The 56,026-nt window shown below is 71.9% G+C and carries 53 protein-coding genes and 2 pseudogenes (1 of these 55 cut by a window edge); 26 read left to right on the forward strand and 29 right to left on the reverse strand.

Annotated features, from left to right (window positions below; all coding sequences use genetic code 11):
- Positions 1 to 367: 367 nt before the first annotated feature.
- The 3 genes and pseudogenes from ABZX61_RS50125 to ABZX61_RS50135 all read right to left on the reverse strand — a co-directional run.
- Positions 368 to 1,030 carry a response regulator transcription factor gene (locus ABZX61_RS50125; protein WP_355206217.1) on the reverse strand — a complete coding sequence of 221 codons (663 nt, stop codon included), beginning with the start codon at positions 1,028 to 1,030 and terminating at the stop codon, positions 368 to 370.
- Positions 1,027 to 1,152, reverse strand: a pseudogene (locus ABZX61_RS50130) (two-component sensor histidine kinase); the annotation flags it as partial. The gene ABZX61_RS50125 and the pseudogene ABZX61_RS50130, both read right to left, overlap by 4 nt.
- A 1,671-nt stretch (positions 1,153 to 2,823) precedes the next feature.
- Positions 2,824 to 3,642 (reverse strand): annotated as a pseudogene (locus tag ABZX61_RS50135) (histidine kinase dimerization/phosphoacceptor domain-containing protein); the annotation flags it as partial.
- Positions 3,643 to 3,798: 156 nt separating this feature from the next.
- On the opposite strand from ABZX61_RS50135, the gene ABZX61_RS50140 reads away from it, so the two are divergent.
- The 7 genes from ABZX61_RS50140 to ABZX61_RS50170 all read left to right on the forward strand — a co-directional run bounded on the left by ABZX61_RS50140 (position 3,799) and on the right by ABZX61_RS50170 (position 9,331).
- Entirely contained in the window at positions 3,799 to 4,017 is a 219-nt protein-coding gene (locus tag ABZX61_RS50140; RefSeq protein WP_355206220.1) for a hypothetical protein, read from the forward strand.
- 295 nt (positions 4,018 to 4,312) lie between these two features.
- Positions 4,313 to 5,020 carry an alpha/beta hydrolase gene (locus tag ABZX61_RS50145; protein WP_355206222.1) on the forward strand — a complete coding sequence of 236 codons (708 nt, stop codon included), beginning with the start codon at positions 4,313 to 4,315 and terminating at the stop codon, positions 5,018 to 5,020.
- Positions 5,013 to 6,425: an acyltransferase gene (locus ABZX61_RS50150; RefSeq protein ID WP_355206224.1), complete on the forward strand. Its 1,413-nt coding sequence runs from the start codon at positions 5,013 to 5,015 to the stop codon at positions 6,423 to 6,425. The genes ABZX61_RS50145 and ABZX61_RS50150 overlap by 8 nt, the downstream gene beginning before the upstream one ends.
- Before the next feature lie 21 nt (positions 6,426 to 6,446).
- Positions 6,447 to 6,812, forward strand: a complete 366-nt coding sequence (locus ABZX61_RS50155) for a metalloregulator ArsR/SmtB family transcription factor (protein WP_350728763.1) — start codon at positions 6,447 to 6,449, stop codon at positions 6,810 to 6,812.
- Positions 6,809 to 7,309 (forward strand): SRPBCC family protein, encoded by a 501-nt coding sequence (locus ABZX61_RS50160; protein WP_355206227.1) that lies wholly within the window; start codon positions 6,809 to 6,811, stop codon positions 7,307 to 7,309. The genes ABZX61_RS50155 and ABZX61_RS50160 overlap by 4 nt, the downstream gene beginning before the upstream one ends.
- 102 nt (positions 7,310 to 7,411) lie before the next feature.
- Positions 7,412 to 8,482, forward strand: a complete 1,071-nt coding sequence (locus ABZX61_RS50165) for a hypothetical protein (RefSeq protein ID WP_355206230.1) — start codon at positions 7,412 to 7,414, stop codon at positions 8,480 to 8,482.
- Positions 8,483 to 8,620: 138 nt separating this feature from the next.
- Complete coding sequence (locus ABZX61_RS50170; RefSeq protein ID WP_355206233.1) at positions 8,621 to 9,331, forward strand: GNAT family N-acetyltransferase; 711 nt, start codon at positions 8,621 to 8,623, stop codon at positions 9,329 to 9,331.
- A gap of 89 nt (positions 9,332 to 9,420) precedes the next feature.
- Here ABZX61_RS50170 and ABZX61_RS50175 read toward each other — a convergent pair whose 3' ends face one another.
- On the reverse strand, positions 9,421 to 10,062 hold the full coding sequence (locus ABZX61_RS50175; RefSeq protein WP_355206235.1) for an SDR family NAD(P)-dependent oxidoreductase: 642 nt from the start codon (positions 10,060 to 10,062) through the stop codon (positions 9,421 to 9,423).
- Between the two features lie 65 nt (positions 10,063 to 10,127).
- Here ABZX61_RS50175 and ABZX61_RS50180 point away from each other — a divergent pair, with 65 nt between their 5' ends.
- Complete coding sequence (locus ABZX61_RS50180) at positions 10,128 to 10,490, forward strand: MerR family transcriptional regulator (protein WP_350728754.1); 363 nt, start codon at positions 10,128 to 10,130, stop codon at positions 10,488 to 10,490.
- Here ABZX61_RS50180 and ABZX61_RS50185 read toward each other — a convergent pair.
- Positions 10,487 to 11,287: a nuclear transport factor 2 family protein gene (locus ABZX61_RS50185; RefSeq protein WP_355206238.1), complete on the reverse strand. Its 801-nt coding sequence runs from the start codon at positions 11,285 to 11,287 to the stop codon at positions 10,487 to 10,489. The genes ABZX61_RS50180 and ABZX61_RS50185 overlap by 4 nt on opposite strands.
- Before the next feature lie 63 nt (positions 11,288 to 11,350).
- Positions 11,351 to 12,391: a sigma-70 family RNA polymerase sigma factor gene (locus ABZX61_RS50190; RefSeq protein ID WP_355206241.1), complete on the reverse strand. Its 1,041-nt coding sequence runs from the start codon at positions 12,389 to 12,391 to the stop codon at positions 11,351 to 11,353.
- A 70-nt stretch (positions 12,392 to 12,461) separates the two neighbouring features.
- Here ABZX61_RS50190 and ABZX61_RS50195 point away from each other — a divergent pair, with 70 nt between their 5' ends.
- A complete protein-coding gene (locus ABZX61_RS50195; RefSeq protein ID WP_355206244.1) occupies positions 12,462 to 13,052 on the forward strand; it encodes a protein phosphatase 2C domain-containing protein in 591 nt (196 codons plus the stop codon).
- A gap of 13 nt (positions 13,053 to 13,065) precedes the next feature.
- Here ABZX61_RS50195 and ABZX61_RS50200 read toward each other — a convergent pair whose 3' ends face one another.
- The 10 genes from ABZX61_RS50200 to ABZX61_RS50245 all read right to left on the reverse strand — a co-directional run bounded on the left by ABZX61_RS50200 (position 13,066) and on the right by ABZX61_RS50245 (position 24,493).
- Positions 13,066 to 13,749 carry a response regulator transcription factor gene (locus ABZX61_RS50200; protein ID WP_355206247.1) on the reverse strand — a complete coding sequence of 228 codons (684 nt, stop codon included), beginning with the start codon at positions 13,747 to 13,749 and terminating at the stop codon, positions 13,066 to 13,068.
- Entirely contained in the window at positions 13,746 to 14,900 is a 1,155-nt protein-coding gene (locus ABZX61_RS50205) for a sensor histidine kinase (protein WP_355206249.1), read from the reverse strand. Before ABZX61_RS50205 ends, ABZX61_RS50200 begins: the two co-directional genes overlap by 4 nt.
- An 88-nt stretch (positions 14,901 to 14,988) precedes the next feature.
- Positions 14,989 to 15,759, reverse strand: a complete 771-nt coding sequence (locus ABZX61_RS50210) for an ABC transporter permease subunit (protein WP_355206252.1) — start codon at positions 15,757 to 15,759, stop codon at positions 14,989 to 14,991.
- Entirely contained in the window at positions 15,756 to 16,652 is an 897-nt protein-coding gene (locus tag ABZX61_RS50215) for an ATP-binding cassette domain-containing protein (RefSeq protein WP_355206255.1), read from the reverse strand. The genes ABZX61_RS50210 and ABZX61_RS50215 overlap by 4 nt, the downstream gene beginning before the upstream one ends.
- Positions 16,653 to 16,747: 95 nt before the next feature.
- Entirely contained in the window at positions 16,748 to 17,965 is a 1,218-nt protein-coding gene (locus tag ABZX61_RS50220; RefSeq protein ID WP_355206258.1) for a hypothetical protein, read from the reverse strand.
- A complete protein-coding gene (locus ABZX61_RS50225; RefSeq protein ID WP_355206261.1) occupies positions 17,962 to 18,351 on the reverse strand; it encodes a hypothetical protein in 390 nt (129 codons plus the stop codon). Before ABZX61_RS50225 ends, ABZX61_RS50220 begins: the two co-directional genes overlap by 4 nt.
- A complete protein-coding gene (locus ABZX61_RS50230) occupies positions 18,348 to 20,147 on the reverse strand; it encodes a hypothetical protein (protein WP_355206264.1) in 1,800 nt (599 codons plus the stop codon). The genes ABZX61_RS50225 and ABZX61_RS50230 overlap by 4 nt, the downstream gene beginning before the upstream one ends.
- A gap of 526 nt (positions 20,148 to 20,673) precedes the next feature.
- Complete coding sequence (locus ABZX61_RS50235; RefSeq protein ID WP_355206266.1) at positions 20,674 to 21,276, reverse strand: TetR/AcrR family transcriptional regulator; 603 nt, start codon at positions 21,274 to 21,276, stop codon at positions 20,674 to 20,676.
- Between the two features lie 7 nt (positions 21,277 to 21,283).
- Entirely contained in the window at positions 21,284 to 22,849 is a 1,566-nt protein-coding gene (locus ABZX61_RS50240; protein ID WP_350728734.1) for an MFS transporter, read from the reverse strand.
- Positions 22,850 to 23,242: 393 nt separating this feature from the next.
- Entirely contained in the window at positions 23,243 to 24,493 is a 1,251-nt protein-coding gene (locus ABZX61_RS50245; protein ID WP_355206268.1) for an MFS transporter, read from the reverse strand.
- 144 nt (positions 24,494 to 24,637) lie between these two features.
- Here ABZX61_RS50245 and panB point away from each other — a divergent pair, with 144 nt between their 5' ends.
- Positions 24,638 to 25,468 carry a 3-methyl-2-oxobutanoate hydroxymethyltransferase gene (gene panB, locus ABZX61_RS50250; protein ID WP_355206271.1) on the forward strand — a complete coding sequence of 277 codons (831 nt, stop codon included), beginning with the start codon at positions 24,638 to 24,640 and terminating at the stop codon, positions 25,466 to 25,468.
- Positions 25,469 to 25,794: 326 nt separating this feature from the next.
- Here the strand turns inward: panB and ABZX61_RS50255 are convergent, their stop codons facing one another.
- Both ABZX61_RS50255 and ABZX61_RS50260 read right to left on the reverse strand, forming a co-directional pair.
- Complete coding sequence (locus tag ABZX61_RS50255) at positions 25,795 to 26,886, reverse strand: pyridoxal-phosphate dependent enzyme (RefSeq protein WP_355206274.1); 1,092 nt, start codon at positions 26,884 to 26,886, stop codon at positions 25,795 to 25,797.
- An 8-nt stretch (positions 26,887 to 26,894) separates the two neighbouring features.
- Complete coding sequence (locus ABZX61_RS50260; protein ID WP_350728728.1) at positions 26,895 to 28,082, reverse strand: aminotransferase class I/II-fold pyridoxal phosphate-dependent enzyme; 1,188 nt, start codon at positions 28,080 to 28,082, stop codon at positions 26,895 to 26,897.
- Positions 28,083 to 28,141: 59 nt separating this feature from the next.
- Here ABZX61_RS50260 and ABZX61_RS50265 point away from each other — a divergent pair, with 59 nt between their 5' ends.
- From ABZX61_RS50265 to ABZX61_RS50290, 6 genes are read left to right on the forward strand one after another with little or no spacing between them, the layout of a single operon-like run.
- Entirely contained in the window at positions 28,142 to 29,566 is a 1,425-nt protein-coding gene (locus tag ABZX61_RS50265; protein ID WP_355206276.1) for a PLP-dependent aminotransferase family protein, read from the forward strand.
- 12 nt (positions 29,567 to 29,578) lie between these two features.
- Positions 29,579 to 30,265 (forward strand): alpha/beta hydrolase, encoded by a 687-nt coding sequence (locus ABZX61_RS50270; RefSeq protein ID WP_355206278.1) that lies wholly within the window; start codon positions 29,579 to 29,581, stop codon positions 30,263 to 30,265.
- A 45-nt stretch (positions 30,266 to 30,310) separates the two neighbouring features.
- Positions 30,311 to 31,189 (forward strand): ABC transporter ATP-binding protein, encoded by an 879-nt coding sequence (locus ABZX61_RS50275; RefSeq protein WP_355206280.1) that lies wholly within the window; start codon positions 30,311 to 30,313, stop codon positions 31,187 to 31,189.
- Positions 31,186 to 31,899: an ABC transporter permease gene (locus ABZX61_RS50280; RefSeq protein WP_355206283.1), complete on the forward strand. Its 714-nt coding sequence runs from the start codon at positions 31,186 to 31,188 to the stop codon at positions 31,897 to 31,899. Before ABZX61_RS50275 ends, ABZX61_RS50280 begins: the two co-directional genes overlap by 4 nt.
- Before the next feature lie 14 nt (positions 31,900 to 31,913).
- Positions 31,914 to 32,996, forward strand: a complete 1,083-nt coding sequence (locus tag ABZX61_RS50285) for a sensor histidine kinase (protein WP_355206526.1) — start codon at positions 31,914 to 31,916, stop codon at positions 32,994 to 32,996.
- Positions 32,993 to 33,598, forward strand: coding sequence for a response regulator transcription factor (locus ABZX61_RS50290; protein WP_350728719.1), 606 nt, complete (start codon positions 32,993 to 32,995; stop codon positions 33,596 to 33,598). Before ABZX61_RS50285 ends, ABZX61_RS50290 begins: the two co-directional genes overlap by 4 nt.
- A gap of 46 nt (positions 33,599 to 33,644) precedes the next feature.
- Here the strand turns inward: ABZX61_RS50290 and npdG are convergent, their stop codons facing one another.
- Together npdG and ABZX61_RS50300 are read right to left on the reverse strand one after the other, a co-directional pair.
- The gene (gene npdG / locus ABZX61_RS50295) at positions 33,645 to 34,298 is read right to left on the reverse strand and encodes an NADPH-dependent F420 reductase (RefSeq protein WP_185072761.1); all 654 of its coding nucleotides are present in this window, start codon (positions 34,296 to 34,298) and stop codon (positions 33,645 to 33,647) included.
- 84 nt (positions 34,299 to 34,382) lie between these two features.
- Entirely contained in the window at positions 34,383 to 35,525 is a 1,143-nt protein-coding gene (locus tag ABZX61_RS50300; RefSeq protein ID WP_350728717.1) for a lipase family protein, read from the reverse strand.
- Between the two features lie 173 nt (positions 35,526 to 35,698).
- Between ABZX61_RS50300 and ABZX61_RS50305 the strand changes: the two genes are divergently transcribed.
- Entirely contained in the window at positions 35,699 to 36,277 is a 579-nt protein-coding gene (locus tag ABZX61_RS50305; RefSeq protein ID WP_355206287.1) for a hypothetical protein, read from the forward strand.
- Here ABZX61_RS50305 and ABZX61_RS50310 read toward each other — a convergent pair.
- Entirely contained in the window at positions 36,274 to 37,254 is a 981-nt protein-coding gene (locus tag ABZX61_RS50310; RefSeq protein ID WP_355206290.1) for a LysR family transcriptional regulator, read from the reverse strand. The genes ABZX61_RS50305 and ABZX61_RS50310 overlap by 4 nt on opposite strands.
- Before the next feature lie 73 nt (positions 37,255 to 37,327).
- Here ABZX61_RS50310 and ABZX61_RS50315 point away from each other — a divergent pair, with 73 nt between their 5' ends.
- Together ABZX61_RS50315 and ABZX61_RS50320 are read left to right on the forward strand one after the other, a co-directional pair.
- Positions 37,328 to 37,579 (forward strand): hypothetical protein, encoded by a 252-nt coding sequence (locus tag ABZX61_RS50315; protein WP_350728712.1) that lies wholly within the window; start codon positions 37,328 to 37,330, stop codon positions 37,577 to 37,579.
- Entirely contained in the window at positions 37,576 to 38,220 is a 645-nt protein-coding gene (locus ABZX61_RS50320) for a cyclase family protein (RefSeq protein WP_355206293.1), read from the forward strand. Before ABZX61_RS50315 ends, ABZX61_RS50320 begins: the two co-directional genes overlap by 4 nt.
- On the opposite strand, the gene ABZX61_RS50325 is transcribed toward ABZX61_RS50320, so the two are convergent.
- Positions 38,217 to 38,393, reverse strand: coding sequence for a hypothetical protein (locus tag ABZX61_RS50325; protein WP_355206534.1), 177 nt, complete (start codon positions 38,391 to 38,393; stop codon positions 38,217 to 38,219). The genes ABZX61_RS50320 and ABZX61_RS50325 overlap by 4 nt on opposite strands.
- A 32-nt stretch (positions 38,394 to 38,425) precedes the next feature.
- Here ABZX61_RS50325 and map point away from each other — a divergent pair, with 32 nt between their 5' ends.
- A complete protein-coding gene (map, locus tag ABZX61_RS50330; protein ID WP_355206296.1) occupies positions 38,426 to 39,274 on the forward strand; it encodes a type I methionyl aminopeptidase in 849 nt (282 codons plus the stop codon).
- 6 nt (positions 39,275 to 39,280) lie between these two features.
- On the opposite strand, the gene ABZX61_RS50335 is transcribed toward map, so the two are convergent.
- The 4 genes from ABZX61_RS50335 to ABZX61_RS50350 form a co-directional block, all read right to left on the reverse strand.
- Positions 39,281 to 39,670, reverse strand: coding sequence for an ATP-binding protein (locus ABZX61_RS50335; protein ID WP_350728705.1), 390 nt, complete (start codon positions 39,668 to 39,670; stop codon positions 39,281 to 39,283).
- 226 nt (positions 39,671 to 39,896) lie between these two features.
- Complete coding sequence (locus ABZX61_RS50340) at positions 39,897 to 41,876, reverse strand: cytochrome c oxidase assembly protein (protein ID WP_355206298.1); 1,980 nt, start codon at positions 41,874 to 41,876, stop codon at positions 39,897 to 39,899.
- The gene (locus ABZX61_RS50345) at positions 41,873 to 42,487 is read right to left on the reverse strand and encodes a copper resistance CopC family protein (RefSeq protein WP_355206300.1); all 615 of its coding nucleotides are present in this window, start codon (positions 42,485 to 42,487) and stop codon (positions 41,873 to 41,875) included. The genes ABZX61_RS50340 and ABZX61_RS50345 overlap by 4 nt, the downstream gene beginning before the upstream one ends.
- Positions 42,488 to 42,531: 44 nt before the next feature.
- Positions 42,532 to 43,815 (reverse strand): tetratricopeptide repeat protein, encoded by a 1,284-nt coding sequence (locus ABZX61_RS50350; RefSeq protein ID WP_355206303.1) that lies wholly within the window; start codon positions 43,813 to 43,815, stop codon positions 42,532 to 42,534.
- A 492-nt stretch (positions 43,816 to 44,307) separates the two neighbouring features.
- On the opposite strand from ABZX61_RS50350, the gene ABZX61_RS50355 reads away from it, so the two are divergent.
- Positions 44,308 to 47,148 carry a BTAD domain-containing putative transcriptional regulator gene (locus ABZX61_RS50355; RefSeq protein ID WP_355206306.1) on the forward strand — a complete coding sequence of 947 codons (2,841 nt, stop codon included), beginning with the start codon at positions 44,308 to 44,310 and terminating at the stop codon, positions 47,146 to 47,148.
- A gap of 200 nt (positions 47,149 to 47,348) precedes the next feature.
- On the opposite strand, the gene ABZX61_RS50360 is transcribed toward ABZX61_RS50355, so the two are convergent.
- Positions 47,349 to 48,842: a PucR family transcriptional regulator gene (locus ABZX61_RS50360; protein WP_355206309.1), complete on the reverse strand. Its 1,494-nt coding sequence runs from the start codon at positions 48,840 to 48,842 to the stop codon at positions 47,349 to 47,351.
- A gap of 95 nt (positions 48,843 to 48,937) precedes the next feature.
- Between ABZX61_RS50360 and ABZX61_RS50365 the strand changes: the two genes are divergently transcribed.
- The 3 genes from ABZX61_RS50365 (at position 48,938) to ABZX61_RS50375 (ending at position 52,800) form a co-directional block, all read left to right on the forward strand.
- Positions 48,938 to 51,142: a molybdopterin cofactor-binding domain-containing protein gene (locus ABZX61_RS50365; RefSeq protein ID WP_355206311.1), complete on the forward strand. Its 2,205-nt coding sequence runs from the start codon at positions 48,938 to 48,940 to the stop codon at positions 51,140 to 51,142.
- Positions 51,126 to 51,359 (forward strand): EF-hand domain-containing protein, encoded by a 234-nt coding sequence (locus ABZX61_RS50370; RefSeq protein ID WP_355206314.1) that lies wholly within the window; start codon positions 51,126 to 51,128, stop codon positions 51,357 to 51,359. Before ABZX61_RS50365 ends, ABZX61_RS50370 begins: the two co-directional genes overlap by 17 nt.
- Positions 51,360 to 51,420: 61 nt before the next feature.
- Positions 51,421 to 52,800, forward strand: coding sequence for an NCS2 family permease (locus tag ABZX61_RS50375; protein WP_355206317.1), 1,380 nt, complete (start codon positions 51,421 to 51,423; stop codon positions 52,798 to 52,800).
- On the opposite strand, the gene ABZX61_RS50380 is transcribed toward ABZX61_RS50375, so the two are convergent.
- Positions 52,797 to 53,738, reverse strand: coding sequence for an excalibur calcium-binding domain-containing protein (locus tag ABZX61_RS50380; protein WP_355206320.1), 942 nt, complete (start codon positions 53,736 to 53,738; stop codon positions 52,797 to 52,799). The two genes, ABZX61_RS50375 and ABZX61_RS50380, sit on opposite strands and share 4 nt — an antisense overlap.
- 148 nt (positions 53,739 to 53,886) lie before the next feature.
- On the opposite strand from ABZX61_RS50380, the gene ald reads away from it, so the two are divergent.
- The gene (gene ald / locus ABZX61_RS50385) at positions 53,887 to 55,002 is read left to right on the forward strand and encodes an alanine dehydrogenase (protein ID WP_355206323.1); all 1,116 of its coding nucleotides are present in this window, start codon (positions 53,887 to 53,889) and stop codon (positions 55,000 to 55,002) included.
- 73 nt (positions 55,003 to 55,075) lie between these two features.
- Complete coding sequence (locus tag ABZX61_RS50390; RefSeq protein WP_355206326.1) at positions 55,076 to 55,579, forward strand: EF-hand domain-containing protein; 504 nt, start codon at positions 55,076 to 55,078, stop codon at positions 55,577 to 55,579.
- 135 nt (positions 55,580 to 55,714) lie between these two features.
- Here ABZX61_RS50390 and ABZX61_RS50395 read toward each other — a convergent pair whose 3' ends face one another.
- On the reverse strand, positions 55,715 to 56,026 hold the 3' portion of the coding sequence (locus tag ABZX61_RS50395; protein ID WP_355206328.1) for a DUF3105 domain-containing protein. Its footprint extends 402 nt past the window's final position; only the last 312 of its 714 coding nucleotides appear in the window; its start codon lies off the right edge, out of view; the stop codon is at positions 55,715 to 55,717.

Consider the following 56,026-nt stretch of genomic DNA (forward strand, 5'->3'; position numbering starts at 1 on the left):
CGGAGCGGGGTTGCGGGAGCGGGGTTGCGGGAGCGGGGTTGCGGGAGCGGGGTTGCGGGAGCGGGGTTGCGGGAGCGGGGTTGCGGGAGCGGGGTTGCGGGAGCGGGGTTCCTCCCGCTCGCAAGTGTCCGGTCCGGCCTTAACGGTCCGATGTCCCTGCCCATCGCTCCGGCAGCTCTCTCGCCCGACCACCCTCCAGCGACCCTCTCGGCCGACCGCCCCCCGACAACCCCCTCCAGCAGACCTCTCCCGGCAGATCCAACCGACCCCCTCCGACAGACCTCCCCCCCACGCGAGGGAAAGCTTCTCGCCAGACGCCTGCCGGAAACTACGTCACCCGGCGAAGGGCTCGTCGTCGCAAAGCGACCTATCCGTCGCGGGACGCTGACACCAGGCCCGCCTCGTAGGCGATGATGACGAGCTGAACGCGATCACGGGCGTGCAGCTTGGTCAGCAGCCTCGTCACGTACGCCTTGATCGTGGCAACGCTCAGAACCAGGTCGGTGGCGATCTCCGTGTTGGACAGCCCACGGGCGATGAGGGTCAGCACCTCGCGTTCCCGATCGGTGATGCCGTCGAGGGACCGATGGTGAGGACCGGGCTGAGGGCGAGCAGCGAACTCCTCGATCAGCCGACGGGTGACACTAGGCGCGATCAGGGCATCTCCCGCAGCGACTACGCGAATCGCCGCAAGAATGTCATCAAGCGCCATGTCCTTGACGAGAAACCCCGACGCCCCGGACCGCAACGCCCCATACACGTAATCGTCCTCGTCGAACGTCGTCAGGACGATGACGCGGGCATCGGTGGGGCCGGCTGTGATCAAGCGGGTGGCCTCGATGCCGTCCATGCCAGGCATGCGGATGTCCATCACCACGACATCGGGCCGCAGTTCCTCGGTCTGGCGAACCGCCTCCGTACCCGTTCCCGCCTCGCCAACGAGCTCGAGATCCGGCGCGTCGGTGATGACCATCTGCAGGGCGGTCCGAATGAGCGGCTGGTCGTCGGCCAGCAGGACACGGACGTTCATCGCACCCGCGCCGGTGCGGGCAAGCGTGCCACCACCCGAAACCCGCCTTCCTGACGTGGCCCGGCAGAGAAGACGCCATGCAGCAGAGCCACTCGTTCACGCATCCCGACCAGACCATACCCAACCCCCGCCTTACGCCCCCGACCTGGCCCCCGACCACCCCCAAACCCAAAACCACGCCCAGCACCAGAGCCGGACCTGTGGGCAGTGACAGCACCGAGACCAGGACCGGGGCCCGGACCGAGGCTGGCGTCGGAACTGGGACCGAAGGGGGAAGTGGGGTCGACGGCGGAGTTGAGATCGTGAGCGGGAGCTGCGGCAACGCCCCGGCTTGGGTCCGGGCAAGAACCCGAACCGGGGTCCAAGGAAGGACCCGGACTACGGCCCAAGGAAAGACCCGAACCAGAGTCGGAGGAAATAGCCAGCCTGCGGCCCGAAGAAGAACCTGAACCCGAGCCCGCGGAAAGACCCGGACCGGCGTCTGAGGAAAGAGCCAGACTACGGTCCGAGGAAAGAACCGGACTGGGACCCGAGGAAAGAGCCGGGATGGGGCCCGAGGAAAGAGCCAGACCAGGGTCCGGGGGAAGGCTGGGGTGGGGGCTGGGTGCGGGGTCGATGACCTCGATGGCCAACTCCTCATCACCGAAGTCGATGGTCACCTGGCACGAGGGGTGCTCGGCGTGGCGGGTGACGTTGGTGACCGCCTCCTGGACGATGCGGTAGGCGGACATGTCGATCTCCGGAGGGAGCGAACGCCGTACACCCCGCCAGCGCACCTGGACCTGAACACCGGCGGCCGTCGTCGTCGCGGCAAGCCGCTCCAGGTCGGCCAGCCCAGCCGGGGCGAGGCCCGGGTCAAACGGGGCAAGGCCCGAGTCGAGCGGCGCCAGGCCCGAGTCAAATGGGGCCAGGCCCGAACCGAGCAGTTCCAGGCCCGAGTCAAGCGGGGCCAGGCCGGAGCCGAGCGGGGTTGTCGAAGGTGCGGGGCCAGGTTCGGGTTGACCGAGAGGCACAGCCGGCGGCGCCTGGCCCGATTCGGGGTAATCGGACCGTCTCCGCTGTGGCAGCTCGACCGCCGCGTGCTGACTGAGCGACCCATGCGGGCTGAGCGACCCATCCGGGCTGAGCAACCCCTGCGAGCCGAGCAACCCCTGCTGGCTCCACCCGGCCAATGCATTCTGCCTCTGCTCGACCTGCGCAGGCGGGCCGAGCGCCACATCCGGGCCCTCCTCAGCCGACGCAAACCCGCCGAAAGACCCATCCGGCCCCGATTCAATCGGCCCGCACCGGCCTGCCCCCTGCTCAACCAGCCCGGTCGCTGCAGGCCGGTCGAGGGGCACACCCGGCCTCAGTTCCACCGTCGCATAACGGCCGAAGCCCTCCTCAACCACCGCAGACCCACCGAAGGAAGCACCCGACCCTAGCTCAACCGGCGCACCCCGACCGAACCCCTCCTCAACCACCGCGGGCCCGCTGAACGGAGCACCCGACCCCGACTCAACCGGCGTGCGATGGGCGGGCCCTGCTTCGACCGGCGCGGATCGGCTGGACGACGCGTCCGGTCGCTGCTCGGTCGGTGCGGGCTGATCAGGCAGCGCGCCCGGTTGCTGGTTGACCGGCATGGAGTGGCCGGAGGGCTCGCTCTGCGATGGCTGGGCTGGAATGGGCAGCGTGCCGGGTTGCTGGTCGACCGGTGCGGAGCGGGCGGACGGCTCGCTCTGCGATGGGTGGGCTGGATTGGGGTGAGTGGTGAGTGTCGTTTCTCGTGGGTGGGGTGGCTCGGGGTGGCGGAGGGCGCCCAGCATCCGGCGTAGGCCGGACAGTGTCTCGCGGCCGACCGTCTCGATCTCGCCCAGCGCTTCGCGGGCGCGTACTGGCTGAGTGTCGATCACTCGCCGGGCGGCACCCGCCTGCAGGGCGATGATGCCGATGCTGTGCGCGACCATGTCGTGGAGCTCGCGGGCGATCCGGAGGCGTTCGCTGGTGATGGCTTGGGCGGTGGCCTGGATCCGCAGGCTCTCGGCATGAACATGGGCCTGGTGCACCGAGCGGCCGACCAGCCAGGCGATGACGGCCGTCATGGCCACGGCGAGCTCCGCCGAGGTCCCGACGACCCAGCCGAAGAGCAGCCGCGTCCCTAGATAGCCCGCCAGCGTGATGAGCGCCATGGTGATGGCGGCGATGCTCGTACGGCGTGGGGCGGTGGCCGCGACGAAGTAAAGGGCGGCGTCGACTGCCAGGAACTGGGCCGAAGGGATCTCTGCTACGCCCAGGGGCATGCACGCCACGGCGGAGGCGGCCAGCAGCAGGGTCAGGGCCGGGAGTGGGCGGCGGTCCAGCAGGATGCTGCCCGCCACGACCAGCGCGGTGGCCACGATCAGGAACGACAGGCCGTCCCAGCGGTAGAGCAACGCACCGGGGCTGTAGGCGGGCTCCGCCTCACCTGGCAGCCTGACGCGCATCAGGAACGTGAGCGCCAGGCCCGCACACCAGGCCAGTGCCGTCCAGAGGCCGGACGGCACTCGCCTCAGGAGCGGGAGGGGTGGGGTGACCTGCATGGGCCGATGGTAGCTGCGTGATGTTGGGCGGGGCATCGGACCACGGTCGTACATCTTGGGTCCACCCTGGGTCGTTGGAATGCGGTCGTGGGTTCGATGTGGCGGGGATGTCGGGTGCGGCAGCGTCGCCTGGGTGATCGAAGTTCATGAAGAAGTCCGATGTAGCGGGACCGCGACCCGAGCCGGCCGGGCGACACAGGTAAGGCCGCCATGGTGGTCAGCCAGGCGGACGTGGTGGTGCTCGAGGCCGACGGGCCGGTCGGTCAGGCAAACACCGTCCAACGCGAAGCCGGCGACGTGGCGCACCTGGCTGAGAGGGATGCCACCGCCGAACGCGAGGCGAGCAGCGTGGTGCGCGAGGCCGACAAGCTGGTCGGACAGGCAAACACGGTTCAACGCGAAGCCACCAGCGTGGTGCGCCCGGATTGAGTGGGGGTGTGGGAGGAGGTGGCTGAGGGCTAGGGAGGGGGGAGCGCTTCGGGGACGGACTTGGTGGCGTTTTCTGGTTGGTGCGTTCGTCGCCGTCGCCGTGGGCGTGCCGGTTTCGGGGGCGGCGTGGCCGGGGGCCGTGGCGGCGCCCGTACCCGATCATCTCGGGACGCTCCCGAGTGCCGCTCCCGCTGCCCTTGCGCGGCGATATGCCGCGAGCAGGGAGGACATCCGGGCGGCTGAGCGGATGGCGGTCCGGTATGGGCATCTGTGGCGGGCTGCGATGTTGCGGGACATGGCGGATGCGTCCCGCCGGTTCCTGGCCTTCGACGGGCGTGATGGCGGCCGGGCCGTCGAGGTGTTCGGCGATCTGGCGACAGCCGGCAGGATCGCCGTCCTGGTCCCCGGCTCCGACACCAATCTCGACAAGTACGGACTCCTTCGCGGCGGAGCCATGCGGCTGCGGGAGGCGCTCGGGGATCGGGCCGCCGTCATCGCATGGCTCGGATACCGGACCCCGAGCACCGTCAGTCTGGCCGCGATGTCGGCCGGCTGGGCCGATGGGGCCGTCCCCGGGCTGCGGGCGTTCGTACGGGAGCTCGCCGCCGCCAAGCCTGCCGCCGCGATCTCGCTGCTGTGTCACTCGTACGGTTCCGTGGTGTGCGCGCGGGCCGCGCCCGGGCTGGATGTCGGCAACATCGTCCTGTACGGGAGCCCCGGCGTGATCGCGCCCGACGTCGCCGCCCTGCGGACGAGGGCCACCGTCTGGGCCGGCCGGGGCGGCGGGGACTGGGTCGCGCGCATCCCGAACGTACGGCTCCGTCTGCCCTTCCTCACTGCCGGGTTCGGCACCGATCCGGTGTCCCCGAAGTTCGGTGCCCATGTCTTCGCGGCGGGCGGCGGTGGGCACAGCGACTATCTCAGGTCCGGTTCGCCGGCATTGGAGAACATCGCCAGGATCGTCACCGGGCAGGCCGTCCGCGAGGTGGGCCGTCATGCGTGACCCCGCTCGCGCGCGGCCCTGGCGGCGCCGGGCCCTCGCGCTATCGCGTGACCTCGTGCGGCGGGCTGTCCACGGCGGCTCGCCCGAGCAGCGCCGCGCCGGTGAGCCGATGTGCAACCTCGCATCGCGGGTCGGCCGCGCCGCCGCGACCGGGCGGCACCAGGTACTCGCGCCGTTGCGTGACCTCGTGCGGCGCGTCGAGCGTGACACCCCGCCCGATCGTGACCGCGCCATCGACGCTCTCCGGGCGGTGGCCATCGGTGGTGTCGTGCTCGGGCACTGGCTGGTGACGGCGCTGGTGCTCGACAGCGGCGCGATACGGGTGGCCAGCCCGCTGCGGCACATGCCGCAGCTGGCCCCCGCGACCTGGCTGTTCCAGACGCTGGCGGTGTTCTTCCTCGTGGGCGGGTATGCGGCGGCGAGGAGCCGGGGCGCGGCGGCCGGGACGTACCGGCAGTGGCTGGGCGCCCGGCTGGCGCGGCTGTTCCGGCCGGTCGGCGTGGTGCTGGCGGTCTGGAGCGTGACGGTGGCCGGGATGCTGGCCGCAGGAGCCGACACCGTGACCGTGGCCAGGCTGGTCAAGCTGGTGGTGTCGCCGATGTGGTTCCTGGTGGTGTTCGCGGTGCTGACGGCGGCGACTCCCCTGGTGGCCCGGTTACACCCGATGTGGCCGCTGGTGACCGTCGCGGTGATCGATCTGGTCCGGTACGGCGTGGGCGGGTCCTCGTGGGTCGGCGCCGTCAGCGCCCTGGCCGGGTGGCCGGCGTCCCACGGATTGAGCGACTCGCTCGGATCCATAAAGGTCGTGGCCGGGTGGCTGGAGTCCCACGGACTGAGCGAGTCGCTCGGATCCGTGAACGTCGTGGCCGGGTGGCTGGTGCCGTACTGCCTGGGGGCGGCCTGGGCACGCGGGGCGCTGCGGAGTCGTACCGCCGGGTGGGTGTTGTTGGTCGGCGGGGCGGTGGGAGCGGTGGGGCTGGTGGTCGGGGCGGGGTATCCGGCGGCCATGGTCGGGGTGCCCGGCGCCGCCGTCTCCAACCTCGACCCGCCCACGCTCGCGGCCGTCTCCTTCGGTCTGGCCCAGTGCGGGGCGGCCCTGCTCCTGCTCGGCCCGCTGCGCCGGGTGCTGCGGCGGCCGGTCGTGTGGGCGGCGGTGGCGCTGGTGAACCTGTCCGCGATGACGATCTTCCTGTGGCACCAGAGCGCGATGATCCTGGTCACCGCGCTCGGGCTGCTCACGGGCGAAGCCCTCCCCGGCCTGCACACGGTGCCCGACGGGCCGGAGTGGGTGCTGGCCCGGCTGGGCTGGGTGCCGGTGTTCGGGCTGGCGCTGGCGGTGTGCTGGGTCGCGTTCCACGCGCGCGAGCGGGCGCCGTCCAGGAAGACGCGCTTGGCGAACGCGTAACCAGTAGGTTACGCTTTCACCGTGGACGAGGTGGCAGGGGCGATCGCGGACCCGGTGCGGCGGCAGATTTTGGAGATGCTCAGGGACGGGCGACTGTCCGCCGGGGAGGTCGCCGAGCGGTTCGCCATCAGCCGGCCCGCCGTGAGCAGGCATCTGCGGGTGCTCAGGGAGAGCGGGCTGGTTCGCGCGGAGCTGATCGGCAGGCAGCGCTTCTACGCGCTCGAACCCGAGCAGTTCGACGAGCTCATCACCTGGCTCGCCCAGTTCGGCCGGCCCTCCGGGTGGGAGCACCGCCTGGACGCGCTGGAGACCGAGGTCTACCGGACCCGCCGCGAGCGCCGCCCGACCACCGGGACCAAGAGCAGCAGAGAGGAAGAATCAGCATGAACCGTATCCCCACCGGCCGGTTGTTCGGGACGAGCGAGGGGAACGACCTCGTTCTCAGCCGGACGTTCCGCGCGCCCGCCGAGGACGTGTGGGCCAGCATCACCGAATCCGACCGCACCGCTCGCTGGTTCGGCCCGTGGGAGGGTCACGGCGCGCCCGGCCAGACGATCAAGGTGCGGCTGGTGTACGAGGAGCAGGCCCCCTGGTCCGAAATGCGCATCGAGGCATGCGAACCGCCGAGGCGGCTGGCCCTGTCCGCGCTGGACGAGTTCGGGGCCTGGCGGGTCGAGCTGCTGCTGGAGGAGCGCGACGGCACGACGGAGCTGCGGTTCGTCCACCATCTCGACACCGAGGACGCGATCGGCGAGGTCGGCCCCGGCTGGGAGTACTACCTCGACATGCTCGTGGCCTCCCGCGACGGCTCCCCCACGCCGGACTTCGACGACTACTATCCCTCGATGCGGCCCTACTTCCTCGGGCTGTCCCGACAGGGCTGAGGACTGTCCCGACAGGGCTGGGGGAATGCCTCCCGCAAGGGCTGAGGCATTGTCTCCCGGCAGGGCTGACGGATTGTCGGTGGCGGCTGGCACAGTGGGCGCGTGCCTCAACCGCTCAAGGACATGATCAACGCCGAGTCCATATCCGTGCTGGCCGACGGGCTGGCCGCCGCCTGGTCGCCGTTCCCACGGGCCGCTTTCACCGCGCGCGCCCTGACAGGGCTGGACGGATTCGAGCTCAAGGACCGTGTACGGCATGTCGCCGCGGCCCTGCACGACGCGCTGCCGCTGCCCTATCCGCAGGCCGCCGAGGTCGTGCGCGAGTGCGCCTCGCGGGTCGCGCTGGACATGTGGAGCGGCTGGCCGGCCACCGATCACTCGGCCGTCCAGGGGCTCGATCACCTGGAGGCGGGGATGGGCACGCTGGCCGTGCTCACGCCGTACGCGACGGGCGAGTTCGCCGTACGGCCCTACCTGGAGCGTTACCGCGACGACGCGCTCAAGATCATGTACGGCTGGGCGGAGTCCCCCGACGAGCATCTGCGCCGCCTGGCCTCCGAGGGGTCGCGCCCGCGGCTGCCGTGGGGCGCCCGGGTGCGCTGGCTGATGGCGCCGGGGCCGACCCTGCCCCTGCTCGACCGGCTGCGCGACGACCCGAGCGAATACGTCCGCCGCTCGGTCGCCAACCACGTCAACGACCTGGCCAAGGACCATCCGGAGGTGGCGCTGGAGCTGCTGGCCCGATGGCGTTCCGACGGCGGCTCGCACGTGGAGAAGGTGTTGCGCCACGCCGTACGCGGGCTGCTGCGCTCCGGCCATCCCGAGGCGCTGGCGCTGGTGGGCGCCACCCCGGGCAGCGGCGCGGTCGACCTGCTGGCCCTCGATTCCGACACCGTGGCCGTCGGCGGGAGGCTGGCCTTCGCCGTCACGGTCACGGCGGGCGCGCCGGGTCCTGTGCTGCTCAAGTACGCGATCCGGCGGGCGGGCTCGCGCCGGGTGTTCCACCTGGGCCGGCGGGAGGCGGAGGGGCCGGGCACGACGTTCACCGTGCGCAAGAGCCATTCCTTCCGCCCGGTCACCACCCGCGACGAGCCTCCGGGCACCCGGGAGCTCGACGTGATCGTCAACGGCAGGGTGGCAGCCAGCGCCGCGTTCACACTGGTGGAATCATGACCGTCGACCTGCTCGCTGTCGTCTGGTGCCTCGACGGCCGAGGCTGCCTGCCAGGGCCGGTGGAGTCATGAGCGTCGATCTGCTCCGCGTCATCTGGTGCCTCGACGGCCGGGGCCACCTGCCAGGGCCGGAGGGGTCATGAGCGTCGATCTGCTCCGTGTCGAGCTCGGCGTCATCTGGCATCTCGACGACCGAGGCCGCCTGCCGGGGCCTGAGGAGCTGGTGATCGGCGTGGCGGCCGACGGCATGACCGCCGCGGTCCGCGCCGACGTGCCCGACCCGGTCGCCACGCAGCTTCTCGACCTCGTCTCCCAAGGCGTCCCGTCGTCCCCCGGCCACCCGCCTGACATCCTGGCGCGGTGTGACGCCCTGCTGGGCGGCGGGCGGGCGGTGTCCGGAGGGCCGTGCTATCTGGTGCGTCCGCCGCTCAGGTTCGAGGCGCCCGCCGAGATCATCAGGTCGGACGACCCGTCGCACGCCGTACGTCTGCGCCCGCTGCGTCCCGCCAACTGGGAGCCCGGGGAGTGGGACGAGCTCCTCGCCGGCGGCGCGGGCGCGCCCTGGGCGATGATCGTCGAGGACGGACAGGTGGCCGCGATCTGCCACAGCGCCCGGCTGACCCCCGAGGGGGCCGAGGCGGGCACCTGGACCTCGCCCGCCTTCCGGGGCCGCGGGTACGCGGCGGCGACCACCGCCGCGTGGGCCGGCCTGCTGCCGGGCATCCGCCTGTTCTACAGCACCAGTGCCGACAACCACTCCTCCCAGCGGGTGGCCGGACGGCTCGGGCTCGACGCGATCGGCTGGCTCTGGAAACTCACGCCTCGCGACTCGACCGCCTCACCGACGTGATGCCGTACCGCCGTCGGCTCTGGAAACTCACGCCCCGCAGCTCGGCAGCCTGATGCCGTGCCGTCGCCAGCTCCTGCGGCTCGACAGCCTCACGGACGTGATGCCGTGCCGTCGTGGAGGACTTCCCGTTCCCACCGTTCCCGAGGCTGGGTGTGCAGGCGCCAGTAGTGTTCGGCGATGTCGTCGGGGTCGAAGGCCGTGCCGGGCGCGACCGGTCCGGCCACGGTGACGCTGGCCACGTGCACCCCCGAGGGCCCGTACTCCTGGTCGAGCAGCGCAACCAGCGTCCGCACGCCCGCCTTGCCGAGCGAGAGGCTGACGTACCGGGCCTTGGGCTCGGGCATCCCCCCGGTGATGAGGAACGACCCGCTGCCGCGCCGGGCCATCGCGGGCGCCACGTGCGCGGCCGCGACGAGCGCCCCCACCACGTTCACGGCCCAGGCGTCCAGCTGGGCCCGCACGCTCGCCTCGCCCGGCGCGTCCGGCCGGATGATCGCGGCGTTGTAGACCACGGCGTCCGGCGTGCCCAGCTCGGCGGCGGCCGCGTCGAGGGCCGCCCTGAGCTGGTCCTCGTCGGTGCTGTCGGCCTTGTACGCGAGCACCCCGTCCAGGTCGAGCGTCGTGCCGGTACGCGAGACGAGCACGACCGGCAGCCCCTCCCGCGCGAACCGGCGGGCGACGGACCGGCCGATCCCCGGCCCCGCTCCGATGATCACAACTCCAGGCATCATCGGCTCCTTTCCGTTGTTGTGATCGGAAGCTAAGGCGTCACATCGATGTGAAGGTCAAGGAGCACATGAAGATCGGAGAGCTGGCCCGCCGCACCGGGGTGAGCAGGCGGCTGCTGCGCTACTACGAGGAGCAGGGGCTGCTGCGGCCGGTGCGGCTGCCCAACGGCTACCGCGAGTACGGCGAGCCGGACGTGGCGTCGGTGCGCCACATCCGTACGATGCTCGCCGCCGGGCTCCCGACGACCGTCATCGCCCTCCTGCTGCCCTGCGTCCACGACGACGGCGACGCGATGGTGCCGACGGCGTGCCCGGGCATGGTGAACAACCTGCGGAAAGAGCGCGAGCGCATCGCCGGGACGATCGAGCGGCTACAGACGTCCCAGCGCGCCCTCGACACCATGCTCGCCACCGTCCTGCCGCCCGCCTAGCGCCGGGCAGGCCCGGGGCGCAGGTCGGTTCGCGCCTCGCCCGTGGCCGGGTCGTACGGGTAGGAGACGTGCTGGTGGATCATCACCCAGGAGCCGTCACGCCGCTCGAACACCCGCGTCCCCCGCGACCACGTCTCACCGCCCCCGCCGACGCGCACCCGGTTCAGCCCCCACGCGACCGCGAGGTCCTCCCGGGCCATGACCCTCAGCTCCGGCATGTCGAAGCGGACGTCGGGGCCCTCGTCGAGGCCGCGCGCGCAGACCTCCCGCACCGCTTCGACGCCCACGTACTCGAGCGGCACGTCGTGCTCGTACGACACGACGTCGTCGGCGATGGCGGCCATCATGCCGTCCAGGTCCTTGGCCGCGGTGCCCGCGTACCACCGCTCGTGCACCCCGCGCACCTCCCGCACGGCCGCCCCGTCGTCGGCGATCGGGAACGAGTGGTGCTCGTGCGCGACGACCCACCGGCCGCCCTCCTCGCGCAGGCCGAGCGTCAGCCGCAGCCGCCGGTCGTCGGCGGGCATGCCGCACCGCAGCAGCGCGTACGCGAAGGCGACGCCGTCACCGGCGACGACGTCCAGCGACTCGATCTCGAACGCCGCTCCCCGCGCCTGCCACTCGAAGAACGGCGGCCAGGCCTTCTCGTACGCCTCGATGCCGCGAACGTCCTCCGGCACGTCGAACATCACGATGTCCGCCGCGTGGTCCGCGAGGACCGTCTCCAGGTCGCCGCGGTGCACCGCCTCGGCCCAGCGCAGGACGAGGTCGCGGATCTGGTCTTCGTTCGTGGACATGGGTGGGGTCCTTCCGGGTCGATACCTTCGTTCCGGACGTACAACCCGGGCGGATCCCGAAACTCATCGCACTTCCTCGGGAAGGCCGAAACCGGCGAAATCGGCCTCCAGGAACGACACCACCTCCGCCACCTGACCGCCCCGCACCACCAGCAGGTCCAGCCCGGCCGGGAGGTAGGCCGCCCGCCTCTCGTCCCACATGTACGTGCCGAACGCCAGCTGCCCGTTGGCCCGCGCGGGCAGCATCCGCCAGCGCTCCTTGAGCGGCCCGCCGAGCAGGAACCCGCGGATCCCGTCGCGCCCCTCGAACCAGGCCGCCAGCGGCGGCATCGAGTACTTCGCGTCCTCGGCCAGCATGGCCACGATGGCGTCCAAGTCCCCGGCCTCCCAGGCGGCCGCGTACCTGCGGGCCAGCTCCCGGCTCCCCGCCTCGCCCAGCTCGCCGAGGGTCTGCCGCTGGGTGCTCGGGGGAAGCAGCTCGGCGAGGTTCTTCCTGGCCCGCTGGAGAGCGCTGTTGACCGCCGCGACCGTGGTGTCCAGCAGGTCGGCGACCTCGCGGGCGGCGTACCCGAGGACGTCGCGCAGCAGCAGCACGGCCCGCTGCACGGCCGACAGGTGCTGCAGCGCCGCAACGAACGCCAGCTCCACGCTCTCCCTGGCCACCGCCCGCGCCTCGGGTCCGAGTCCCGCCGTCCAGGCCATCAGACTGTCCGGGTACGGCTCCAGCCACGCCACCTCGCCACCGGCCGGGTCGAGGTCGGCGGGCAGCTCTCGGCGGCCCCGGCTCTCGATGAGCGTCAGCGCCCTGTTCGTCGCGATCCTGTACAACCACGGTCTGATCGACCCGCGGTCCTCGAACCGCGCCAGGTTCCGCCACGCCCGGTCCAGCGTGTCCTGCACGGCGTCCTCGGCGTCGTGGACGGACCCCAGCATCCGGTAGCAGTGGGCCCGCAGCTCGTCCCGCAGCGGCCCGACCAGCCGCCCGAACGCCAGGTCGTCCCCACCCCGCGCCGCTGCCAGCAGCTCCGCCGCCGTCGCCGTCGCCTCGCCCGCCGTCGCCTCGCCCGCCGTCGCCTCGCCCGCCGCCGTCGCCTCGTCCGCCATCACCTGCCCCCTCCCGGTGCGCCCAAGCTACCGCGCCCGGATCGCCGCGCTCTGCCACGATTGAGGGGAGATGACGACACACTGCGCCCTCTGTGGCGGCAGCACCGTGACTCCGGACGGCCACTGCTGGGACTGTGGCCAGGCCCAACCGGCCTTCCGCTCGCATCTGGAGATCACGACCGGCGGCGGGGCGGGGGTCAGCGACCGCGGGCTGCGGCGCGGCGTCAACGCCGACGCGATGGCGCTGGCCGGGGACGGCGCGTGGACGATCGGTGTGGTGTGTGATGGCGTGTCCATGTCGCCCCGCTCCGAGCGCGCCGCCCGCATCGCGGCCGACACGGGCGCGTCCACCCTGGCGGCGCGGCTGCGGGCGGGCGCGCTGCCGGAAACCGCGCTCGCCGACGCCGCGACCCGCGCGGGCCGGGCGGTCGCGGCCCTGGCCGAGTCGGCGCACGCCGCGCCGGCCTGCACGTACGCCGCGGGCATCGCCGGCCAGGGCGGGATCTGGGCCTGCTGGATCGGCGACAGCCGCGCGTACTGGCTGCCGGACGAGGGTGCCGGGATGGCGCTGACCGAGGACGCGCGGGCGCTGGTCGGGCGGGCGTTGGACGCGGGAGGGCACGACAACGTCACCGCGGTGCTCCTCGCGGTCACGGCGTAGACACGCGCTCCGATCAGGTCACTCCGCCGTCGCCGCGCCGGACGATTCCCGTCTCGTACGCCAGCACCACGATCTGCACGCGATCGCGCAGATCGAGTTTGGCGAGAATACGTCCGACATGGCTTTTGACCGTCGCCTCCGAGACCGTCAGAGCCTGGGCGATCTCCACGTTGGAGCGGCCCCGCGCCACCTCCATCAGCACGTCCCGCTCGCGCTCGGTGAGCCGGTGCAGCAGTTCGTCGGCCGCCGTGCGGCCGGTGTCCGGGTCCGGCAGGTGGGCGGCGAAGGCGTCGATGAGGCGGCGGGTGACGGCGGGCGACACCATGGCGTCCCCGGCGGCGACCGCGCGTACGCCCGTGAGCAGGTCCGCCGGGGGCACGTCCTTGAGGAGGAAGCCGCCGGCCCCGGCCCGCAGGGCGGCGTAGACGTACTCGTCGAGGTCGAACGTGGTCATGACCAGCACCCGCGACGCGGACCCCGAGCCGACGATGCGCCTGGTCGCCTCGATGCCGTCGAGCACCGGCATGCGCACGTCCATCAGCACCACGTCCGGCCGCAGCGCCCGGGTCATCGAGACCGCCTGCGCGCCGTCGCCCGCCTCCCCCACCACCTCCAGGTCGGGCTGGGCGTCGATCACCATGCGGTAGCCGAGGCGCTGCAGCGGCTGGTCGTCCACCAGCAGGACCCCGGCCGTCACGACGCCACCACGCCATCGTCGAAGCGGAGCCGGGCGCGCACCCGCCATCCCGCGCCGGGCATCGGCCCGGCCTCCACCTGCCCGCCGTACGGGGCGGCGCGCTCGGTCATCCCCATCAGCCCATGTCCCCCTCGGTCGTTGGGGACAACGGCGCGGCCCGCGCCGTCGTCGAGAATCTCCAGGTCGGCGGCCTCCGGGGTGTAGGAGAGCCGGACCCGTACGCGGGCGCCCGGACCCGCGTGCTTGAGCGTGTTGGTCAGGGCCTCCTGGACGATCCGGTAGACGGCCAGGCCCGCCCCCGGGCCCCACGCGCCGGGCACACCCTCGTGGGTGACCACCAGCCGCAGGCCGGCCGCGCGCACCTGTTCCAGGAGGCGGTCGAGGTCGTCGAAGCCCGGCTGCGGCGCCCGCTCCTCGCGCAGCAGCCCGACCAGCCGCCGCATCTCCGACAGCGCCTCCCGTCCCGTCGCGGCGACCTTCCCCATCGCGTCCGCGGCGCGTTCGGGCCCCGCGTACGTGGCGCCGTCGGCCAGCGCGACCATGACGGCCAGGTTGTGGGCCACGATGTCGTGCACCTCGCGGGCGATCCTGGCCCGTTCGGCGGCCACCGCCAGCCGGGCCTGCTGGTCGCGCTCCCGCTCCAGGTGACGGGCCCGATCCGCCACGTACGCCCGCCGCAGCCGCAGGACGACCCCGGCCAGCGCCGTGGCCACCGTGAGCGAGGCCACCCCGATCATGACCGGCCAGCCCGGGTCGTCACGCAGCCGGCCGAGCCCCATGGCCAGCACGGCCGCCCCGGCCGCGGGCCACAGGTGGCGGGCCGGGCGGTGCCGGGCCACCGCGTACACGGCGACGAGCGGCACGAAGACCAGGAAGACGCCGGTGAAGCGGCCGACCAGCACGCAGCCCGCCACGAGCGCCATGACCGCCCAGAACATCAGCACGGGGGCTTTGCGCCGCCACACCAGCGGCACGTGCACGGCGGCGAACCACACCCAGCCGGCCCCCGTGACGCCGGTGCCCGGCTCGAACACGCCGGGGGCGCCGCCGCCGCCCATCGTCACCGGCACGCTCACCGCCGCGACGAGCCCGGCCAGGCAGGCGTCCACCACCCGCGGGTAGCGCTGGGCGAGGGTGCGAAGTCGGCGCACGCTCCCCAGGCTAGGACCGCCCGGCGCGCCACGCACCACCCGGCGGCCCATCCCCGCCCCCGGCCCGACCATCGCCTCCACCTCCGGCTCAGGCATCGCGCCGGCGCAGCAGTACGGCCGCGCCCGCCAGGGCCACCGCGACCCAGGCCAGCGACACCGCCGTCCCGGCCGCCGGGCCGAGCACGGGCACGCCGTCGTCCCCCACGTGGTACATGGCCTGCAGCGCCGGCGTGGGCAGGTACGGCAGCACGGTCTCCCGGACCGCCCCGGGCAGCGCCGCGAGGAGCACCGGCGGCAGCAGCACCAGCACCCCGAGGTAGACGGGCACCGCGGCCGCGGTGTGCCGCAGCATCGTGCCGATCGCGAGGCCCAGCAGCGCCACCGCGACCGTCGCGGCGGACACCCCCAGGATCGCCCGCACGACCCCGGGATCCCCCAGCGTGATCGGATGGGCGGCGAACGCCTGGTTGGCCAGGAAGGCCAGCAGGGAGGTCACGACCATGAGCGGCCCGGTCGTCACGACCAGGACCACGGCCTTGGCCCACAGCACCGGCAGCCGCCGCGGCACGGCCGCCAACGTGGCCCCGATCAGCCCGGACCCGTACTCGCCCGTCATGACCAGCGCCCCGAACACGCCGAACACGACCGCGAACACCAGGAACCCGCCCCCGACCGCCTGCGTCACCCCGCCCGGAGCCGCAGCGGCCCCCGAGGCAGCCCCCGAGGCGTTCCAGCCGATCAGCGCCGCCAGCCCGACCAGCAGCTGCGGCACGACCCCCATCACCACCCAGGTGGAGCGCAGCGCGAACAGCTTGGTCCACTCCGCGCGCACGACCCTCCCGAACGTCAGCCCGCTCATCGGATCCCCCTCTCGCTCCGCGTGAGCTCCATGTACGCCTCTTCCAGCGACGCCTGCCGCGGCGTCAGCTCGTGCAGCGCCAGCCCCTCGCGGGCGGCCAGCGCGCTGATCGCCTCCCCGGCCAGCCCGCCCACCTCGAGCACGCCCGCCTCGGCACCGGTCACCGAGGCTCCGTGCCGTACCAGCAGATCCCGCAGCTCCGCGGCGCGCGGGCAGCGGACCAGCACCGCGTCCGTCCCGGCCCGCGCGATCAGGTCGGCCACGGAGGTCTCCGCCAGCAGCCGCCCCCGGCCGATGATCACGAGTTGCCGCGCCGTCAGCGCCATCTCGCTCATCAGGTGGCTGGACACCAGCACGGTGCGCCCCTCGTCGGCCAGCGACCGCAGCAGGGTGCGCACCCACAGCACCCCGTCGGGGTCGAGCCCGTTGACCGGCTCGTCCATGATCACCACCGACGGGTCCCCGAGCAGCGCCGCCGCGACCCCGAGCCGCCGCCGCATGCCCAGCGAGAACCCGCCCACCCGCCGCCCCGCCACCGAGGACAGCCCCGCCAGCTCGAGCACCTCGGCCACCCGGCCGGGCGCGATCCCGTGCGTGCGGGCCAGCGCCAAGAGGTGCTGGTACGCCGTGCGGCCCCCGTGCGCCGGGGTGACCTCCATCAGCGCCCCGACCTGCCGGAGCGGGTCGGGGTGTTCGGCGTAGGGCCGGCCGTTGACGGTCGCGGCCCCGGCGCTGGGCCGGTGCAGCCCCAGGATGACGCGCATGGTGGTGGACTTGCCCGCGCCGTTGGGGCCGAGGAACCCGGTCACCTGGCCGGGCCGTACCGTGAAGGACAGATCGCGTACGGCGGTGACGCCGCCGTACCGCTTGGTGAGCTCCCGTACCTCGATCATGCCTTCGACGCTAGAAGAGGGCCCTTCGGCGGACGACCGACCAGAGGCTGAACCCCGAGGCCCCGGATCTCCGCCGGAAGTCGGGCCCGGTCCGCTCACAGCAGCAGCGTCAGGCCGCCGATCGTGTAGCAGACCATGAGCACGAACAGCGGGATCTGGCCCGCGACCGCGCGGCCGGGCGGCAGAAGGCGGACGGAGCGGTCGTGGGCGGCCACCACCCCCACCACGTGGCCGACCACGATGGCCAGCACCTGGACGACGGCGATCGTGGCGGGTTCGACGGCGTTCGGGTCGGGCTGGGCGGCCACGCCGAGCGCTAGGAGGAGGCCGTGCCGGCCCTCGATGACCAGGAGGGAGAAGTAGTGGGCGATGAGATAACCGGTGGCGATCGGCACCAGCGAGTGGACGAAGCGGGCGGTCAGCCCCCTGGTGCCGCCGATCAGTCCGGCCGCGCCGAGGCAGGCGGCGTACAGGAGGGCCACCCCCGCGACGGCGGCCAGCAGGCCGAGCGTGCCCAGCCCGGTGCGGCCGAGCGGGCCTGACTGGAGGGCGTTCACCCAGGCGGGGGTGCCGGAGAAGCCGTCGTACGCGGTGCCGCCGAGCAGGACGCAGACGGTGGCGACCAGGCCGGGGGCGGGCTGGATGGCGTCGAGGCCGTCGAAGGGGCTGCGCAGGACGCGGTCGCCGTTCGCCTTTCTGCCGAGGGGTGACAGGTGGCCGATGAGGGTCGAGTACACCTCGAACGGGTCACCGCGTTCCAGCCAGGCGTGGCCGTACACGAGGGTGCCCATGAGCTGGGTGGCCGCGTACAGGGCGCAGAAGGTCAGCAGCGTGAGCGGGGCCGCGGGCTCGGGGGCGACCAGCTCCGTCCAGGTGAACGCGAGCAGCCCCGCGGCGGCGGGCCAGTAGCCGAGCCCGCGTGGGAGCGGGCGCCGGGGCCGGTCGGGCAGCAGCCGGAACGGGCTCAGCGCCCGCCACACCGGGCCGAACAGCAGCGACGCCGGGACCAGACCCACCCAGAAGAGCACATACACCAGGTACGGCCCCGCATTCCCGTCCGCGGGACCCGCCACGAGCCGGCCGATCGTGTAGACGGCGAGGACAAGGGTCAGCACGCGCGCCGGGCGGCCGGGCAGGCGCAACGGGATCACCAGGCCCGCCCGGTCGCCGCGGAAGCGGGAGTCGGCCCAGAGCAGCCCGAGCGCCAGGAACGAGACGACGAGCGCCGCGAAAGCGCCCGCGTAGGCGTAGAAGAGCGGGATCGGCAGGTCGCCGCGCGTACCGATCCCGTGCGCGAGGACCCCCGCCGTCACCGGACCGCCAGTTGCGTGAGGACTAGCTTGCTCTTATGGGTCTCCACCTCGAACACCCCGGTCAGGCCGGCCGTGAAGCGCACGGTCGCGGGCACCCCCGGCCGCAGCTCGGCCTCGATGTCGTAGCCGTGTACGTGCAGCTCGTCGGCGACGTCGCTGGTCACCGTGATGCTGACCTGCCGGCCCTTGGCCACCTCCAGCCAGCCCGGCGGCGGACTCACCTGGCCGCGGGCGACGGTGATCACGGCGTCCGCCTGCCCGCTCGGCGCCGCCGTGGCCACCTCGTGGCTGTTGCCCGGATTGTGGTGGGTCTGCGACAGCGGCCCGCACGCCGTGACGAGCCAGCACGCCAGCACGCACCCGGCCATGCGGACGGATCCGCTCACGCGCTCACCTCGGCCTCAACGGGCGTCTCCCGCGCGGTGCCCCTGCGCCGCGGCGCCAGCACCACGACCGCGCAGAGCACCCAGAGCCCGGTCAGCAGCCCCCGGATCCACCCCGGCCCCAGCGGGACGACGGGGATCAGGTACACCAGCCGGTCGAAGGCGTCGGCGCAGGCCAGCAGCCCCACCACGATCGTGAGCAGGCCGAACGCCGGCCGTCTGCCCCGCAGGGCCGCACCCAGGCAGAGCCACCACGCCCCCATGAGCAGCAGCGCGGCCCCGGCCTGCGACGTGCTGTCCACGGCCGCCGCCACCACGTCGAGCACGAGCCCGGCGGCCCCGGCGACGCTCCCGGCCACGACCAGCCGGTGCCGGCGCCGGACGATCGCCGTCACCGCAGGCGCCACGCCGTTCCCCGACCGGCCGTCGCCGCCGTGCCGCCGCGCGCCGCGCCGCGAACGCCACCAGAACAGCCCCAGCAGCAGCCCGAGCACCGCCGAGCCGCCGAGGGCGAGCTGCGTCTCCACCTTGCCGAGCCCCGACGCGCCGAACCAGTCGCAGCCGGCCGGCAGGCGGGCCTGCGAGGCGCTGAAGTCCGCGCACAGGTACAGCTTGATCAGCTTCACGGGCTCGGCCAGCAGGCGGTTCGCGCCGCCAGACAGCGCGGGCGCCGTGGCGGCGCAGACCGGCAGGACGGCGGGCGACGACGCGCCCGTGTCCCCCTGCCAGCAGTTGCCGGTGCCCTGACCGTCCCACCACACGTCCAGCCCGTTGGGCCGCCGCTCGCCCGTCGGGCTCACGCCGAACACGTTGCCCTCGTAGCGGTTGTAGTCGGAGGTGTCGGCCTGCTTGGCCAGGTCGTTCTCACCCCTGATGAACGCGGGCACCCCGAACAGGTGGAAGGCCGCCCGCCGATGGCCCCAGACGCGGTTGTTCCTGAAGACGTTGTAGTTGCCGCCCGCGACCAGGATGCCCGTCCCCGGGGGCACGCCCACCTGCGAGCACACCACGCCCCGCTCGTAGCCGCGTTCGGCCGGGGGTTTGGCGCAGGTGCCGTCGCGGGTGTAGCGGTAGTAGTCGCGGTTGTTGTCGTAGATCTTGTTGTTCTCGAACTTGGCGTGGTTCTGCGGCAGTCCGGGGTGCGAGGGCCAGAGGCTGTCCATCGTGGCGCCGACCATGTTGTCGTAGAACTCGTTGTCGTGCACCCACATCGAGTCGCCGGCGGTGCCCGAATAGCCGAGCGCGTTGTCGTGGCTCTTGCAGCGGCGGATCTCGATGGCGTACCTGGGGACGTCGTGGTCGCGGCTGTCGTTGAGGTTGGAGGCGCTGCCCGGGTAGAGGCCGCCGTCGCCGTTCCCGTACGCCTCGCAGTCGGTGTACAGGCCGTGGTCGCTGGCGAAGGTGAGGAAGCCGTACTCGTCGTTCCAGCGGGTGAGGACGCGGTCGATGACGAAACCGTCGGTTTCGAGCACGTACAGGGAGTTGAAGGTGGTGCGCTGGGCGGTGAAGTTCCGGAAGTAGATGCCATTGGTACGGTCGGCGCGGACGGCGTTGAGCTTGCGGTACTCCGCGTCGATCACGACGTCGAGCCGATCGGCTCCGGTGCCCTCGATCTGCAGGTCCTTCTTGCCGAGGATGGCGACGAGGTTCTGGTTGTGGGGGCACTGACGCTGCTGTTCGAAGGAGAGGATCTGGTAGCCCCATGTGGACCATCGGGCGGGGAGCTGGGCGCAGGCGCCGGTGGGGGCGGGCTGGCTGGGTTCCTCGCGGTAGAGTCCGGGGAGAATGGCGATCGTCATTCCGGGGCGGTCGACCTGGTCGACGGCTTCTTGGAGGTGCCTAACCCCTTTTTGCTGACATTTCGCGAAAAGGTCGAGGTTGCGGGCTTTGAGATCATCCGGAAATTTCGCGATTCGACGCTCAAAGTCGGCTTTATCCGTCTTGCACACCAGCAGATCCGGCTCCCCGGACCGCAGCACCGGCACCGTCCCCGTACCATCAGGCAGCGTCACCGGACGCTCCTCATGGGCGAAAGCGGTGCCGCCGGATAACAGCAGACCTGACGTGAGCACGACGATTGTCGCGATTTTTCGCATGGGGGGCATGGCCGCGAGATTAGAACAATGCTCACGTTCTGCCTAGGCCAGAACGATCACCTACGGACCCCGTTGCCACAAACCCACATGAGGCAAAGCCCGGCGGGGGCGGCGCTAACACGCCCCCGCCGGGAGTCATCACCCCGAGGTCCCATGCCTCCGAAAACGGCACTCACGCCATCATCCGAAAGACACGGCACAGGCCCGGGACATGCGCAGGTGGCCGCCGTCAGGGGGCCATTCCCGCCAGCGCCACGTCCACGACGCGTTCGGCGAGATCCACGTCGAGATCACCGGCCGGACCCCACTTGGTGAACCAGAGCATGGTGCCGGTGAGAACGGCCATGCCCATCGAGACGTCCAGGTCGGCGCGGAGCTCGCCGTTGGCGATGCCGCGCTCGATCACCGCGCGCATCGCCTGCCTCCGAGGCTCGATGGCCCGCTTCATGAACCGGTCCATCAACTGCGGATAGCGATCGGCCTCGCTCATGGCGATCTTCATCACGCAGCGGTTGCGGGCCACACCTGACTCGCTGCGCATCGCGTCGAGCAGGGAGATCAGGTCGTCACGCACCGACGTACCGGTGAGCGACGGCACCGGGGCCTTGAGCGTGGCGAGGGCGTCGACGACCAGGTCCTCCTTGTTGGACCAGCGCCGATAGATCGTCGTCTTGCCGACACCCGCCCTCGACGCGATGGCCTCGATGGACAGATCGGAGACGCCCATGCCCTCGCCGATCAGATCGAGGGTGGCCTCGATGATCGCCTTCTCGGCCTTCTCGCTACGCGGACGCCCCGCCGGACGGGCAGTCCCTGATTCCTGGATCGTCATCGCTGCCTCACACTACAGCCGGTTCCTTCTGTTCCGCCTGCGTGGCCGGGCGGGTCTTGCCCGGCATCCACTTCGCCACCACCGCGACGCCTACCAGCGCGATCACCGCCGACACCAGCGCCGTCACGTGCATGCCGTCGACGAACGCGGCGAACGCGGGCTTGATCAGCGCCTGGCCCCTCTCGCCGAGCGCCTGGGCGACGCCCATCGTCTGCACGATCGACTCACCCGCGGTGTGCTGGACGTCGGCGGGCAGGCCGGCCAGCGAGGGCGTGATCTCGCCGCGGTAGTTGGACGACAGCACCGAGCCGAGCACGGCCACGCCGAGCGCGCCGGCGACCTGGCGGACGGTGTTGCTCATGGCCGAGCCGACGCCGGCCTTCTCCCTGGGCAGCGACTCCATGATGGCGGTGGTCGCGGGCGGCATGATGTTCGCCATCGCGGCGCCCTGGACGAAGAAGATGACCTCGATCAGCACGATCGGGGTGTCCTGGTCCATGAGCGCGTAGCTGGCCAGCGCCGCCGTCACCACGATCATGCTCACGGTGGCCGACAGCTTGCCGCCGAACCGCTCGTTCACCCGCTGGCTGAGCGGCGCGAAGATGAGCTGCGCGGCGGCGAACGGGATCATCAGCGCCCCCGCCTGCACCGGCGAGAAGCCCAGCACGGTCTGCAGGTAGAAGGTCAGGAAGAACATCCCGCCCATCATCGCGAAGAAGACGATGCCCATCATGCCGATGGCCGAGCTGAAGCGGACGTTGCCGAAGTTGCGGACGTCGAAGATGGGGTGGTCGATGCGCCGCTCCCACCACACGAACACGCCCAGCACCACCAGCCCGAACAGCGTCGGCACCAGGACCTCCGCGCTGAAGACGGTGCCGAGGCCGCCGCCGCGGATGATGCCGTACACCACGGCCACCAACCCGATGATCGACAGCAGCACACCGACCGGGTCCAGCTTGGACGGCTTCGGGTCACGCGACTCCGGTACGAAGGTCGCGATGAGGATCATGGCGATGATCACGATCGGCACGTTGATCAGGAAGACAGAGCCCCACCAGAAGTGCTGGATCAGCAGGCCACCCGTGATCGGCCCGATCGCCACCGCGAGACCCACGCCACCGGCCCACACGCCGATCGCCTTGCCCCGCTCACCGGGCGGGAAGACGTTGGAGATGATCGCCAGGGTGGCCGGCATGATCGCCGCCCCGCCGATGCCCATCGCCGCCCTCGCAAGGATCAACTGCATCGGATCCTGCGAGTAGGCGCTGGCGAGCGAGGCCAGGCCGAACAGCGCCATGCCGATGAACAACATCCGCTTGCGCCCTGTTCGGTCGCCGATCACCCCGAACGTGAACAGCAACCCGGCGAACACCAGCGTGTAGGAGTTGATCGCCCACTCCAGCTCGCTCTGCGTCGCCCCCAAGCCGACCGTCTTGTCGGCGATGGTCTTCATCGCCACGTTGAGGATGGTGTTGTCCAGCACGACGGCCAGCAGGCTGAACACCAGCACGCCGAGGATCCCCCATCGGCGTGGATGACCCGCGTTCGGGTCCACTACTACGTCTCTCACGAAGAGCCCCCCAATTTCGATACGTACGAGTTTCGCAACGACACCGTATCGCAAGCTATTCCGATACGCAACGGTCCCGTTTCGTAAACCCTGGGTTAACTCTCGCCAACGCTCGCGAGCCGAGGTGCTGACCGCGGTCGGCCGCCGCTTCGGGATGATCTTCGCCCAGCTGTCTCCCGCTCTCCGGCCATCTCCGGCCGTCCTCGCTCCTGCCGCTAGCAAGGAAGCGTGCCCAAGGCCTCGCCTGCGGCGACAGCCGGCGCCCGCAGTGCTCCCGCGGGCGCCGGCTGTGACCGCCGGAGCACTACGGCCGCGTCACCACGCCCCGGTCGGAGGACCACCGGCCGTCGCGTTAAGAAGCCGCCGATCGCCGGGGCCCTGCTGATCACCGGCTCAAGGGGCCTCGGCTGGTGCTGGAGTGGGCTCGGCGAGGGTCGAAGGGGGCGAGGCCGACGGGGTCTGGGTGGAGGTTGAGAGGGGGTCGGCGGGGCGGCGGGGCCAGAAGGGGGCGGCGGCGAGCACCATGGCCACTCCCACCAGGCCCGCGAGCACGAACGCCCACGTCGGCCCGCTTGCGTCGATCACGGCGCCCGCGATGGGGGCCGAGCTCGCTCCGCCGATCAGCAGGGCCGTGCCGTGGAAGCCCATCGCCTCGCCTCGCGCCGCGGCGGGCACCCACCGGGAGAGCACGTCGACCGTGGCCGACAGTGCCGGCGCGCAGAGGAGGCCTGCCGGGAGGAGCATCACGACCAGCCATTGCCAGCTGCTCACCAGGCTGACCGGGATCGTGAGCAGGCCCATGGAGGCGATGAGCACCAAGGGTGAGAAGCCACGTGACAGCCCGCCGTACACGAAGCCGCCGATCAGGGAGTAAACGCACCAGATGGCGACGGCGAGGCCGACCCACTGGGTCTGGCCGGCGTTGTTCATGGTCGCGATCAGGGACAGCTCCGTGGCCGTGAGCACGAACGTGGCCGCCGCCGCCGTCCCGAGCAACGCCACGAACCCGGGCGTCAGCCACTGCCGCCTGGACACCTTGATCGACTGCGCCTCGAGCTCGTCGGGCGATCGGGTGGGCGGATTGAGCATGAACATGCCCAGGCCCGCCGCCGCCGTGGCGACTCCGATGATCGTCATCGTCACCCTGCTGTCCAGCGTCGTCAGCCCGGCCACCGCGAGAGCGGGACCGGCCATGTACGCCAGCTCGACCAGCATGGAGTCGAGCGCGAACGCGCTGCGCCGCTGGGAGACCGGCACCATGGCGGCCAGGCACTGCCTGGTCACGCTGAACACCGGCAACGCCAGCAGCCCCGCCACCGCCGCCGTCCCGATCAGGGCCGGGAACGGCAGCGCCCACGCACACGCCCAGAACACCGCCTGCGCCACGGTCGTGACCATGACCACAGGACGTAACCCATGCTTGTCGACGAACCTCCCCGACAACGGCGAGCCGATCGCCATGCCGATGGTGTTGGCCATGGTGACCAGCCCCGCCTTGCCGTAGCCCAGATCGAGCGCCATGGCCACGTGCAGGGTGAGCGTCATCCCCATGGCCGTGGACGGAACCCGCGCCAGCAGCCCCATCAGCAGCAACGCGGGAACGCCCGGAATCTTGACCAGTCGTCGGTAAGGGGCGAGAGCCATGTCGTTTCAACCTCCGCGCTGATTCTCGCAAGAGGCACCGACAGTTTCGCCACAGGTTTTTCGGCACGTGACAGCGCGTGCCATCATCGGAAGAGTCCGGGGACGCCACTGGGGCGCCTCGAGACGTTTCTGGAGGGTTCACACATGTCCTCTTCAACCACGCTGTACGGGGGCGTCTCCGGGCGCCGGGTCACCGTTCGTGACCTCGCCGCCGCCAAGGAGCGCGGAGAGCGGTGGCCCATGGTCACCGCCTACGACGCGATGACGGCCAGGGTCTTCGACGACGCGGGCATCCCCGTTCTGCTGGTGGGCGACTCGGCGGCCATGGTCGTCTACGGGTACGACTCCACGCTGCCCGTCACGGTCGACGACCTCCTGCCCCTGACGGCGGCCGTGGTGCGCGGCTCGTCCCGGGCGCTGGTGGTCGCGGATCTGCCGTTCGGGTCGTACCAGTCCTCACCTCAGCAGGCGCTGGAGTCGGCCGCGCGCTTCATGAAGGAGGCCGGGGCGCACGCCGTCAAGCTGGAGGGCGGCCGCCGGGTCGTCCCGCAGGTGGAGGCGCTGGTGTCGGCCGGTGTCCCGGTCATGGCCCACCTCGGGCTGACCCCGCAGTCGGTCAACGTCCTGGGCGGCTACCGCGTTCAGGGGCGCGGCCAATCGGGCGACGAGCTCATGGCGGACGCCAAGGACCTGGAACGGGCGGGGGCGTTCTCGGTGGTGCTCGAATGCGTGCCGGCGGATCTGGCGGAGCGGGTGACGGCGTCGCTGACGATCCCCACCATCGGCATCGGCGCGGGCGCGGGGACGGACGCGCAGGTTCTGGTGTGGCAGGACCTGATGGGGCTCACGCCGCATCCCGCCCGGTTCGTCAAGCGCTACGCGGATCTGGCCACCGAGATGGATCGCGCCGTCCGCGCCTTCGCCGCCGACGTGACCGCGGGCGCCTTCCCGGCTGCTGAGCACACGTACAACTGACGGCGGCCCGACGACACGCCCCCTACTCGGCGGTACGGCCGCCTGCGACGGGACGACCGCTGAGGGTGCCACCGCCACTGGGCTGCTGTTCCGAGCGCGCGGGTTCTGGGCCGTGGGTCCAGATCCGCGCTGCGGGGCACACGCGTCAGGCGACGGGGCTCAGGCCCGGCGTCGAAGGGCTCGGGCGCGGCGTGAGGCGACGCCGCGCCCGTCCGCCGGGCACAGGGCGGCGCCGCGTTCGTCGCTGGGGATCAGGCGACGCCGCGTTCGGCGCTGGGCACGGGGCGGCGCCGCGTCCGACGCCGGGCATGAGGTGGGGGAGGTGGTCAGGGGGTGAGGGTGCTGGGGTCGGTGTTGGAGCCGCACAGCACCACGGCCACCCGCTCCCCCGGAGCCGGCGTGTACGCGCCCGACAGCAGTGCCGCGTACGCCGTCGCGCCCGCGGGCTCGGCCGCCACCCGGTGACGGGCCCAGAGGGTACGCCGGGCCTCCACGATCGCCTCGTCGGTCACCAGCACGCTCTCCACCCGAGGTGAGGACAGGACCTCGAACGCGATGGTGCCGATCTTGGTGGCGCCCAGCGCGTCAGCGGCCACCCCGCTCACCTCGACGGGCACCGGGTGTCCCGCGCGCAGCGCCTCGTGGAGGGTGGGGATCCGCTCGGGCTCGACCGCGATGATCCGCGGCCCGGAGCCGGCCGTCACAGCAGAGCTGGGCGCCACACCGGAGCCAGGCGTCACAGGAGAGCTGGGCACCGCACCGGAGCCGACCGTCACAGCAGAGCCGGGCGCCACAGCGGAACCAGGCACCGGGGCGGAGCCGGGTGCCGGGGTGGGTGGGGTCGCGGGTGTGTGGCCCGGCGAAGGGCTCGGGCCGGAGGTGCCGAGGGTGATGCCGGCGGCGAAGCCGCCCCCGCCGACGGCGACCACCACCGTGTCCACGCCACCCGTCTGCTCGACGATCTCCAGCCCCGTGGTCCCCTGCCCCGCCACCACCTCAGCCTGGTCGTACGCGTGCACCGCCAGCGCCCCCGTCTCCGCGGCCCGCTTGGCGGCGGCCTCGGCGGCCTCCGAGTAGATGGCCCCGGTCTGCGTGATGTGGGCCCCCAGCGCCTCGAGCCCGGCGACCTTCACCGGGCTCGTCACCTCGGGCACGAAGATCTCCGCCCGCACCCCCAGGACCCGCGCCGCATAGGCGACGGCCAGCCCGTGGTTGCCGCCGCTGGCGGCGATCACCCCGCTGGGCGGCAGCTCGCCCGCCGACAGCATCCGGTTGAAGGCCCCGCGGACCTTGAACGACCCCGAATGCTGCAGCAGCTCCAGCTTGAAGAAGACGCCGGGCGAGACCTCCAGCACCGGCGTACGCAGCACGAGCCCGTCGATACGACTGGCCGCCGCCAGCACATCCGAGTAATCCACACAGGCCACTATGCCAGCGCCTGCGCCACGTCGGCCCACAGGTCCTCGGGGTGCTCGATGCCCACGGCGATGCGTACGGTGCCCTCGCCGATCCCGTGCCTGGCCAGCTCCCCGGCGCTGAGCGAGCGGTGGGACGTCGTCGCCGGATGCATGACGAGCGTCTCCACGCCGCCCAGCGACGGGGCGAGGAGCATGAGGCGTACGGAGCTCATGAACCTCTCCCCCGCCGCCCGCCCGCCGGCGAGGTCGAACGAGAGCACCCCGCCGAAGTCGGACAGCAGCTTCCCGGCCAGCTCGTGGGAGGGATGCGTGGCCAGGCCCGGCCAGTGCACGGCGGTGACGGCGGGGTGGGAGGCCAGGCGGGTGGCGAGGAGGCGGGCGTTGGAGCAGTGGCGTTCCATGCGCAGGGCGAGGGTCTGCAGCCCCCGCAGCGACAGCCAGGCGGCGAAGGGGTCGGCGGAGGCGCCCAGTTCGATCGCGAAGTGCCAGACCTTCTCGTAGAGCTCGGTGGAGGCGAAGACGGCGAGCCCGCCCACCACGTCGGTGTGCCCGGACAGGTACTTGGTGGTGGAGTGTACGACGATGTCCGCGCCGTGCTCGATGGGCCGGCAGAGCAGGGCCGTGGCGAACGTGTTGTCCACCACGGACACGATCCCCAGCTCGCGGGCCGCCGCGCACATCCCCGGCAGGTCGGCGACCAGCGTCATCGGGTTGCTGATCGTCTCCAGGTAGACGAGCCGGGTCTCCGGGCGGACGGCGGCGCGCAGGGCGGCGGGGTCGTTCTCGGGCACGTACGTCACCGTGATCCCGAACCTGCCCACCAGGTCGTTGATCATGGCGGCGGTCCCGCCGTACAGGGACTTCTGCGCGATGAGGTGGTCGCCGGGCTTGAGCAGGCCGAGCAGGACGGTGTTGATCGCGCCCATGCCCGAGCCCGTGGCGACGGCCCCCACCCCGCCCTCCAGCCCGGAGACGGCCTCCTCCAGGGAGCGGACGGTGGGGTTGGTGTAGCGCCCGTACACGAACGGCCCGTCGGCCCGCCCCATGGCGTCGGCCATCACGGCGGGATCGTCGAAGACGAATCCGGAGGTCTGGTAGATCGGCACGGTGATCGGCCGGCTGCCCTCGATGACGGGCTGCGGCACGTGGACGGTGCGCGTCTCGGGGCGGAGCTCAGAGGGATGAGAATCGGTCATGCGTCAAGGATCGCCCGCGAAACGGTCCGGCATCAGAGCCAATCCGGCAGAATTGGTCCATGAATGGGGCCAATCTCGCCGACGGCGACCTCGTCGATCTCCTGGGCCGCTGGGCGTCGGGCCGCGGCCCGCTCTACCTGCTGCTCGCGGCCCGGCTGCGGGCGCTCATCGACGACGGCGTGCTGTCGCCCGACCGGGCGCTCCCGCCGGACCGGGTGCTGGCCAAGCGGCTCGCGGTGGGCCGGGGCACCGTGGTCGCCGCGTACGACCTGCTGCAGCAGGAGGGCCGCGTGGTGCGCCGCCAGGGCAGCGGCACCCGGGTGGCCGCGCTCGAGCTGCCCGCGACGCGCGCCGCCGACGGCGTGCCGACCAATCCGCTCCTGCTCCACATCCTGCACCCGCCGGACGGCGTGCAGCTCCTGACGTGCGCCGCGCCGGACGACATGCCGGCCGCGATGTTCGAGGCGTACGCGGAGGCGGGCGCGCGGCTGGCCGGCACCCGCGACCTGGGCTACCAGCCCGCGGGCAACCCGGCCCTGCGTGCCGCGCTGGCCGCCTACTACACCGGCCGCGGCGTGCCGACGACGGCCGAGGAGATCATGGTGACGACGGGCGCCCAGCAGGCGCTCACCCTGCTCACCGGGCTGCTGGTGGCCCCCGGCGACACCGTGCTGACCGAGGCGCCGACGTACCCGGGGGCTCTGGAGGTGTTCCGGCACGCCGCCGCCGTCGTCCGGCCCGGGACGGCGGAGGACCTGCGCGAACGCCCCGCGCTGGCCTATTTCGTCCCCACCAGCCGCAACCCGGACGGCGCGGTCATGGACACCCCGGCCCGCCGGCGGCTGGCCGCGCTGGCCGCCGAGCACGACGTGCCGCTGATCGACGACGAGGTGTGCGCCGAGCTCTGCTTCACGGGCGAGACGCCGCCGCCGCTGGCGTCGTTCGAGCGGGGGGAGCACCTCATCACCGTCGGCTCGCTGAGCAAGCTCGTCTGGGGCGGGCTGCGGGTCGGGTGGATCCGCGCGGCGGCTCCACTGGTGTCGCGGCTGGCCAGGCTGCGGGCCGTGCTCGATCTCGGGGGCGAGGTCTTCAGCCAGCTGGCCGCCGTCGCGCTGCTGCGCCGCCTGGAGGAGGTACGCGCGGCGCGCGTGCGCACGTTGCGCCGGCGCCATGACCACCTGTGCGCGGAGCTGCGCGAACGGCTGCCGTCGTGGGAGTTCGAGCCCGCGCTCGGCGGCCAGACCATCTGGGTGCGGATCCCGCACGGCGACGTGGACTCCTTCGCCCAGGTGGCGCTCAGGCACGGGGTCGCGGTGCCGCCGGGGAGATCGTTCGACCCGCTGGGCGGGCACGCCGACCGCATGCGCCTGCACTTCCTGTTCCCCGAGGACGAGCTTTCGCGAGCGGTGAACAACCTGGCCGTGGCCTGGGCGTTCTTCGACGGCACCGATCGCCCGGTGTCCCGGCACACCCTCGTGGTCTGACAGGGTGGGCCTATGGAGACGACCTTCGTACTCGTGCACAGCCCTTCCGTCGGGCCCTCGACCTGGGCTCCCGTGGCCGAGTCGCTGGAACGCCGCGGACACGCGGCCGTGGTGCCCGACCTGACCGGCGTGGCGACGGGCGGCGCGCCGTACTGGCCACGGGTGGTCGAGGCGGTGCGCGCGGTCACCCCTGACACGCCCGTCGTGCTGGCCGCGCACAGCAACGCCGGCTTCTTCCTGCCGCTGATCAAGGAGGGGCTTGGCGAGCGGGTGGTGGCGTGCGTCTTCGCCGACGCGCACATCCCGCCGCGCGAAGGGCTGATCAAGGTCGCGGAGGAGAGCTTCCTGCCGTTCCTGCACGACCTGGCCGGGCCCGACGGCGTGCTGCCGCGCTGGACCGACTGGTGGGACGAGGAGGACGTGGTGGCCATGCTGCCCGACCCCGCCGTGCGCATCAAGGTGGCGGCGGAGCAGCCGCGGCTGCCGCTCGACTACTACACCCAGCCCATCCCTGTGCCCGCCGGGTGGGACGAGGTCAGGTGCTCGTGCCTGTGGTTCGGCCCGCCGTACGAGGAGGTCGCCGAGGAGGCGGGGCGGCGGGGCTGGCCCGTGGTCCGCGTGCCCGGCCAGCACCTGCACCAGCTCGTCGACCCCGAGGGCGTCACGGACGCGCTGCTCAAGCTCTCGCGCAAGTCGTGAATTCTTCACTGTCGCCCCGCGATCGCCCCGGAAACACTCGTACGCATGACAGCGATCGAAGTGACCGGGCTCAGGAAGAGCCACCAGGGGTTCGAGGCGGTGAAGGGCATCTCGTTCGAGGTTGCGCAGGGGCAGATCTTCGCGCTCCTCGGCAGGAACGGCGCGGGCAAGACCACCGCGGTCGAGGTGCTGGCGGGCTTCCAGCGGGCCGACGGCGGGACCGTGCGCGTGCTCGGCCTCGACCCGTACACCGACCGCGCGGCCGTCAGGCAGCGCACCGGGATCATGCTGCAGGAGGCCGGGTTCTTCCCTGATCTGACGGTGGCCCAGACCGTCGACACCTGGCGCGACTTCACCGCCGCGCCCCGTCCCCGCGACGAGGTGCTGGAGCTGGCCGGGCTGGCGGACAGGCGGAGCACCAAGGTGCGCCAGCTGTCCGGCGGCGAGAAGCGCCGGCTCGACCTGGCGCTGGCCCTGCTGGGCCGCCCCGACGTGCTGTTCCTCGACGAGCCGACCACCGGCATGGACCCCGAGGCCCGCAGCAACACCTGGACCGTCGTCCGCGACCTGGCCAGGCAGGGCACCACGATCCTGCTGACCACGCACTACCTGGAGGAGGCACAGCGCCTGGCCACGGCCATGGCCATCCTGGACGCCGGCGAGATCGTCGCGTCCGGCGACATGGCCGAGACCCTGGCCGCCCGGTCGGGGCGGGTGGCGTTCCGGCTGCCCGCGGACGTCGACCCGGCCGATCTGCCGCTGCCGGTCACCATGGAGGGCGAGACGGCCGTCTGCCGCGCCGACGACCCCGACCTGGCCGCGCAGACGCTGCTGACCTGGGCGGCCGGGCGCGGCCTGCGCCTGTCGGGCCTGGAGGTCCGCGCCGCCACCCTCGAAGACCTCTTCCTGGAGAGCGCCCGATGAGCCTGACCGCCACCTACCGCCTCGGCACGCGCCTGTTCTGGCGGGACAGGTCCATGCTGTTCGCCTCCGTGGTGACCCCTGTCGGGCTGGCCGTGGGGATGCCGCTGCTCATGAGGAACGTGGTCGGTCCCTCCGCCGCCGCCGCGATCTTCCAGAGCACGATCTCGGTGCTGCTGGCGATCACCGCGTTCATGAACGTCGCCGTCGCCCTGGCCACCCGCCGCGACCAGCTCGTGCTCAAGCGCCTGCGGGCGAGCCGGCTGACGGACGGGCAGATCCTGCTCGGCCAGATCGCCAGCACGGCCACGCAGACCATTGCCATGATCGCGCTCAGCACGGTGGCCGTGCGGGTGGTGGCCGGCGTGCCGCTCCCGGACGACCCGCTGGGGTTCGCCGCGATCACGGTGGCGGGGTCGGCGGTGCTGTCGCTGCTCGGCGCCGCGTACACGGCCGCCATCCCGCGCGCCGAGCTGGCCGCCGCGTTCACCATGCCCGTCTTCCTGGTGGCGGGGGTCTCCGCGGGCGCGATGGGCCCGATCCCGCTGCCCTCGTGGCTGCGGCCGGCCCTGGACCTGCTGCCCACCAGCGCCGTCGTGAACGCCGTCAAGACCGGCGACCTGGCCGTGCCCGCCCTGATCCTGGCCGCCTGGACGGCTGTCGGGCTCGTCGCGCTCCGGCTGTGGTTCCGCTGGGAACCACGCCGATCATAGAGATAACGTTGCCTGTGGTCTCCTCCTCGGCCAGGCGGCTCGCGACCGGCCTCATCACCGCCGTCTCGGCCGCGTACTCGCTGCTCGCGCTCACCTACTTCCTGCACGGCCCCGGCTACGGCGTCCTGGCCGCGGTCGCCACGCTCGCCGTGATCTCCACGCACTACCTGAACATGCGGGCCGGGCTGCGCGGCGAGCGCCCGCCCGCCTACCCGCTCACGATCGTGCTCCAGGCGGTCGTCACGTACCTGCCCGACCTGCTGCCCGGCGGCATGTCGGGGGTGACGGCGCCGATGCTGGCCGGGACGCTGCTGGTGTTCCTGCCACTGGGCTGGGGCGGGGCGCTGGTGGTGCTGATGATGCTGTACGAGGGCACCGTCCTGTGGTTGGGCGGGGTCCCGTACATCGTCACCCTCTTCTACGTGGTCACCGTGCCGACGACGGGGGCCATGATCTACGCGCTGGTGCGGTTCACGCGGGTGGCGGCCGACCTGGAGGAGGCCAGGGCCGAGCTGGCGGACGCGGCGGTGCTCAGGGAGCGCCTGCGCATCTCCCGCGACCTGCACGACGGCCTCGGGCGCAGCCTGACCGCGATCGCGCTCAAGGGAGACCTGGCCTCCCGGCTCATGGAGCGCGACCCGGCCGCCGCCCGGACAGAGGTGGGCGAGCTGGTGCAGGTGGCCAGGGAGGCGGCCCAGGACGTACGCCACGTCGCCAGGGGTTACCGGGCCCTGTCGCTGGCCGGCGAGGTGAACCGGGCGGTGGCGCTGCTGGAGTCGTCGGGGGTCGGCGTGCAGGCGCACCTGGCGGACGTGACGCTGCCGGGCCGCTCGGAGGAGGCGCTGGCGTGGGCCGTACGCGAGGCCGTCACCAACGTCCTGCGCCACAGCCGCGCGACGACCTGCACGATCACCACGTCCGTGAACGGCGGCACGCTCCGGCTGGAGGTGGCCAACGACGGCGTCCTCGCCGAGCCCGGCCCCGACGGCGGGGGCCTCACGGGGCTGGCGGAACGCGCGGCCCAGGCGGGCGGCTCGTGCACCGCGGCCCGGACCGGCGCCGGCGGCTTCCTCCTAGCGATGGAGGTCGCGGCGTGATCAAGGTGCTGCTGGCCGAGGACATGCACATGATCCGCGCCGCCCTCACCGCCCTCCTCCGCCTGGAGCAGGACATCGAGGTGGTCGCCGAGGTGACCCGGGGCGACGAGATCGTGCCCGAGGCCCTGCGGGTACGGCCCGACGTCGCGGTCGTGGACATCGACCTGCCGGTGGTGGACGGCATCACCGCCGCCGCCACGCTGCTGGAGCGCCTCCCGTCGTGCCGCGTCCTGGTGCTCACGGCCATGGGGCAGCCGGGCCACGTACGCCGGGCTCTGGCCGTGGGCATCGAGGCGTTCCTGGTCAAGGACGCCCCGGGCGACCGGCTGGCGGACGCGATCAGGCGCACCGCCGCCGGCCTGCGCGTGCTGGACTCCGAGCTGGTGTCCTCGGCCATGCAGTACGGCGAGAGCCCGCTCACGCCGCGCGAGTCCACCGTGCTCAGGGAGGCCGCCCGGGGCGCCTCGGCCGAGGAGATCGCCTCCCGCCTCCACCTCTCCCCCGGCACCGTGCGCAACTACCTGACGGGGGCGATCACGAAGACGGGAGCCCGCAACAAGATCGACGCCATCCGCATCGCGGAGGACGCGGGCTGGCTGTGACACACCCGTCCCACCGACCAGGGCTGAGGTCCCTGCGACGGGCGGGTCAGATGTCGGTGATGCGCAGCCCGGCGTGGGCCTTGTAGCGGCGGTTCACGGAGATGATGTTGGCGGTGAGCGCCTCGATCTGGTGGGAGTTGCGCAGCCGCCCCCCGTACACGCCGCGCACGCCCGGGATGACCTCGGCCAGCGCCTGCACCGTGTCGGTGGCCTCGCGGTCGTCGCCGAGCACCAGCACGTCGAGGTCCACCTTCTCCACGGCCGGGTCCATCAGCAGGACCGCCGACACGTGGTGGAAGGCGGCCACCACCCGGCTCTCGGTCAGCACCGCCGCCGCCTGCTGCGCCGCGCTGCCCTCCTCCACCGGCAGCGCGTAGGCGCCCTGCTTGTCGAACCCGAGCGGGTTCACGCAGTCGACGACGATCTTCCCGGCCAGCTCGGCCCGCAGGGACTCCAGCAGCGCCTTGTGCCCCTCGTACGGCACCGCCACGATCACGATGTCGGCCTCGGCGGCGACGGCGGCGTTCGCGCCCCCGCTCGCACCCGCCCCGATGTCACCGGCCGCGTCCTGGGCGCGCTGCTCGCTACGCGACCCGATCAGCACGCGGTGCCCCGCCAGCGCGAACCGCCGCGCCAGCCCTTTCCCCTGGTCACCGGTACCGCCGAGGATGCCGATGGAAAGCCCGCTCACATCTGTCATACGCCCGATCATGCCAGCTCGGCCGCCCGGTACCCGCCACCGGGTGGGCCGGGCCCGGTCGTGCGGGCCCGGCCGGCGTACGGGCTAGCAGTTGCCGATCGCGGGCAGCCCGAGGATCCGCAGGGCCAGCCACTCGATGGCCAGCGGCCCTCCTTCGACGGCTCCCGTGACGTGGTCCGGCGCGGGCAGCGCGGTCCACCGGACGTTCACCCCGGCCCGGCAGTACTCGGACCGCAGCGTCGAGCCCACGGACAGCGGGATGATCTGGTCCCCCCGCGCGTGATACAGGAACATCGGCACCCGCGGAGCCGTGGCGCCCAGGCGGTTCTCACCGAGCCGGGCCAGCCACTTCGGCTGGTTGAGCAGGTCGATCGGGCTCAGGTCGGAGAAGCTCAGCCCGGACAGCTTGCCGAGGTCGCCCACGCAGTCGTCGGCCGCGTCGGCGAGCAGGGCACGCCCGCGGTCGTTGAGGTCCGCCTGAAGGTTCAGCTCGGGGTAGGCCGCGTCCAGCCCGACCCCGGCCGCCGCCGCCAGCCCGAAGTCGGACCCGCCGTCCAGATGGTCCGCGACCGCGTGCAGGTCGGCGGGCACGCCTCCGGCCGCGACGCCCTTCAGCCGCAGCTCGGGCGCGTACGAGGGCTGCAGCTGCGCCGCCCACCCGGCCGACGCCCCGCCCTGGGAGTAGCCCATGACGGCGACGGGCGCCCGGTTCGACAGCCCGGCCCCGGACACGCGGGTGGCCGCCCTGATCGAGTCGAGCACGGCGTGCCCCTGCGAGATCCCGGCCATGTACGTGTGCGGCCCGGGCGTGCCGAGCCCCTCGTAGTCCGTCATGGCCACCGCGTACCCCTTGAGCAGGAACAGGCTCACCAGCGCGAGCTCCGCCTCCCGGCCCTGGCTCATGCTGAGCGAGGGGGCGCACTGGTCGCCGAGCCCGTGGGTGCCGACGGCGTACCCGACGATGGGGCGCGCGCCGAGCGGGTAGCCGCTCTTGGGCACGAGCAGCGTCCCCGACACGGTGTTGAGCGAGCCGGTGGCGGACGTGGAGTTGTAGAGCAGGTGCCAAGCGTTGACCGGAACCTCCAGGAGCTTGCCCGGCAGGAGGTAGACGGTGGTGGGCTGGGCGGAGACCACGTCTCCCGGCGTCGCCGCGCGGGCCGGGGTCGTGATGAGGGACATGATCAATAACAGGACCATGGACATGCTGACGCGGACACGTAAGGACATGTACCGCCCCTCTCCGTGAGGACCACATACTTGGGACGGCGGCGCCGCGAGCCGATCGTTACCCGGGAGTAACCTCCTGTCAAGGCCCGAAATGACGGGGAAACGCACCTCGTGTCAACACATCACTCCCGAATCAGCCACCCCGCGCGTGCGGCGTCAGGCACCATGGGGAAATGGACTCAGGATCGGTGGCACTGCTGCGTGAGCTCCTGGCCGAGACCGGCTGGCTCGAACGTGCCCGCGAGCTGGCCGTCGCCCTGCGGGCCACCCGCTCGCCCGGCGGCCTGCTGCTGGTGGGCACCCCCGACGAGGAGCCCTGGCACCTGACCGCGCACCTCGCCGACGAGGCCAGGTTCTCCGGAATGGCGCAGCTCACGCCCACGCTGGTGCGCTGGGCGCCGCCCGCCGACGCGCCCGCCCACCTGCGCGTCGGGATCGAACGCCTGGAGCGCGCGGCCCGGGGCGAGACGCTGTTCGTGCTGGCCGAGCGGGAGGCTCCGGTGCCGCTGCTCGAACGCGTGGACGACGCCCGGCGCACGGGGGCGACCATCCTGGCCATCGAGGGCGGCGACCGGGAGCTGGCCGGGCTGGCGCACGACTGCATCGAGGTGCCGCGGGACGGGCTGGTGACCTTCGACGGGGCGCAGCACCTGGTGAGCACGGCGGCCGGAGAGCCCGAACGCCGCCCCGGCCTGCGCGAGCGCCTGGCCCGCCTGCTCGACAAGGTCAGCGGCCCCCAACAGGCCGACTAGGGACGCGACCGCTCCGGCTCGGAGGCGCTGGTGGCACTGGGGGCACTGTGCAGGCGGCCGCTCAGGGACGTCTCCAGCGCCGCCGTGGCCTCCTCGATCGCGCCGATCACCACGGCCTGCACGGGGTCGGGCTCCCCCGACCGGGTACGGCTCACCCGCGTGACCGCGTCCAGCCGGCGCGCGCCCACGTCACGCACCTCGCTCACCCGTACCTCGCCCTCCGGCACATCCAGCAGAGCCAGCGCGGGCACGATCGCCACCCCGTGCCCGGCCGCCACCAGTGACAGCGTGGGCCCGAACTCCGTGATGACGTGCACCTTGCGCGGCTCGAACCCGTGCAGTCCCGCCAGCCGCTCCAGCGCCTGCCCGCACGCCTGGTTCGGCTCGCTGGCCACCCAGGGCAACCGCAGCAGCTCGGGGACCGACCCCGGGTCCGGCTGGTCGGGCGGCAGCACGATGCGGTATTCGTCCACGTAGAGCAGCCGTGCGCTCAGTGACGGCTGCGACAGCCCGGGCAGGCCCATGTCCTGCTCGGTGATGAGCACGTCCACCGCGCCCATGCGCAACTCCTGCAGCGCGGGCGGGCCGAAGACCTCGTGGATGACCGGGGTGATCTTGGGGTGGCGTGCGGCCAGGTCCCGCATGGCCGGCACCAGCACGTGCGTGATGACCGTGGGGAAGGCGGCGATGCGCACCGGCCCGGCCAGGCGCTCGGTGAACCGGGTGAGCTCGCGCCTGGCCTCCAGCAGCTCCTCCTCCACCCGCTCGGCGTAACCGGCGAGCACGCGCCCGGCCGGGGTGAGGGAGACGCTGCGCTGGGAGCGGTCGATGAGGGCCAGCCCGACCTCGCGTTCGAGCTGGGCGAGCTGCTGGGAGACGGCCGAGGGGGTCAGATAGAGCGCTTCGGCGGCCCGCATGACGCCGCCGCGGCGGGCGACCTCGTGCAGGATCCGCAACCGCCGTGGATCGATGTCCATGCAGGTCAGCTTACGCGCACCTTTAGCATTCTTTATTTGCGCTTTACGACGATCACTCCAGACAATGACGGCCATGGACCTCCTCTTCGCCGCCGTCGGCTGGATCGGCGCCGCCCTGCTGCTGGCCGGGTACATCCTGGTCACGCAGTCCCGGTTGCCGGGCGACGGCGCGGCGTACCAGCTCATGAACCTCGCCGGCTCGCTCGGGCTCATGGCCAACAGCGCCTACAGCTCCGCCTGGCCGTCGGCCGGCCTCAACCTGATCTGGGCGGGCATCGGCGTCCTCGCCCTGATCAAGCTCGCACGTGTAGGAGCGTCCGCGTGATCGTCGAACTCAGCCACCGCATCGTTGACGGAATGGTCACTTATCCCGGCATTCCCGGCCCGACGCTGGGGGTGCACCTGAGCCGGGAGGACTCGCGCAAGGTCTACGCGCCGGGCACGGAGTTCCACATCGCCACGATCGCGCTCGCCGCCAACACCGGCACCTACCTCGACACCCCGTACCACCGCTATCCCGACGGGCCCGACCTGTCACAGGTGCCGGTGAGCAAGCTGGCCGACCTGCCCGGCCTCGTGGTGCGGGCCGGCACGGGCCGCGAGGTGGTGATCGCCGAGGACCTGGACGTACGGGGACGGGCCGTGCTGATCCACACCGGCTGGGACCGCCACTTCGGCACCGACGCCTACCTGCACGGCCACCCCTACCTCGCGCCCGAGTCGGCGCAGTGGCTGGCCGACCAGGGGGCGGCGCTGGTGGGCATCGACTCGCTCAACATCGACGACACCCCGCCGCATGGCGAGCGCCCCGCCCACACGATCCTGCTGAAGGCGGGCATCCCGCTGGTGGAGCATCTGACGGGACTGGCCGCGCTGCCTCAGAACGGCTTCCGGTTCCACGCCGCGCCCCCGATGGTCGCGGGCATGGGAACCTTCCCGGTCAGGGCGTACGCGGTCGTGCCCTAGTCGTCGTCATTCTCCGCCTCGTCCCAGGCCTTGTTGCGGTCGGCGGCGCGCTGCAGCGCCCCGGCCGCCTCCTGCTCGGAGGTGTAGGGACCCATCCGGTCCTTGTTGGGGCAGCCCTTCTCGGGCTCGACCCGCATGTGCTTGAGACAGAACCACCATTGGCCTTCGCTCACGGGGTCAATTCTGCCCCGTAGACTCATGTTTCATGACGACACTGCTCCAGCCCGGGCGAGTTTCGCCCATGCGAAAGGTCCCCGCCCACATCGAGCGGCCGGAGTACGTCGGCAAGAAGCGCCCCAAGACCGGCGAATCCGACGTGAAGAGCCCCGAGATCATCGAGCGCATGCGGGTGGCCGGCCGGATCGCCGCCCTGGCGCTCGACGAGGTCGCCAAGCACATCCGGCCCGGTGTCACGACCGACGAGCTCGACCGGGTCGGCCACGAGTTCCTCGTCGACCACGGCGCCTACCCGAGCACGCTCGGCTACAAGGGCTACCCCAAGTCGCTGTGCACGTCGATCAACGAGGTCATCTGCCACGGCATCCCCGACGACACCGTGCTCCAGGACGGCGACATCGTCAACGTCGACATCACCGCCTACATCGGCGGCGTCCACGGCGACACCGACGCCACCTACCTGGTGGGCGAGGTCGACGAGGAGTCGCGGCTGCTGGTGGAGCGCACGCGCGAGGCCATGATGCGCGCCATCAGGGCGGTCGCGCCGGGGCGGCAGCTCAACGTGGTGGGCCGGGTCATCGAGGCGTACGCCAAGCGCTTCGGCTACGGCGTCGTCCGCGACTTCACCGGCCACGGGATCGGCACGAGCTTCCACTCCGGGCTCATGGTTCCCCACTACGACGACCCGTCGCTGCGGGTGGAGCTGGTGCCGGGGATGACGTTCACGATCGAGCCCATGCTGACGCTGGGCACCATCGAGTACGACATCTGGCCGGACAAGTGGACGGCCGTGACCAAGGACCGCAAGCGCACGGCCCAGTTCGAGCACACGATCGTGGTCACCGATACGGGCAGCGAGATCCTCACGCTCTCCTGACCCCCCTCAGCCGCGTCGGGGCACCACTCCGGTCACGGTCGTGCCCTCGCCGAGCACGCTGTTGACCGACAGGCTCCCGCCGAGCTCGGTGAAGGCGGCCCGCATCCTGGCGATCCCGCTCCCCGCCCCCGCGGTGTGAAAGCCCTGGCCGTTGTCGCTGACCGTCATGCGCAGCCCGCTCTTGGAGACCGTCACGGCGATGGACACGGTCCGGGCCCGGCTGTGCAGCTCGACGTTGGACAGGGCCTCGTCGATCGTGGCCATGACGGCCCTGGAGACCCGCGAAGACACGTCGGTGGCCGGCAGCGCCCAGGTCTCGACGGCGATCCCCGTGCGCTCGGACCATTCGGCCAGACAGCTCTCAAGAGCCTCGGCCAGGCTCTGCCCCCCGCGCATCCGTGTCTCTTCCGACAATGGCTTTCGCCTTCCTAGGCACACCGGGCTCACGCCGGTCCCCACTCCGGCGCCCTCACCTGGCGGTGCGCGTCCCCCCTCAAGGCCTACGCACGCTGGTCATGGGGTTATGCCCGTCTCCCCTGGGAGACAGGCTACCTGGCGGTACAGAGACTTGTAGTGGGAAGATAGAAGGCCATGGCCGAACGGCTACTCGCCGGAAACCTTGTCACTCACCTTTGTCCGCGCGGTTGAGACGGGCGAGGTAGGCGTTGTAGGAGTCGAGTTCCGAATCCCCTGAGCCGCCTGAGCGGTCGGCCTTGCGGTCGATGCGCCGCGCCTGCCGTTCGTCGTCCTGATACCACTGGATGGCGATGGCCAGCAGCACGATGAGCGTCGGGATCTCGCCGAAGCCCCAGGCGATGGCCCCGCCGTCCTGCTGCGTCTGCAGCAGCGTGGCGCCCCAGGTGCGGCCCAGCTGCTCGTACCAGCCGGAGGCGATCACCGTGCCCATCATCATCAACGCGACCCCGAAGAACGCGTGGAACGGCATGGTGATGAAGAGCATGAGCAGCCGCCCGACGTACGGGAGCCGGTTGGGCGCGGGGTCGACCCCGACGATCACCCAGAAGAACAGGCACCCGCTGAGCAGGAAGTGGAGGGTCATCCAGATGTGCCCGAGGTGCTCCTCCATGGCCGACTCGAAGAGCGGCGTGAAGTACAGCGCGTACGTCGAGGCGATGAAGATGGCCGTGGCGATGGCGGGATGCGTGACGACCTTGGTGAAGCGGCTGTGCAGGATCGTCGTGATCCACTCCCGCGGCCCCCGGTCGCCCCGCCGGGTGGCGGGCTTGAGCGCGCGCAGGGCCAGCGTGACGGGCCCGCCCATGACGAGGAAGATCGGCACGACCATGGAGAGCGTCATGTGCTCGATCATGTGGACGTCGAACATGACCTTGGCGTAGCGGGCCAGCCCGCTCTGCGTGGCGAACACCAGCAGCGCGACCCCGACGTACCAGGAGGCCGTGCGCCCCCACGACCACTTGTCGCCGCGCTTGCGCAGCCGCCACACGCCGAACCCGTAGAGCCCGGCCAGCACGGCGGCGACCGTGGCGAAGAACAGGTCGAACCACCACATGGTGAACACGTTGCCGAGCGTGATCTCGGCCGGAAGGGGGAAGCCGAGCAGCTCGAAGGCCCGGTCGGCGGGGACGCTGAAGTCGGGCGGCGGCGTGCGCGACAGCGCCACGGCCACCCCGATGGTGGCCAGCATGAGCAGCATCTCGCCGCCGGCCAGCCGGGTGAACGCGCGCGGCCTGCCCTTGTCGAGGTCGGCCAGCGTGCGCTGGCGGTGCCAGTAGCCGACGTAGCCGAGCAGCACGAACGCCACGATCTTGACCACGGCGAGCAGGCCGTACTGGGTGGTCCACAGGTCGGACACCGCGCCCAGCCGCGCGATCAGGCTGAACACGCCGGACAGCCCCACCCCGGCGTAGCACCACACGGCCATGTCGGAGAACCGGCGCGCGGCCACCTCGAGCTGCGGCTGCTTGCGGACCGCGTGAATGGCCAGCACGGCGAGCCCGCCCACCCACAGGGCGAGAGCGAGCAGGTGGAGCGAGACCGCCGACGTGGCGAGGTCGTGGTTGGGCGAGGAGGAGGTGTGGCCGGTGAGCGGCGCGGGCAGCAGCGTCACCAGCGCGAAGACCAGCAGGCCCGCCGCGGCCCCCGCGGTGATGGCGCCGCGGGAGAACAGCGCGATCGCCACCCCGAACAGCACCACGAGCGTGAGCGCCACGCCCTGCGTGGTCTGGGTGGCGTAGCTGGTGAGGAAGGTGCGGTCGAGGATCTGGGGAACGGTCCTGCCGATGGACTCGGCGGTGCTGAACACGATGGCCACGAAGGCCGAGCCGGCCCAGGCGAGGGCCGCCCACGAGCCGGCCTTGACGTATTGGCCGGCGGTCCTGCCGAGCACGCCCTTGTCGTTGGGCAGCAGCGCGGCGGCCATGAGCAGCAGGCCCACGGTGGTCACGCCGGCCACGTCCATGAGCAGCTTGGACAGCGGCAGTCCCCATCGGACGACCGCGCCGGAGTCGGGCAGGCCCGGGATGATCCTGGGGAACGCCCTGCCGCCGGCGATCATGCCGATGACCAGGGCGACGACCGCGGCCGCCGCCCCGCCGAGCGCGAGCCGCGCCGCCTTGCTCATGGCTTCTTCTTCCGCGCGCTGAGCAGGAAACCGATACCGATGCCGACGAGCGCGCCGATCACGATGACGAGCCAGACGGGGAAGCCCACCGGCTGGCCGGCCGAGGCCTGATCAGTAGCGGGCGAGGTCTGCGCGGGCGGCGCCTCGTTCTGGGTGGCCGGCGCTGAGGTGGCGGGTGCCGAGGTGGCGGGTGCCGAGGTGGCGGGCGCCGCGCTACTGGAGGCGCTGGGGGACGGCGTCTGCGCCCCCTTCACCTTGAACGGGATCTCGCCCTCGATCGGATGCCCGTCGGACGACACGACCCGGTAGGCGATCGTGTATTTCCCGTCGGGCAGCGGCTCCTTGACCGCCTGGGTCACCACCTTGCCGTCGGCCTCAGGCTTGCCGCTCTGCAGCTCGGCGCCGCCGGGGCCGCGTACGATGACGAACGGCAGGCGCACGCCCGCGGTGAACTCCAGCCGCACCTCGTCGAGGCTCTTGACCTCGGCGTCCTTGGCCGGGGAGCTGCTCTTGAGCGCGTCGTGCGCCAGCGCGGGAGCCGCCATGCCGAACACGAGCACGAGCAGGGCGGCGGCAGTCGCGGCGAGGGCCGCAAGCGGGGATCTCTTCATGGCACCCCCAAGGCTACCGACGCCACCGCCCGGTCCGGACCTCGCTATAGCCCCGCGCAGGCCAGCGCCCGCTGGTACGCCTCCACCGCCTCGTCCGTCTCGCCCAGCAACTCCATGGTCTCGGCGGCGGCGTACCAGGTGCGGGCCGAGCGGCGGGAGTCGGGCAGCGGCGTGAGCCAGCCCTTGACGGCGGCGGCGTGCTGGCGCCCTTCGTCCACCCGGCCGACCGCGCCGTAGACCCTGCCGAGCAGCAGGCTGGCCTCCGCGCCCAGCACGTGGCCGAACTCGGGGAGCAGGTTTCTGCTGATCACGGCGTGCTCGGCGGCCTGGTCGAGGTCTCCGGTCATGTATTCGGCGCTGGCCAGCTCCATGTAGAGAATGGCCTGGTCGATCGTGCTGGTCGAGGTCTGCTCGAACTCCGCGACCACCGTGCGCAGCATGTCGCGGACGGTCGCGGCGTCCTGCGCGCCGGTCCTGAGCCGCGTCCGCGCGAACTGCAGCCGCATCCTCGCGGTGTTGCGCGGCTGCCCGTGCTCCACCTGCACGGCCAGGGCCCGCTCGGCGAAGGCCACCGCCTCGCTGTTGTGCCCGGTGGCGCGGGCGACGATGGAGGCGTTCCAGTTGGCCGCGACGATGGAGCGCGGCGTGCCCAGCGCGTCGGCCGCGTTGAGCAGCTCGGCCGCGAACTGCCTGGCGCGCAGCATGTCGCCGCGCTCCAGATAGGCCGCCAGCAGCGTGGCGCCCAGCTCGACCAGCAGGTCGGTCCAGCCCTGCCGGGACTTGCCGCTGAGGATCTGCTCGCCCACCTCGACGGCCTCGCTCAGCCGCTCGCGCTCCCGGTAGGCGCGGCACAGCGCGATGGCCACCTCGATGTTCTGCTCGGCGGGAAGCTCGTCCTCGCGGAGCTTGAGCATGATCGAGATCGCCCGGTCGAGATCGCCCCCGGCCTCGGTGGCGAGGGCCAGACCGAATTCGGCTTCTTGACGAAGTGCGGTCAGACCTGTCAGGTTGCTGTTGCCCAGCAGTTCCTCGAAGCGCGTGCGGGCCTCGGCGACTTCGCCGTTCTCGAGCGCGAGCCGGGCGTAGCCGAGGGCGAGCTCGATGTCCTCCATCTGCTCGGCGGTGACGCCGTTGATCAGATAGGACAGCGAGCAGTCCAGCTTCTGGGCCAGCAGCTCCAAGACGGCAGGGGTGGGGGTACGCTTTCCGCTCTCGATCAACGAGACGTAGCTGTCCGACAGCTCGGGGTGCGCCAGCTGTGCCTGCGACAGGCCGCGTTGCCGCCGAACCGTCTTGATGCGGAGTCCGACTAGGTCAGATGTGGTCACAGCAGCCGCTCCCTGAGAAGATGAAGTCCAAGGAACTCACATAGGCTAGGGAGAACCCCCGTGCGCATGCGCATTGTCCTGTCCGTCCTGGTTACCGTGATCGCCGCCGCGGTAACCATTGGAGGTAATGCTACGGCCTCAAGTGCCGAGGCGTCTTCCCTGTCCCTTGGGCAGGGAGAGGTTTTTTGCTGCTGAGCGGCAGTGACCAGCCAGGCAAGGCGGCAACCGGGCACGCACCGCACTCCGTGCCTGACGTACCGTGGCCCGGCCGGTTAGGGGCTCCCAGCCCCGCCATCGGCCGTCCGGGCAACCCTGCCTGAGCCGCTGATCAGTCAGGCTCAGGTGACTGGCTGCTCAGCGGCACAGCCGGGTTTCTAATTTATCGGCCACGTCTACATTCGATCTACAGGCGGCCCCGCAAGCCTTCACTGAACGACGATCTTGATTACGCTGCCCTTCTGACGCGATTCAAGGGCGAGTCGAGGAGGTCGTATGGGCAAGAGGATCTTCGTTCGCCTTCTTGGCGAGGTGTCCGCCGAGCTCCACCGCGGGACCGCCGAGGAGCATGTCGATCTCGGACCGGCCAGGCAGCGGACCGCTCTGTCGATCCTGGCCGCGGCGGCGCCTCGTCCTGTCCCGATGGACCAGTTGATCGCCGGCATCTGGGGTGAGAATGCCCCGCGCAATGCCGTGCAGAGCGTCTACACCTATGTCGCCGGCCTGCGCCGCGCCTTCGAGCCCGATCGCGGGCGGCGCGAGCCGTCGCGGGTGCTGGCGGGAACACCGGCCGGCTATGTCTTACAGGTGGAGCCTGCTCAGGTGGACGCGCTGCTGTTCGCCGAGTGGGTCGAGGAGACCAGGCGGGTCCAGCGCGCCGGCGACGACCGCCAGGCCGTGCGCCGCCTCGACGAGGCCCTGGCGCTGTGGCGCGGCACCGCGCTGAGCGGGCTGCCCGGCCCGTTCGCGGAGACGCAGCGCGAGCGCCTGGAGCAGCTCCAGCTCGCCGCCCTGGAAATGCGCGCGGAAAGCCTGCTGCGCCTGGGCCACCACCGGGACATCGCCGAGGAACTGCGGGACCTCACCCGCCGCAACCCGCTGCGCGAGCTGGTCCGCGAGCTGCTCATGACCGCACTGTTCCAATCGGGCAACCCGGCCGAGGCGCTGCAGGTCTATGAGGAAGGCAGGATGCTGCTCGCCGAGAAACTCGGCGTGTCACCCGGCGAAGGGTTGCGCCGATGCCACGAGATGGTGCTGCGAGCCGACGCGGCAACCGCCACCAACATCGTGGCACCTCACGAGACACCACACCAGTTGCCCCGCCCGCTGGCAGAGTTCGTGGGCAGGTCCGCGGAGATCACGCGCCTGAAGGAGCGGCTCACCCCACGGGACCAGACCTCACCGAGCCCGTTGGTGATCATCACCGGGCCGCCGGGCGTCGGCAAGTCGGCGCTCGCCGCCTACGTCGCCCACCTGGCCGTGGACCACTTCCCCGATGGGCAGCTCTATGTCAACTGCCGGGGTGCCACGCCCAAGCTGCGCGCGCTCACTCCGCTCGACGTGCTCGGGCGGTTCCTGCGCGCGCTCGGCGTGCCGCCCAGCGCCGTGCCCGCCGACCTGGACGAGGCGGCGGCCGCGTGGCGCAGCCGCCTGCACGGCCGGCGGGTGCTGGCCGTGCTGGACGACGCCGCCGACCTCGCGCAGATCCGGCCGCTGCTGTCGGCCTCGCTCGGCAACACGCTGCTCGTGACCAGCCGGGAGACCATGAGCTGGGGCGAGGACGCCGTCCAGCTGGAGCTCGCCAGGATGTCGTCGGCGGAGTCGGCCATGATGCTGGCCAACCTGGCCGGCGCGAGCCGGATCGCGGCCGACGCGGGCGAGACGGCCAGGCTCGTCCGCCTGTGTGATGGTCTCCCGCTGGCCTTACGCATCGCCGGGGCCCGCCTGGCCGGCCGCCCTGACTGGAGCGTGTCCGCGCTGGCCTCCCGGCTGAGCGACGAGCGGACCCGGCTGCACGAGCTCGCGGCCGGCGACCTCGCGGTCCACTCCAGCCTGGCCGCCAGCCACACCGTGCTCGAACGCGGCTCGCGCCCCGTGGACCGGCTGGCCGCGCGCATGCTGTCGCTGCTGGGACTCCCGCACGTGCCCGAGATGACCGCGGAGGCCGCGGGCGCACTGGCAGGCGTCACGTCCGGCGAGGCGGAAGCGGCCCTGGAGCGCCTGGTGGACGCCCACCTGCTCGATCGCTCCGCCCCCGGCCGCTACCAGCTGCACGACCTCGTCCGCCTCTTCGCCGGCGAGCTGCGTCCCGCCGACTCGCACCCGGCGCTGGTCCGCGTGCTGTCGTACTACGCCGCCTCCACGCGCCTGGCCAGCCACGTCAGCGACCCGCACCGCATGCGGCTGGCGGCCCCGGTCGACGCGACCCCGCATTCGGTCGCCGGCCCGGAGGAGGCAATGGCGTGGCTGCACGAGGAGGAGGCCGTGCTCGCCGCCGCGGCCGTCCAGGCGCTCAACTCCCCCGACGACACGATCGCCCGGCTCGGCGTCAACATCACATTCGGCCTACTCTGGCACCAGTCGCGCGGCAGTCGCATCGTGGAGATGAACGAGCTGAACACACTGGCGCTGCGGGTGAGCGAGCGCCTCGGCGACGAGGCCAGCGCCCTGATCGCGCACGGCCACATCGCCAACGCCCTGCGCATCACGGGACACACGGACGACGCCGTCGCCCACCAGCTGTCCGCACTGGAGCTCGCCCGGCGGATCGGCGACGCCCTCAGCGAAATGCGCGCGCTGGGCAACCTCGCCAACACCTATAACACGGGGGGACGCCCTGAGGAGGCGCTGCCCTGGGCGGAGCGCCAGCTCAGCCTGGCCAGGCGTATCGACGCGCGCGTGGGGGTGCGCTTCGCGCTGATGTCCATGGGGAACGCCCTCGTGGGCGCGGGACATCCGGAAAAGGCGCTCGAGCCACTGCACGAGGGCCTTGCCGACGCCGAGGAGGCGGAAGACGGGATGCAGGAGGGACAGATCCGTTTCGTACTCGGCGAGGTCTATCTCGACCTGAACGATCCGCGGGAGGCCATGGACCACTTCCACAAGTCCGTGGAATTGCTCACGGCGAATGGTTACCGAGTCGGGATCCTCCGCTGCCTGATCGGGTTGTCACGCGCGCACCGGATGCTGGGGGATCTCGACCGGGCACTTTCCTACGTCACCGAGGCGGCCGCGTCCGGCGGAGCATTCGGGCACGTCATCTGGGAGCAGCGGCTCAGGCAGGAGCAAGCAGCCGTGCACGAGGCCCGCCGCTCCGCTGCCGTACGCAGGGTCTGACCCGACCTCAAGATCACACCGGCGTCCCCCGCCGTCAGGATCGCTTGGTCCGCAGTGAGTTGCACCCTGTTTCCAGGGCACGGCCCGCAGGTTGCGGGGGTGCCGCAACCGGCGAGCAGGACGACGCCGGCCGTGGTCATCGTGAGCAGCGACAACGCATCAGGCCGCGTGGCTCCGCCGCCGCACGCCGTATGACCCGGTCACCGAGGCGGCCCTGTGTCCCTGAGGGCCAGGAAGAAGTCGACCCGGTCGGCCATCGTCGCCAGATTCCTGCCGGTCAGCTCCTCGATCCTGCGGATTCGGTAACGGACCGTGTTCACGTGCACGTGGAGCCGCTCCGCGCAGGCGTTCCACGAGCCGGCGCAGTCGAGGAAGATCCCGAGCGTGCGCACCAGCTCGGACTGGTGCCGCCGGTCGTAGTCGAGCAGCGGCGACAGCAGCCGCGCCGTGAACGAGCGGCGCACGTCTCCCGGCACCGTGGCCAGCAGCAGCGCGTGCGTGTAGATCTCGTCGCTGGTGACCACTCCCCCGGCGCGGGCCTCGGCCAGGCGCCTGGCGTGCCCGGCCTCCTCCACGCCGCCCTTGACGGCGCCGGCGCCGGTCAGCGCGCCGCTCACGCCGACGCACAGGCGGGTGTCGGGCAGGGCGGCGAGCACCTGCGCCCCGGCGCGCAGCCGGTCGGCCAGCTCAGCCGTGGTGCGCTCGCGCAGCGGCACCACGGCGATCGCGCCGTCCGCGCCCGCCGCCGCCACGACCTCGCGGCCGAGCAGCTCCTCCACGACCTGCCCGCCGAGCGTGGCGGGGTCGGGGCCGCGGGTGGCGCCCTGCCTGGGTGCGGTGGCGTTGACGACGGCGTACGGCTGCGCCGCGTCGATCCCGCAGGTCCGCAGCCTGGCGTTGAGCTCGGCCGCGTCGGACTCGGCCAGCGCGGCCACGATGAGCTGCTCGGCCAGCCGGCGCTCGACCCGGCGGCCCTCCTCCATGCGGTTGCGTTCGAGGCCGACGCAGGACGCCAGCTCGTAGCCCAGGTCGGCGCGGCCCATCAGGTCGCCGTCGCAGGCCAGCGCCCAGCCCGCGGCCCGGTGGCCGCGCCCGACCGCGAAGATCGTGTGGTCGCCGACGCGCGCGGGCAGCCGCGGCGCCGTCAGGTACGCCCTCGCCAGCCGTACGGGATCCCTGGCCGCACCCACGATCACCTCGCCCGACGCGGACAGCACGGCGCCGGTGACGCCCAGCTCGGCGGCGGTCAGCGCGAACAGCTCGCGCAGGTCGGCACCCTCGGCGATGGCCGCGACCAGCCTGCGGTGGCGGCCGAGCGCGTCGCGCACGTCGCCGGCCAGCCGCGGCACGACCAGCTCCGCCAACGTCCGGAACGACACCTCCGTCGGCACCTCGACCAGCGGCAGACCGGCGGCCTCGCACGCGGCCACCAGGTCGGCCGGGACGTGGCCCAGCCACGCCTGCCCGGCGCCCAGCGCGGCGACCCCCGCCTCCACCAGCGCCGCCACGAACCTGACCGAGTCCCCCGGCTCGTGCCACCACATCAGCCCCGACAGCACCAGCTCGCCGCCGCTCAGGTAGCGCCCCGGCTCGGGCAGGTCGGTGATGTGCACGGTGCCGAACTCGCGCGAGGGGTCGCCGGCGAGCAGGGTCAGGCGCAGTTCGTCGATGGCCAGCAGGTCGGAGATGCGCACTTGGAGGAATATACAAGGCGCCGAGGCCAACCGCTGACCGGGATTTCACGCGACGCGCATAGGATCCGGCGCGGCGGCGGTGCTCTACTCGGAAGATGACGGAGACCGCGTACACGACCCTGCACGGCGCGGGGGTCGGTGAGAGCGCGCGGCGGCCCGACGCGACGCTGAAGGTGACCGGCGAGTTCGCCTACGCCTCCGACCTGTGGCTGGACGGCATGGTGTGGGGCGCGACGCTGCGCAGCCCGCACCCGTCGGCCTGGATCCGGTCGATCGACGTGGGGCCCGCGCTGAAGATCCCGGGCGTGCTGACCGTGCTGACGCACGAGGATGTGCCGGGCGAGAAGTTCTACGGGCTCGACCACAAGGACCAGCCGGTGCTGGCCATCGACCAGGTCCGCTTCCAGGGCGAGCCGGTGGCGGTGGTCGCCGCCGACCACCCCGAGACCGCGCGCAGGGCGGCGGCGGCCATCGTGGTCGAGTACGAGGTGCGCGAGGCCGTGACCGACCCCCGCCGGTCCCGGCGTTTCGTGCGGCACCAGCCGGTGCGGCGGGGCGACACGTTCGAGGCCGAGGTCGTGGTCACCGGCGAGTACGAGGTCGGCATGCAGGACCAGGCCTTCCTCGGCCCCGAGTCCGGCCTGGCGGTCCCGGCCGAGGACGGCGGCGTCGACCTCTTCATCGCCACCCAGTGGCTGCACGTGGACCGCGACCAGCTCGCCCCCTGCCTCGGCCTGCCCCCGGACAAGGTGCGCCTGACGCTGTCCGGCGTCGGCGGCGCGTTCGGCGCCCGCGAGGACCTGTCGATGCAGGTGCACGCGTGCATGCTGGCGCTGCGGCTGAACCGGCCCGTGAAGATCGTGTACGGCCGGGAGGAGTCGTTCTTCGGCCACGTGCACCGCCACCCGGCCCGGATGCGCTACGAGCACGGCGCGACCCGCGACGGCAAGCTGGTCTACGTCAAGGCCGACATCCTGCTGGACGGCGGCGCGTACTGCTCCTCCTCCCCCGCCGTGGTCGGCAACGCCGCGTCGCTGGGCGTGGGGCCGTACGAGGTGGAGAACGTGCAGATAGACGCCACCGGCGTCTACACCAACAACCCGCCGTGCGGCGCGATGCGCGGCTTCGGCGCGGTCCAGGCGTGCTACGCGTACGAGTCGCAGATGGACCGGCTGGCCGAGGCGTGCGGCCTGTCTCCCGTGGAGATCCGCGTGCGCAACGCCGTCTCCCAGGGCTCCCACCTCATCACCGGCCAGGTGATCGACTCCCCGGCACCGCTCGCCGAGATGCTGCGCGACCTCGAGACGATGCCACTGCCGGCGGAACCCCTCAGCGACCTGCGGTCGATGCCCGGCGGCGTGTCCCAGACCACGCACGGCGAGTCGGTGCGCCGCGGCATCGGCTACGGCGTCGGCATCAAGAACATCTGCTTCTCCGAGGGCTTCGACGACTACTCCACGGCCAGGGTCCGCGCCGAACTGGTGGGCGGTGAGCCGCACGTCACCGTGCACACGGCCGCCGCCGAGGTGGGCCAGGGCCTGGTGACGATCCAGGCCCAGATCGCCCGCACCGAGCTGGGTATCGCGAACGTGACCGTGGCCACCGCCGACACCTCCGTCGGCTCGGCCGGCTCGTCGTCGGCCTCGCGCCAGTCGTACGTCACGGGCGGGGCGGTGCGGGCCGCCTGCGAGGCGGTGCGCAAGCGCTTCAACGGGCTGCCGCCGGAGGAGGCGCTGGAGAAGTTCGGGCCGATCGAGGAGACGCGCGAGTACCGGCACCGCCCCACGTACCCGATGGACCCGATCACCGGGCAGGGCGACTCCCACACCCAGCTCGCCCTGTGCGTGCACCGGGCCGTCGTGGACGTGGACGTGGAGCTGGGCCTGGTCAAGGTGGTCGAGCTGGCCGCCGTCCAGGACGTGGGCCGCATCCTGAACCCGCAGGCCCTCGAGGGCCAGATCCAGGGCGGGTCCGCGCAGGGGCTCGGGCTGGCGCTCATGGAGGAGATCCAGATTCGCGACGGCCGGGTGCTGAACCCGTCGTTCACGGACTACCTCATCCCCACGATCCTCGACATGCCGCCGATGCAGATGAAGATCCTGGAAAATGCGGATCCGGCGGCGCCGTACGGGTTGCGCGGCGCGGGCGAGCCCCCGACGCTCTCCTCCACCCCCGCCGTCGCCGCCGCCGTGCGGGCCGCGACCGGGCTGCGGTTGACTCGGGTTCCGATTAGGCCAGAAGATATCGCGTTGTTTGATGACGGATCGACAATGGGGGTATCCGATGGCAAGCGCTCGTGAAGCGGCCGAGGCGGAGTTCCGGCGCTTTGACACCGACGGCGACGGCCTGCTGACGGCCGACGAGATCCGCCGGGCCAATGAGGCGCTGGGCGGGCAGGGCGCGTCCGAGAGCGAGATCGAGGCGTTCATCAAGTCGGCCGACAACGACGGCGACGGGACGATCGGGCTGGAGGAGTTCGTGGGGCTCGTGGGTCACGGGCGCCACGAGAAGGCGTGATCTCCTCACCCGCCGGGTAGCTATGCGCCATCCCCCTTGATCATGCGAAGGGGGATGGCGGGTGCTCGACCGTTTCTTCGAGCTCACCGGGCGGGGGACGACCGTCGGCCGCGAGGTGCGTGGCGGGGTCACCACGTTCGTGGCCATGGCCTACATCATCCTGCTCAACCCGATCATCCTGGCCGGCGCCACGGACGTCACGGGCGCCCGGCTCTCCATCGCCCAGCTCACCACCTCCACCGCGCTCGCCGCGGCCGTCTCCACGCTGCTGATGGCCTTCGTCGGCAACGCGCCCTTCGGCCTGGCCGCCGGGCTCGGCCTCAACGCGGTGGTCGCCTACCAGGCCGCGCCGCACATGACGTGGGCCCAGGCCATGGGCCTGGTGGTGCTGGAGGGCTTCGTCATCATCGTGCTGGCCGTGACGGGCCTGCGCACGCTGATCATGAACGCCATCCCGCTCGCGCTCAAACACGCCATCAGCGTGGGCATCGGGCTGTTCATCGCCCTGATCGGGCTGGTGGACTCCGGGTTCGTGACGCGGGGCACCGGCACGCCCGTGCAGCTCGGCGCGACGGGCCACCTCGTCGGCTGGCCGGTCGTCGTGTTCTGCTTCGGCCTGCTCCTGATGATCGTCCTGTTCGTACGCAGGACCCCGGCCGCGATCCTGATCAGCATCGTCGTGACGGCGGCCCTGGCCATCCTGGTCAACTCGGTCGCCAAGGTCCCGCCCCGGTCGTGGGGCGTGGTCACGCCGCACGTGCCGGAGCGCCTGGTCGCGGCGCCGGACTTCGGGCTGGTGGGCGCGTTCGACCTGTTCGGCGGGTTCGGCAGGGCGGGGGCGCTGACGGCGGCCGTGGTGCTGTTCACGCTGGTGCTGTCGGGCTTCTTCGACGCGATGGGCACGATCATCGGCGTGAGCGACGAGGCCGGGATGGTGGACGAGCGGGGCCAGGTGCCCCGGCTGGGCCGCATCCTGACCGTGGACGGCGTGGCGGGCATGATCGGCGGCTCGGTGAGCTCCTCGGCGAACACCGTCTTCGTTGAGTCCGCCGCGGGCGTCGGCGAGGGCGCGCGCACCGGTCTGGCCAGCGTGGCGACCGGCGCGCTGCTGGGGCTGACGCTGCTGTTCACGCCGCTGGCCTCGGTGGTGCCCGCCGCCGCTGCCGCGCCCGCGCTGGTGCTGGTCGGGGCGCTGATGATGATGCAGAGCAGGAACGTGCCCTGGGACGAGCTGGACGTGGCCATCCCGGCGTTCCTGACGATCGCGTTCATGCCGTTCACCTATTCGATCACGAACGGGGTGGGCGCCGGCGTGATCGCCTACACCCTCGTCAAGGCCGCCAGAGGGCGCTTCTCCGAGATCCCGTGGCTGCTCTGGATCGTCTCGCTGATCTTCGTGGCCTACTTCGCGATCGACGGGCTGGAGGAGCTGTTCGGTTAGCGCATGTCGCCGCTGTTGCAGGCCACGCCGTTGCCGTCGACGTCCACGTACCAGGAGTATTCCTCGTGGGTGCCCTTGGAGTAGGGGCCGTCCCCGGCGGCCACGGCCTCCTTGCAGCTGGCGTAGCGCTTGTCGGGGGTGCGCCGCGGGCCCGACGCGGGGCCCGTGGCGGGGCCCGTGGCGGCGGGGTTGGTGCCCGGGGTGGTGGCGGTGCCGGGGGTGGTGTTCTGCTGGCCCGGAGGGTTGTTCTGCTGGCCGGGAGGGGTCTGGTTGTTCTGGGGCGGGGTGCCGCCGGGCTGCTGCGGCTGCGAGGCGGGGTCCGTGGGCTGCGTGGACGCGCCCGGCGTGGTGCCCAGCAGGCGGGTCACCAGCGCGTCGGCCTCCTGCTTCTCGAAGCCCGAGATGCTCATGCTGTCGCCGTCCATGTACTGGGTGACGACGGGCGCCGCCAGCACGACCTTGGGCGCGTCAGGCTGCGCGGGGGCCAGCACGATGGCCACCTGCCGCTGGTCGGGCACCAGCTCGTCGATGAGCTGCACCAGGCGCTCCCTGAACCGCGGGGCGATCGCGATGCGCACGGAGTATTGGCCGTCCTTCTCGCGCACCGGCTCGATCCGCTGCACGGCGTCGACGGTGACGCCGTCCTCCAGGAAGTAGCAGTTCTTCTGCTCCTGGTCGAGCACGGCCTCCGCGCCGGGGCACGGCGCGGTCTTGGCCTCCCGTACGGGGGCGAAGTGGATGGGCACGGCCAGTTGCTGCGCCGGCGCGGCACCCAGGAGCGGTGTGTCGGGATTTTTGGTCATCAGGACGGCGATCGAGCCGACCACTCCCGCGACCAGCACGACGAGCACGAGCGAGACGATCAGCAAGATGGTGGTGGCCTTGCTGGCCTTCGGCTCCCCGGGGTCCGCGGGCGGCGGCTCTTCCGGCTTGTCCATCTATGGCGATCCCATCCTGACGTTCGGACTGCCGGTGAGCCTATCGAGGTACGGCGGCACCGGGGTAATCAGCCCGATAATCCTCACCTATTCGGGGGAGAGAGGAAGAATGGAGGCGTAAGCGCACAAGAGCGAGAAGAGTTCGGCCATGAAAGTCGGTGTTCCGCAAGAGCTCAAGAACAGCGAATATCGGGTGGCCCTTACCCCGGCCGGAGTGCACGAGTTCGTGCGCCACGGGCATCGGGTCTTCGTGGAACAGGGGGCGGGCGTCGGCTCCGCGATCCCCGACGACGACTTCGCCGCGGCGGGGGCCGTCATGGTCCCGGACGCCGACGAGGTCTGGGCGGCCGCCGACATGGTCATGAAGGTGAAGGAGCCGGTGCCGGAGGAGTACCACCGGCTGCGCAAGGGGCAGGTGCTGTTCACGTACCTGCACCTGGCCGCGTCCAGGCCCTGCACGCAGGCCCTGCTCGACTCCGGCAGCACCGCCGTCGCCTACGAGACCGTCCAGACGGCCGACCGGGCGCTGCCGCTGCTCGCGCCCATGTCCGAGGTGGCGGGCAGGCTGGCGCCGCAGGTGGGCGCGTACCACCTGATGCGCTCGGGAGGCGGCAGGGGCGTGCTGATAGGGGGCGTCTCCGGCGTGCGCGCGGCGCAGGTCGTGGTCATCGGAGCCGGCGTGTCCGGCATGAACGCCGCCGCCATCGCCCTCGGCATGCAGGCCGAGGTGCTGCTGCTCGACAACAACATCGACAAGCTGCGCCAGGCCGACCTGATCTACCAGGGCCACTGCCAGACCGTCGCCTCCAACACCCTGGAGATCGAGCAGGCGGTGACGGAGGCCGACCTGGTCATCGGCGCGGTGCTGGTGCCCGGCGCCAAGGCGCCGACGCTGGTGAGCAACGACCTCGTGAGCCGGATGAAGCCGGGCTCGGTGCTGGTGGACATCGCGATCGACCAGGGCGGCTGCTTCGAGGACTCCCGGCCGACCACGCACGAGCGGCCCACGTACCGGGTGCACGACTCGATCTTCTACTGCGTGGCCAACATGCCCGGCGCGGTGCCGCACACCTCGACGTTCGCGCTGACGAACGTGACGCTGCCGTACGCGCTGGCCATCGCCGACCTGGGCTGGAAGCGGGCCATGCGCGAGGACCCGGCGCTCGCGCTGGGCCTGAGCACCTACGACGGCCACCTGACCAGCCGCCCGGTGGCCGAGGCGCACGGTCTGGAGTGGACGCCCGTCGAACACGCTCTTTCGTGAGCCTTCTGTCCATCACATCCGGTGCGAGTTACGCTAAGTAGCGTTAGACTACTTAGAGTAACTGATCGGAGTCATGATGGCGCAGAAGAGCAGCTTCCGCGAGAGCGCGGAGCGCAACTTCAAGGACTTGGACGCCGACGGCGACGGCTTCCTGACCCGATACGACTACCTGTCGCTGGCCCAGCGGCGGCTGGAGCAGACCGGCGTGCGCGCGGACTCGCCCGAGGCCGAGGCGGTCGTCAACGCGTTCCTCAACGCCTGGGACACCCACGCCCGGGCCCTCGACACCAACCGCGACGGGCGGATCAGCAAGGAGGAGTACGTCACGTCCTTCGAGTCGCTGGTACGCACAGGCGCGCTCGAAGCCGTGCTCGCGCCGATCACCCGGGCCACCTTCGCCGTCGCGGACCGCGACGGCGACGGCTGGATCACCGTGGAGGATTTCCGCACCGTCTGGAACCGCGCGGACACCGACCTCGCCGCGGCCTTCTCCCGGGTGGACGCCGACGGTGACGGCCGCATCTCCTTCGAGGAGTACTCCCGCGCCCGTCAGGGCCTCCTCATCGACGGGGTGTGAGAGCCCCGTCACGGGCGTCGGCCGGAGTTCCCACACCCACGAGGGGGCGGCCACGCCGCCGAAGGGGCCACCCACCCGCCCCTCCGGCGTACCGCAGTTCCCGGCTCCGGCCGATGCCCACCGGCCCCGCGCGGGCTACTTCTGCGACTGGCCGGGCGTCGGCGAGATGGTCTCCATCGGCGGCTGCTGCTGGTTGGCCTTCGGCTCCGGCGGCAGCGGCGCCTGGTCGGCCGTCGTCGTGATGGCGTCCTCGCCGCCGCACGTGGCGCCGGGCTCCGGCGTGTCCTTACCGTTCTGGAACTTCTTGATGAACGCCGCCAGCTTCGGGTCGGCGGAGTCGTTCAGCTTGAGCTGGTGTCCCCACGACGACGCGACCACCGGCGCGGGCAGGTTGGGGTACGGGCTGACCAGCATGTAGTCCTGCTGGCCCGTGGACGACGCCACTTC

This window comes from Nonomuraea sp. NPDC003709 (genome assembly GCF_040610775.1).
In the GTDB taxonomy this organism is placed as follows: domain Bacteria; phylum Actinomycetota; class Actinomycetes; order Streptosporangiales; family Streptosporangiaceae; genus Nonomuraea; species Nonomuraea angiospora_A.

Coding starts and splice junctions, on each gene's coding strand:
- ABZX61_RS50175 (WP_355206235.1), bottom strand. CDS start 10,062: ATGATGCCTGGAGTTGTGATCATCGGAGCGGGGCCGGGGATCGGCCGG.
- ABZX61_RS50140 (WP_355206220.1), top strand. CDS start 3,799: ATGGTGGTCAGCCAGGCGGACGTGGTGGTGCTCGAGGCCGACGGGCCG.
- ABZX61_RS50310 (WP_355206290.1), bottom strand. CDS start 37,254: ATGGACATCGATCCACGGCGGTTGCGGATCCTGCACGAGGTCGCCCGC.
- ald (WP_355206323.1), top strand. CDS start 53,887: ATGAAAGTCGGTGTTCCGCAAGAGCTCAAGAACAGCGAATATCGGGTG.
- ABZX61_RS50260 (WP_350728728.1), bottom strand. CDS start 28,082: ATGACCGATTCTCATCCCTCTGAGCTCCGCCCCGAGACGCGCACCGTC.
- ABZX61_RS50170 (WP_355206233.1), top strand. CDS start 8,621: ATGAGCGTCGATCTGCTCCGTGTCGAGCTCGGCGTCATCTGGCATCTC.
- ABZX61_RS50340 (WP_355206298.1), bottom strand. CDS start 41,876: ATGAGCAAGGCGGCGCGGCTCGCGCTCGGCGGGGCGGCGGCCGCGGTC.
- ABZX61_RS50185 (WP_355206238.1), bottom strand. CDS start 11,287: ATGTCCACGAACGAAGACCAGATCCGCGACCTCGTCCTGCGCTGGGCC.
- ABZX61_RS50180 (WP_350728754.1), top strand. CDS start 10,128: ATGAAGATCGGAGAGCTGGCCCGCCGCACCGGGGTGAGCAGGCGGCTG.
- ABZX61_RS50390 (WP_355206326.1), top strand. CDS start 55,076: ATGATGGCGCAGAAGAGCAGCTTCCGCGAGAGCGCGGAGCGCAACTTC.
- npdG (WP_185072761.1), bottom strand. CDS start 34,298: ATGACAGATGTGAGCGGGCTTTCCATCGGCATCCTCGGCGGTACCGGT.
- ABZX61_RS50145 (WP_355206222.1), top strand. CDS start 4,313: ATGGCGGATGCGTCCCGCCGGTTCCTGGCCTTCGACGGGCGTGATGGC.
- ABZX61_RS50230 (WP_355206264.1), bottom strand. CDS start 20,147: ATGACGATCGCCATTCTCCCCGGACTCTACCGCGAGGAACCCAGCCAG.
- ABZX61_RS50280 (WP_355206283.1), top strand. CDS start 31,186: ATGAGCCTGACCGCCACCTACCGCCTCGGCACGCGCCTGTTCTGGCGG.
- ABZX61_RS50380 (WP_355206320.1), bottom strand. CDS start 53,738: ATGGACAAGCCGGAAGAGCCGCCGCCCGCGGACCCCGGGGAGCCGAAG.
- ABZX61_RS50275 (WP_355206280.1), top strand. CDS start 30,311: ATGACAGCGATCGAAGTGACCGGGCTCAGGAAGAGCCACCAGGGGTTC.
- ABZX61_RS50335 (WP_350728705.1), bottom strand. CDS start 39,670: ATGCGCGGGGGGCAGAGCCTGGCCGAGGCTCTTGAGAGCTGTCTGGCC.
- ABZX61_RS50370 (WP_355206314.1), top strand. CDS start 51,126: ATGGCAAGCGCTCGTGAAGCGGCCGAGGCGGAGTTCCGGCGCTTTGAC.
- ABZX61_RS50150 (WP_355206224.1), top strand. CDS start 5,013: ATGCGTGACCCCGCTCGCGCGCGGCCCTGGCGGCGCCGGGCCCTCGCG.
- ABZX61_RS50195 (WP_355206244.1), top strand. CDS start 12,462: ATGACGACACACTGCGCCCTCTGTGGCGGCAGCACCGTGACTCCGGAC.
- ABZX61_RS50125 (WP_355206217.1), bottom strand. CDS start 1,030: ATGAACGTCCGTGTCCTGCTGGCCGACGACCAGCCGCTCATTCGGACC.
- ABZX61_RS50270 (WP_355206278.1), top strand. CDS start 29,579: ATGGAGACGACCTTCGTACTCGTGCACAGCCCTTCCGTCGGGCCCTCG.
- ABZX61_RS50265 (WP_355206276.1), top strand. CDS start 28,142: ATGAATGGGGCCAATCTCGCCGACGGCGACCTCGTCGATCTCCTGGGC.
- panB (WP_355206271.1), top strand. CDS start 24,638: ATGTCCTCTTCAACCACGCTGTACGGGGGCGTCTCCGGGCGCCGGGTC.
- ABZX61_RS50190 (WP_355206241.1), bottom strand. CDS start 12,391: ATGGCGGACGAGGCGACGGCGGCGGGCGAGGCGACGGCGGGCGAGGCG.
- ABZX61_RS50160 (WP_355206227.1), top strand. CDS start 6,809: ATGAACCGTATCCCCACCGGCCGGTTGTTCGGGACGAGCGAGGGGAAC.
- ABZX61_RS50300 (WP_350728717.1), bottom strand. CDS start 35,525: ATGTCCTTACGTGTCCGCGTCAGCATGTCCATGGTCCTGTTATTGATC.
- ABZX61_RS50345 (WP_355206300.1), bottom strand. CDS start 42,487: ATGAAGAGATCCCCGCTTGCGGCCCTCGCCGCGACTGCCGCCGCCCTG.
- map (WP_355206296.1), top strand. CDS start 38,426: ATGACGACACTGCTCCAGCCCGGGCGAGTTTCGCCCATGCGAAAGGTC.
- ABZX61_RS50355 (WP_355206306.1), top strand. CDS start 44,308: ATGGGCAAGAGGATCTTCGTTCGCCTTCTTGGCGAGGTGTCCGCCGAG.
- ABZX61_RS50305 (WP_355206287.1), top strand. CDS start 35,699: ATGGACTCAGGATCGGTGGCACTGCTGCGTGAGCTCCTGGCCGAGACC.
- ABZX61_RS50235 (WP_355206266.1), bottom strand. CDS start 21,276: ATGACGATCCAGGAATCAGGGACTGCCCGTCCGGCGGGGCGTCCGCGT.
- ABZX61_RS50365 (WP_355206311.1), top strand. CDS start 48,938: ATGACGGAGACCGCGTACACGACCCTGCACGGCGCGGGGGTCGGTGAG.
- ABZX61_RS50215 (WP_355206255.1), bottom strand. CDS start 16,652: ATGATCGAGGTACGGGAGCTCACCAAGCGGTACGGCGGCGTCACCGCC.
- ABZX61_RS50210 (WP_355206252.1), bottom strand. CDS start 15,759: ATGAGCGGGCTGACGTTCGGGAGGGTCGTGCGCGCGGAGTGGACCAAG.
- ABZX61_RS50315 (WP_350728712.1), top strand. CDS start 37,328: ATGGACCTCCTCTTCGCCGCCGTCGGCTGGATCGGCGCCGCCCTGCTG.
- ABZX61_RS50245 (WP_355206268.1), bottom strand. CDS start 24,493: ATGGCTCTCGCCCCTTACCGACGACTGGTCAAGATTCCGGGCGTTCCC.